The organism is Caballeronia sp. LZ029 (genome assembly GCF_031451275.1).
Lineage (GTDB): Bacteria > Pseudomonadota > Gammaproteobacteria > Burkholderiales > Burkholderiaceae > Caballeronia > Caballeronia jiangsuensis.
The window spans coordinates 560,013-617,079 of sequence record NZ_JARUXO010000003.1; the positions used below are offsets into that span (position 1 = coordinate 560,013).

The following is a 57,067-nucleotide window of genomic DNA, read 5'->3' on the forward strand; positions in this document are numbered from 1 at the left end:
CGACACGAGGAACACGTCGCCGCCGCTCGATCCGATCTTGCCGAGATTGATGACCATGCCGTCGCCGCCGCCCGAGAGCGTGAGCGGGCCGCCCTGCATGAACGCGTCGTTGCCGATGTCCAGTGCGGACGCGACGAAGCGCCCGCCCGTCGCGACGACTCCGCCGGGACCGACGAGCACGCCCTGCGGATTGACGAGATACACGCTGCCCGTCGCGTTGAGCTGCCCGAGAATCACCGATGCATCGCCGCCCGTCACGCGATTGAGCGTCGCGCCGGTGCCGTTGTTGAACGTGACCTGCCGTCCGCCGCCGATCGAGAAGCTGTTCCAGGTGATGACGCCGCGCGTCGATGTCTGGTTGATCGTGAGCGACTGGTCGTTGCCGCCGATCGCGCCGCTGCCCGCGACGAACTGGCCGCCCGCCGGCAAGGGCGGCGCGGCATCGGCGGGAATTGCGCACGTCAGGCCCGCGACGAGCGGCACGAGCATCGCGAGCGGCCGCAACCGCACGCGACGAATCGGGAATTGAGGAAGGAGCGGACGAATGCTGCGCTGCATGGCGACCTCCGGTCAGTGTCGATTGTTCACATCGTTCTTGGCCGCTGACGGTGTAGCCGCTTTTCAGCCCGGCGTTTCGGTGACGGCCGGGGGCGCGAACATCGACGTGCGAGCAGGCGCGCCGATGTTAGCGCCGCGCCATGAGCGTCAATGTGGGGTTCCGCACATTCGTGCCGGTCGAAAAAATGTGCGTGCCCGAACGCGAGAAGCTTCGGGGCACGTGCCTCATGCGGCATGAAAATTGATTGCTAGTGCGAAGGTCTGCGGCGGCTCGTCAACTCGATCCAGCACTCGTGATAGATGCGCTGCACGAGCGCGCTTTCGTAGTCGAGATCCTCGCCTTCGAGAATGCGCTCGATGTCCCCGCGCGAGGCGTCGGCGTCGAGCGTCGTCGAGAAGCGCGCGGCGAGCGCCTGCGCCGCCGCCGAAAGCCGCGCGGTCTCGATCCATTCCGCCGCGCGATGATGCCGGTCGAGCCAGCGGTGCGCGGTGCGCACCTGAAACGACGTATCGGGCCAGTCGCCTTCGATGTAGTACGCGCCGAGCAGTCCGCACGTGAGCCAGCACATCAGATGCACCCGGTCATCGGGTCCGAGGGGATAGCGCACTTGGCTCATGATGGCGGCATCGAAATGACCCATCGGAATCACGCATCGACGATAGCATGCCGCACGCGTGCCCGGCATGCGGCTCGCGTATGTCCTTACGCGGCCTGCATGCGGCTTGAGATCGAACGGCCGAACGGCCGAACGCAAGCGCTCAGACCGTGACGGTCACGACGAGCCCGCGCGGCGCGGCATCGGCGAGCTCGACCTTCGCGCCCATGCGCGCCGCGATCGTGCCGACGATCGAAAGCCCGAGGCCCGAGCCGTCCACGTCGCTGCCGAGCACGCGATAGAACGGATCGAAGACGCGCGCACGTTCCTCGGGCGCGATGCCGGGGCCGCTGTCCTCGATGCGAATCCACGGACGCTTGTTCGCGACGCCCGTCGCGAGATCCACGCGGCCGCCCGGCGGCGTGTAGCGAATCGCGTTGTCGACGAGATTCTTCACCAGGATCGTGAGATCGGCTTGCGGCGCGTGGATGAACACGTCGTCGGCGCTCGATACGCCGATGTCGATGTCCTTCGCCTCCGCGAGCGGCATCAGATCCTCCAGCACGTTGCGGAAGACTTCCTGCACGCGAAGCTGCGCCGTGTCGGCGTCGGTGCGTTGCTGCAGGCGGGCGAGCGTCAGCAGTTGATGCAGCAGCGAACGCGTGCGCGCGAGACCGCGCCTGAGCGCATCGAGCTTCGCGCGCGCGGAGTCCGGCAGGTCGGACGCGCTCAGCCGCTCGGCCTGCAACGACAGCGCGGTCAGCGGCGAGCGCAGTTCATGCGCGGCATCGGCGACGAAGCGGCGTTGCAGCGCCACCGACGCCTCCACGCGCGCGAGCAGCCGGTTGATCGCGACGACGAAGGGCGCGATTTCGCTCGGCAGCGCGTCGCCGGAGAGCGCGGAGAGATCGTGCTCGGGGCGCGTGTCGAGACCGGCGGACAGCGCCGCGAGCGGCCGGAACATGCGTCGCACGATCAGATGCAGCGCCGCGAGCAGCACGAGCGCGAGCGCGGCGAAGGGCATCACGGTGGCGAGCGCGCCGTTGCGGGCGAGTTCGTCCCGGCCCGCCGTCTTCTGGCCGATCACGACGCGCGTGCCGTCGTCGAGCGTGTTGATGGCAAGACGCCACGGCGTGCCATCGACGATCGCGTTTTGCAGACCGTCGGGCAAACCGGGCGCGAGCGACAGCGGCGTACGCTCGGCGATCGTCTGAATGATGAGCTTCGATTCCGGGTCCGCGCCACCGACGTCGGCGAGCGCCTCGCGCTCCATCACGGCGAGCGTGCGCGGCGTCACGAGCGCGGCGATCTGCTTCAACTGGCCGTCCTGCAACTCGTTGGCCTCGTGGAACGCCGTCTTGAAGGCGATGACACCGCCCGCCGCCGCGATCACCACGATCAGCGCCGACAGCCAGGCCGACAGCCTGAACTGAAGCGAACGCGTCATGGCTGCTTCGAAACCATCCAGCCCACGCCGCGTACGTTCTTGATCGCGGCGGCGCCGAGCTTCTTGCGCAGCGAATGGATCAGAAATTCGACCGCGTTGCTTTCCACTTCTTCGTTCCAGCCGTAGATGCGGTCTTCGAGTTCCGCGCGCGAGAGGATCGCGCCGGGGCGGATCATCAGCGATTGCAGCAGCGCGAATTCGCGGCTCGAGAGGCGCGTCGCGATCTCGCCGGACTTGGCTTCGCGCGTCGCCGGATCGAGCGTGAGCACGCCGTTCGTCATGAGCGGCGCGGCCTGTCCGCCACGGCGGCGGATCACCGCGCGCATGCGCGCTTTCAGCTCGGAGATGTCGAAGGGCTTGATGAGGTAGTCGTCGGCGCCTTCGTCGAGACCGCGAATGCGCTCTTCGACGGAATCCCGCGCGGTGATGATGATGAGCGGCACGTGATGCGCCCCGCGGCGCACGGCGCGCAGCACGTCGATGCCGTCGGCGCCGGGCAGGCCGAGGTCGAGCAGGATCGCATCGTAGACGTGCGTGGTGAGGCTCGTCAGCGCGAGCTTGCCGTCGCGCACCCAGTCGACGGCGTAGCTGCTTTCGCGCAGTTCGTCCCGCACGGATTCACCGATCATGCGGTCGTCTTCGACGAGCAATACCCTCATGGCGTGTCTCCGGGCGGTCATGGCTTTCGACAACGCGTGACGGTGGCGGATGGCGCTGGCTTCATCTTGCGGGTCTTCGCGTTCAGGGAAGCCGCAAGCGTAGTGGAGGGAAGCTTAGGAAATGCTTAGGGAGTTCGATGCGGTGCTCGGTGTCGCCGGTTAAGCATCCCATAAGGTACGAGCGCCGAAAATATCTGTTTCTCCCTGAATGCGGATCGTTCCGGCGCGTCGCGCGCGCCGCCCGTTTCCGCCGGCGCCCATGCCTTCCACCCTTCGCATCCCCGAGCTTCATGCCGCGGAGGTTCCGTGGCGCTACTACGATCTCGCCAAGTCGCGCGTGCAGATCCACGAACCACCCGCGCCCGGCGAGGTCTGTCTTTGGCTCGTGCCGAGCGAATTCCGCTTTGCGTCGGCATCGAATATCGGGAGCTGGCTCAGCCTCGCCGAGCGCAAGCGCGCGCGGCTGCATCCGAATTCGGCGCTCGGGCGGCGATTCGGCGTCGCGCGCGCGACGCTGCGTCTCGTGCTCTCGCACATGCTCGGTTGCGAACCGCACGAAGTGGGCGTGGACGACGGGCCGGGCGAACGCGTCGTCGTCACGCATCCGTCCGCCGGTGGCGCGATTTATGTCGATGTCGCGTACTCGGGCATCTGGATCGTGATCGCGGTGGCATCGACGAGAATAGGGCTCGGACTGACCGTCGAGACGACCGGCGCCCGCGATGCAGCCGCCAGAAAGCTCATGTGGGACGAAGCGGCGCGGATCGGCAGAACGCGCGCGGCACACGGCGAAGCGGGCGACGCCGCGCCGGCCGGCTGGCACGCCCTCACGCTGCCGATGCCGGGCGAAATATGCGGCGTGCTCGTCGTGGAGAAGTCCGTCGCGCGTGTGCAGGCGTTCGGGTGGGACAGACCGTTCGAAGCGGAGGCCAGCGCGGCAGCGTCCTGAGCCCGCGCGAGCGACGGGCAATTCGGGAGAAACAGGACATCATGGAATACACGACGCTCGCGCAACGGCATGCGGTCGAGATCATCGCGATTGTGCTCTTCGTCGTTCCTGCCGTTGCGGCTTGCGGGTGGGCGTGGGCCGCGCGCGAAACACGGGCGTCGGGGCGGGCCGTCGCAATGTGGGCGCTCGTGACGGTCGCGTTCGGCGCGGCGGTGTTCGTCGCCATTGCGACGCGCATTGCACACGGCACGGCGTTTTCATCGGCGGATCAGCGTTTGCTCGACGCGGTGCGCGACGGCACGCCCGCACTCGCCGCGCGATGGTTCGCGAATCTCACGCATCTCGGCGATCCCTGGTTTCTCACGCTCGTGTGCGCGCTCATGTGCGCGGCGCTGATTCTCACGCGCCGCTTCGGCCTCGCCGTGTATTTCGCCGCGGTGACGAGCGCGGGCGGCCTGCTCAATCAGGCGCTCAAGGCGATGATGCGCCGCGACCGTCCCACCGGCTCGACGATGCCCTTGCCCGAAAGCTTCGCGTTTCCGAGCGGGCACACGTTCGGATCGATCGTCTGCTACGGCATGTGCGCGTACGTGCTGCTGCGCCTTGCGCCGACGCGCCGCGATCCGCTCATCGTCGCGCTGGCGTGCTTCATCGTGCTGACGATCGGAACGAGCCGCGTCGTGATCGGCGTGCATTTTCCCGGCGATGTGATCGGCGGCTTCGCGTCGGGCGGCGCGTGGCTCGCGGCGTGCATCGGCGTGGCGGAACTGGCGCGTCGGCGATCGCGCGAATTTTAGGATTAGTTCGATTGTCCGGCTCTCGCGATGCCGATAGCTTCAGACCTTTTTGCGAGGACTGAAGCGATGCTCAAAGCGAAAGCGGGTGGTGTGATGGGACTGGTTCTGATCCTGATCGGCCTGAGCGGATGTTCGGCCCTCAGCAAGGATCCGGATCCGAAGGAATACATGAGCCGCGTGAAAGTCGGCATGACGCGGGCGGACGTCGAAGACAATCTCGGGCCGCCCGACGGCAACTGGGGGCCGTGGCACTCGCAGTGCACCGAGTATGCCTTCAAGGATCATGGCGCCGATCGATGGTCGGTCTATTACAGCAATCAGAATCGCGTCGTTTATACGGAACACGCGGCGTGCAATGTGAAGCGGGCCAGGGAAGTCGGGCTTCGCTGAAAGCCAGCAACAAAAAACCCCACGTGAGAACGTGGGGTTTTTTGTTTGAGCAGGTGTCGAATGCTGTCGCGCCGAAAATCGACGATTTTCGCGAATACTATGAAATGAGCATTCGAGTTTGACCGCGCATTAGAAAATATACTTCTCCTGCGATAACGGAGAAGAAGATGAGACGATTCAACGCGTGGCTATTTGCATTATTGTTAGGAATGCTGTTGAGTGGATGCGGCGCAGGCGATAGTTCCGACGCCGCGAATTCCGCAACCAGAAGCTCGACCGAGCAATCGAACGCTCAGGACAAAGCCACGGCCAAGGGATTCGCGTTATCCACCGTAATCTGGAAGCAGCTTCCGATAGGCGTCTGCTGGGACCTGAACAACGCCGACTTCGCGCTGTACGCCACTCAGCGCGACTGGAGCCGTCTCGCGGTCGAGGCGAGCTGGGAGGCGCATTCCGGCGTCACCTTCACGGGCTGGCAGCAATGCACGAATGCCCCAAACTACTACGGCATACGGATATCGGTCGAAGACAGTGCTGTGACCGGACCGCATACGCAAGGGCTCGGCACGATGCTGAACAACGTCGTCGGTGGAATGGTGCTCAACTTCACTTTCAGGAACTGGAGTCCGAGTTGCATCGGACGTGAAGAGTATTGCATTCGCAATATCGCCGCGCACGAGTTCGGTCACGCGATCGGTTTCGCGCACGAGCAGAATCGACCGGACACGCCGTCGACCTGTAATGAGCCCGCGCAGGGCAATTATGGCGACACGCTGATCGGCGCGTGGGATCTGGCATCGATCATGAACTACTGCAATCCCGATTGGAACGGCAACGGTCAGTTGAGCACGACGGATATCGTGATGGCGCAGATGTTTTACGGGCCGAAGTGAGTCGATGAAGCGATCTCATCCGCGACCGCGGTCGGGCGATATCCATAACCGGCTGATAATCGCAATGACGCGTGCCAATCAATTGATTGTCGAAAAGCAGTGATACGCGCATTGACGAAAGAATACGAGCAATGTGGAAACATTCTGTAATGAACATTCCAATCTGATTACGTGTTGAAAATATACTTCTCCGACCGTGCGTGAGGACGCATGGGTCATAACGGAGAATAAGATGAAAAGGTTGAGGGGCCTGGCCCTTGCGTTACTATCAGGAATACTCATCAGTGGTTGCGGCGGAGCCGATTCGGGCACTGACGCTCTGAGTTCTGCGAGCAAGACTTCGGCCGAACAATCGGCGGCGCAGGATAAGGCCACGGCGAAGGGATATGCATTGTCGACTGTTATCTGGGATCGCGTTCCCATCGGCGTGTGCTGGGATTTGAACAACGCCGATTTCGCGCGGTATTCCTCGGAGCGCAACTGGACTCGCGGCGCGGTAGAGGAAACGTGGGAGCAGCATTCCGGAGTCGAATTCTCTGGTTGGCAGCAATGCACGAACGATCCGACCTTCTACGGCATACGGATTTCAGTCGAGGACATTGCCGGGAGCGCGCCGCACACCTGGGGTTTGGGCGCGACGCTGAACAATGCTCCGGGCGGGATGGCGCTCAATTTCACGTTCAATAACTGGAGCCCGAGTTGCCAGGGGCGCGAGGAATATTGCATTCGCCGGGTCGCCGCGCATGAATTCGGCCACGCACTGGGTTTTGCGCATGAGCAAAATCGGGCGGATACGCCGTCTTCGTGCATCGAGCCCGCGCAAGGCACAAGCGGCGACACTACGATCGGTGAGTGGGATCTCGCGTCGGTCATGAACTACTGCAACCCGAAATGGAATGGCGACGGCAAGCTTAGCGCCACCGATATCGAGATGGCGCAGAAGTTTTATGGGCCACCAGTACCCAAGGAAACCATCTACACGTTGACGCGCGCCCAAGCTCCAGCTCAGGTGATCGCATACGACTTCTCGACGCACGCAGTGAAGGCTTCGATCGATCTGACCTTGACGGGAGACTACAAGCAAGTCGACCAGATGTTCGCTAGCGCCGATGGCAAACGCCTCCACGTACTCCTGGAGAGAAGCACGACGTCGATTGATCTGGCAACCATCGATACCGCGACCAATGCGATCATTCGCGTCACCCCCATCGCTCCTCTGCTGACTACTTTCACCGGCTATTACCTGCAACCCGCTTACGATGGCAAGCAGGTCTACGTGTCGAACAAGAACAGAATTGCCGTCGTCGACACGGACTCGGGGCAACTGGTCAAGAACATCGTGGTCCCGGAAGGTTATAACGTGAGGCAGGTAAGGACGGCCAAGGACGATTCAGGAACCATCTACGCTCTGACATACGTCGTGTCCGGCGCGAAGATGCAGGTCCTCCGCATCGACACGACCAGCGGTTCAATCGTGCGTGCCTATCCGGTCGGGTCTGGGTCAAGCACAGTGAATAATGAGTTCGCAGTTACGCCAGACGCGAAGAAAGCCTATTTCGTCGGTTTCACTTCATTTACCGGCGAGGGCAGTTTGACGGAACTGGATCTGACGAACGGCAACACGCGTGTACTGGCGGACTTGCCAGAAAAGAAACCCAGATTCCTAACGACCATCAGCAACAACGAAATTCTTTTCGGCGACGATAACTACACGAGTCCGAGCCCGATCATTATCTATAACGCGATGAGCGGGAATAAGACGAACCTGATGGCGACGTCCAACTTGTTGGGCTATCTGCAATACGAACCGAGAACCAAGTCCATTCTTTTGGAAAGAAACGGCAACTGGTCCGTCAACCAGTTGCAGCCGCAGGCCGACGGAAGCTACAAGAACGTCAATCTTGGACTGAAGTCGTTCAGTAGCGGCCCGGCTTACGGCGGCGTCGCTCCGTTCGTGTTTATTTCGCGTTAAGCCTACGCGCGATTCATCGGGCGGTAGACGGAGCGGGCCTCGGACGTTTCGAGGCCTGTCCCTGCTCGATATTTCACAGGCAGCCGCTCAACCCCAATTTTGGATCCAAAATCCTTGATTCAATCTTAATATCGGCGCACAATCCCCCGGAACCGCACTCCATGCGACCGAGGGAGCCCCCATGACCGACCGCGCCAACGCTGTTGCGAACCCCTACGTTTCCAGCGAGTCACCGAAGACATCATCGAAATCCAGCCGCGCGGTCACCGCCGCCGTCGTCGGCAACATTCTCGAGTGGTTCGATTTCGGCACCTACGCGTTCCTCGCCACCGTCATCGCCAAAGTAATGTTCCCGACAGGCGACGACTTCGCCGCGATGCTCGGCACCTTCGGAGCGTTCGGCCTCGGCTTCGCCGCGCGTCCGCTCGGCGCGATCATCTTCGGCTGGCTCGGCGACAAGAAAGGCCGCAAGTGGACGCTCACCTTCGTCATGCCGCTGATGGCCGCCGCCACGCTCTTCATGGCGCTGCTGCCGACGTATGCATCCATCGGCATCATGGCGCCGATCCTGCTCGTCGCCGCGCGCATGTTGCAGGGCATATCCGTCGGCGGCGAACTGGGGAACGCGGTCGCGTTTCTCGTCGAATGGGCGCCGCCGAACAAGCGCGGTTTCTACGGCAGCTTCCAGCAATGCAGCACGCTCGGCGGCATGCTGCTCGGCTCCGGCGCGGCCGCGCTCATGACGACGCTGCTCAGCCAGGAAGCGCTGCTCGACTGGGGCTGGCGCGTGCCGTTCATCGTCGGTGCGATCGTGATCGGGCCGATCGGCTGGATCATCCGCAAGCGCAGCGAAGAGACGCCGGTGTACCAGAGCGCCAGCGACGAAGCGCCCAAGGCGAAGGGCCGCGCCCCCGCGCTGCTCGGCCTGCAGGCGTGCGGACTCGTGATCGTGTGGACGGTCTCGCTCTATGTCCTGCTCAACTACCTGCCGTCGTTCACGACGAAGTACGTCGGCATCCATTCGTCGACGGCGCTCTGGCTCAACACGGCGGGCCTCATCGTGATGACCGCATCGATTCCGTTCTGGGGCGCGGCTTCCGACCGCTTCGGCCGCAAGCCCATCTACACGATCGGTTGCATCGCGTTTCTCGTGCTGCCGTACCCGATCTTCCACCTGATGCTCGAATACAAATCGGCGGCGATCGTCGGCGCGGTGCAGGTGCTGGGCGGCGTGATCATCGGCATCTTCTCGGGCGTCGGGCCGGCCGTGCTGTCCGAACTCTTTCCGACGAAAATCCGCACGACGTGGATGTCGATCGGCTACGGCATCGCCAACGCGGTGTTCGGCGGTTTCGCGCCGATGATCTCCATCGCGCTCATCAAGGCGACGGGCTCGCCGCTCTCGCCCGCGTACTTCGTGATGCTCGCCGCGCTGCTTTCGACGATCACGGTCTTCACCATCAAGGAGACGGCGCACGCGCCGCTGCAATAAACATGCGCTGGAATCGAACGCTCACAGTAGTGAACTGCCACGCCGAAGGCGAAGTCGGCAACGTGGTGACGGGCGGCGTTTTCGACGTGCCCGGCGCGACCATGTTCGACAAGATGATGCATCTGGAAGAAGTGCGCGACGACCTGCGCCGCATCTGCATCTTCGAGCCGCGCGGCTCGGCCAATCAGACCGTGAACTTCCTGCTGCCCGCGACCGATCCGCGCGCGCAAATGGGCTACGTGATCGCGGAATCGACCGAGTATCCGGCGATGTCCGGCTCGAACACGATGTGCGTCGCCACCGTGCTGCTCGAAACCGGCATCCTGCCGATGGTCGAGCCCGTCACCGAACTCGTGCTCGAAGCGCCGGCGGGGCTGATCCATCTGCGCTGCGCGTGCGCGAACGGCAAGGTCACGAAGGTCGAGTTCACGAATCAGCCCGCATTCGCCAATCATCTCGACAGAACGATCGAGGTCGAAGGCGTCGGCAGCCTGAGCGTGGATGTCGGATATGGCGGCATGACGTACGTGATCGTCGATGCGCAAAAGCTCGGCTTTCAGATCACGCCCGACGAAGCGCGCGAGTTGTGCGAACTCGGGCAGGTCATCAAGGCCGCGGCGGCGGCGCAGTTGCCTTCGCCACATCCGTTGAATCCGCTCATCAAGGGCATCACGATGACCGAGTTCGTCGGGCCGCTGTCGCGCGAAAACGGCGTGCTGAAGTCGCGCAACACGGTGATCGTGTCGCCGGGGCGCTGCGACCGTTCGCCGTGCGGCACGGGCACCTCGGCGCGGCTCGCGGTGATGCATGCGAAAGGGCTGATCGACGTGGGCGAGACCTTCCTGCACGAGTCGATCATCGGGTCGGTGTTCGAAAGCCGTATCGATTCGGTCACGCGCCTGGGCGACGTTCCGGCGGTCGTGCCGGTCGTTGCGGGTCAGGCGTGGATCACCGCGATTTCGCAGGTCGGCGTCGATCCGACCGATCGCTTTCAGACCGGCTTCACGCTCGCGGATACCTGGTGCGAAGCCGTCGACGACAAGCTCATCAAGTCGCGTGCCGGCTCATGAGCGTGGCGGATGAAGACATGGCGGACGTCGTCGTGATCGGCGCGGGCATCGTGGGACTGGCGGTTGCATGGGCCGCGCTGCGCGACGGCGCGCGCGTGATCGTGGTCGATCGCGATTTCGAAGGCGATCGCGCATCGCATGGCAACGCGGGCGGCATCGCGGTGACGGAGAGCACGCCGATTGCCGTGCACGGCATGTTCACGAAGGTCGCCAAATGGCTGATGGACCCGCTCGGGCCGCTCGCGCTCGACTGGAAGCATCTGCCGAAGGCGCTGCCGTGGTTGATGGCGTTTCGCCGCGCGAGCGAGCCGGACCGCTATCAGGCGATCTCCCATGCGCTCGCGTTGCTGAACAACCGCGTCTACGACGACATCCTGCCGATGTTCGACGATATCGGCGCAAGCGCGATGCATTATCGCCGTGGCGCGCTGACGGTCTATGAAACCGACGAAGCCTTCGCCGCCGATCAGCCCGAATGGGCGTTCAAGCGCGAACTGGGCGCGCGCTGGCATGCGCTGAACGCGCAGCAGGTGCGCGAATGCGAGCCGTCGCTCGCGCCGGTGTTCAGACATGGCGTGTTTCTCGACGACTGGTCGCATATCGGCGATCCGCGCCGCATCGTCACGCTTTTGCGCGAGCGCGTGCGTGCGCTCGGCGCGCGCTTCGTGACGGGCAGCGCGCGGGCGATCGAGTCATCGGATGCGGTCTTGCTGGCGGACGGCAACCGCGTGAAAGGACGACGCATCGTGATCGCGGCGGGCGCGTGGTCGGCGGCGCTGGCGAAATCCATCGGCGATAGCGTCTTGCTCGAAAGCGAGCGCGGCTATAACGCGACGCTGCCGAAGCACGGCGTCGCACTGACGCGTGAAGTGATCTTCGCGGAGCGCAAGTTCGTCGCGACGCCGCTCGATGTGGGCTTGCGCATCGGCGGCGCGGCCGAGTTCGCGGGACTCGATGCGCCGCCGAACTATCGCCGCAGCGATGCGTTGCTCACGCTCGGCAAGCGTTTCATTCCCGGCATCGACGATACGGGCGCGGCGAAATGGATGGGCCATCGTCCCGCGACGCCCGATTCGCTGCCGGTGATCGGCGCATCGCCGCGCATGCCGTCGGTTGTCTATGCATTCGGTCACGGGCATCTCGGCCTCACGCAATCGGCGACGACCGCCGCGCTCGTCGCCGATGTGCTCGCGGGCCGCGCACCGCGCATACCGCTCGGTCCGTATTCGATCGCGCGTTTCTAAACTGAAGGAGCAACCATGCAAGTGAACTGGAAAGGCGTATTTCCCGCCGTCACGACGAAGCTCAAACAAGACGGCTCGCTCGACCGCGATGCCATCGTGAGCGGCCTGAACCGTCTGATCGATAGCGGCGTCGGCGGCGTTGTGATGATGGGCATGGTCGGCGAGAACGCGCAGCTCACGCCCGAGGAAAAGCGCACCGTGCTGAAAATCGCGGTCGAAACGGTGAACGGGCGCGTGCCTGTCATCTCCGGTCTTGCGGAACTGAACACGGCCAACGCGATGCAATTTGCCAAGGACGCTGAAGCGATCGGCGTGCAGGGCCTGATGGTGTTTCCGGGTCTCACGTATCGCTCGGACGATCGCGAGACCGTCGAATACTATCGGTCGATCGCGCGCTCGACGAAGCTCGGCCTGATGATCTACAACAATCCGCGCGGCTATGGCGTCGACATGCGTCCCGACCTGCTCGCGCAACTCGCCGATGAACCGAACGTCGTCGCGATCAAGGAAGAGACCTATGACACGACGCGCGTCACCGATCTCTACGCGCGCTTCGGCGAGCGCTTCGTCGTGTTCTGCGGCGTCGACGATCTGATCGTCGAATCCGTCGCGCTCGGCGTGAAGGGCTGGGTCTCGGGCATGGCGAACGCGATGCCCAAGGAATCCGTCGACCTGCTTAACTATGCGGTCGATGGCGATTACGACAAGGCGCGCGCTTTGTACCGCGCATTGATCGACCTGTTCCATCTCGACACGCATGTGAAGCTCGTGCAATACATCAAGCTCGCGGAAAACATCACGGCGGGCTATCCGGAATATGTGAAGGCGCCGCGCCTGATGCTCGAAGGCGATGAGCGGCGGCGGACCATCGAGATCGTCGAGAAGGCGATCGCGAACGTGCAGGCGCTCGCGCGATGAAATCCACGTTCTTCTGCATCGACGGCCACACGTGCGGCAATCCGGTGCGCGTCGTCGCGGGCGGCGCGCCGGTGCTCGAAGGCGCGAACATGATCGAGCTCCGCGCGCACTTCCTGCGCGAGTTCGACTGGATTCGCACCGCGCTCATGTTCGAGCCGCGCGGTCACGAAGTGATGTCCGGCAGCATCCTCTATCCGCCGACGCGCCCCGATTGCGATCTCGCGATTCTTTTCATCGAAGTGAGCGGCTGCCTGCCGATGTGCGGGCACGGCACCATCGGCACGGTGACGACCGCCATCGAACACGGACTCGTGCGGCCGCGCGAGCCGGGCGTGTTGCGGCTCGATACGCCCGCGGGTGTCGTCGTCGCGCGTTATCGGATGAACGGCGAGCATGTGGATTCGGTGCAACTCGTCAACGTGCCGTCGTTTCTGCATTCGCGGGACTTGTCCGTCGATGTCGAAGGACTCGGCGAGATTCATTTCGATGTCGCGTACGGCGGCAACTTCTATGCAATCGTGGAACCGCAGCGCAACTATGAAGGACTGCACGCGCTGAAGCCTTCCGACATTCAGCGCCTGAGTCCCGCGCTGCGCCAGAAGGCGAACGAGAAGTACACGTTCGTACATCCGGAAAGCGACGCGATACGCGGCCTCAGCCACGTCATGTGGACGGGCGAGCCGACGGTCGAAGGCGCGAGCGCGCGCAACGCGGTGTTTTACGGCGACAAGGCCATCGATCGTTCGCCGTGCGGCACGGGCACGTCGGCGCGCATGGCGCAGCGCGTCGCGAAGGGGCAGTTGAAGATCGGCGAGCGCTTCGTGCATGAGAGCATCATCGGCACCTTGTTCGAGGGCGTGCCGATGGAAGCGGCGCGCGTCGGCGAGTTCGACGCCATCGTGCCGGGCATAGAAGGCTGGGCGCGCGTGACCGGCCACAACACGATTTTCGTCGATGACCGCGATCCGCTCGCGCACGGATTCCTGCTGAAATAACCGGGAGAGATCAAGCCATGCTGATTCTGAAAAACGCCCGCGTGCTCGACGCCGATCACGAGCGCGACGACGGCCGCTATTCCATCGTCATCGATGGCGACACGATTCGCGAGGTCACGCGCGAGCCGGTGGAGGCGAGCGGCGCGCAGGTGATCGATGTCGGCGGCAAGACGGTGATGCCCGGCATGATCGATTGCCACGTGCATGTGATCGCATCGGTCGCGCACCTCGGCAACAACAGCCGATTGCCGAATACGTTCGCCGTGCTGCGCGCCGTGCCGATTCTCGCGGGCATGTTGCATCGCGGCTTCACGACCGTGCGCGATGCGGGCGGCGCGGATTACGCGCTCTCGCGTGCGATCGAAGACGGCGTGATCGCGGGGCCGCGTTTGTTCGTCGCGGGCAAGGCGCTTTCGCAGACCGGCGGCCACGGCGATTTTCGCGAGCGCTTCGACAATTCCGACCCGGACCCGTGCGGCTGCAATCGCAACATGGGCGCGATCGGGCGCGTGGTCGATGGTGTCGATGAAATGCGCAAAGCCGTGCGCGAGGAAATGCGCGCGGGCGCGAATCACATCAAGATCATGGCGTCGGGCGGCGTGGCTTCGCCGACCGATCCTATCGGCAACCTGCAATTCTCAGTCGATGAAGTGAAGGCCGCCGTCGAGGAAGCGGAATCGCATCAGACCTATGTGATGGCGCACGCCTACACGGCGAAGGCGATTGCGCGCGTCGTGAAACTCGGCGTGCGCACGATCGAGCACGGCAATCTGATCGACGACGACACCGCGCGCGTGATGGCCGAACACGGCGCATACGCGGTGCCGACGCTCGTCACGTATGACGCGATGTCGAAAGTCGGCGCGCAGATGGGCCTCGCGAAAGACACGCTCGACAAGAACGAGTCGGTGCGCAAGCGCGGACTCGAAGCACTCGCGATGCTGCACGCGCGCGGCGTGAAGATTGGCCTCGGCACGGATCTGCTCGGCGACATGCATCAGTATCAGAGCGATGAGCTTTCGATACGCGCGGATATCGTCGGCGCATTCGAGGCGATTCGTCAGGCGACGGCGCTCGGCGCGGAGATCGTGAACATGAAGGGCAAACTCGGCGTCGTCGCGGCGGGTGCTTACGCGGATTTGCTCGTCGTCGATGGCGATCCGCTGAAGGATATTCGCGTGCTCACAGGGCAGGGCGAGCGCATCGCGGGCGTGATGAAGAAGGGCGCGTGGGTGCGGGAGACGTTGCGCTGAACCTGCATCCCCCAAGGGGATTTCCTACGGTTCGCCCCTTGCAGGGGCTCCCTTCGGGGCATGCTACGATGCCGCAACACTACCGATAAGCGCTATAGAAGCACATGCCTCCCGTCGCCACAAAACAAGGCCCAACCGATTCGACGCACAGGATCGTGCGCACGACGACGGTCGAACTCGTCACCACGGCGATCCGGCAACGCATCCTTTCCGGCGATCTCGCGCCCGGCGAAGTGCTGCGTCAGGAAGCGCTCGCCGACGAACTCGGCGTGAGCCGCGTGCCGATCCGCGAGGCGATCACGCGGCTCACCGGCGAAGGCTTGCTGACGAAGGTGCCGCACAAGGGCGCGTATGTCGCGGAGTTGTCGATAGAAGAAGTGCAGGAGACATTCGAGATTCGCTTGCGGCTGGAGCCCTGGCTCTTTTCGCAGGCGATTCCGCATATCACCGATGCCGAAATCGCGAAGGCCGAGAAGCTCGTCGGCGAAATGGATGACGCGGATTCGGGCGTGTGGGGTCAACTGAACTGGCGTCTGCACGAAACGCTTTATCTGCCCGCGCGGCGCGACATCACGTTGCAGATGCTGCGCGGACTGCACGATCGCAGCGACCGCTATTTCCGCTTTCAGGTCGTGCAGGTGCCGATCCGCGAACAGTCGCACGAAGAGCACATGAGCCTGATCGACGCATGCAGAAAGCGCGACGCGAAGCTCGGCGCGAAGCTGCTCGAACAGCACGTGAAGACGGCGGGGCAGCAGATCATCTCGGTGGTCGGGACGATCATGGCGCGATGAGGCGCACGTTCGCGGGCAGCGTCGCATCGCGGGCATCGATCTCGATGTGAGCATCGGCGGTGGCGATCTGCACGAACGTGGCTTCATCGACCATCACGACCGGCACGTCGGACGCATACAGTTCGTTCGCAACGATCGCGCCTATCGACAGGATCAGATCGCGCTCCGTGAGCACGATGCCCGCCGGGCCCGTGCCGTTGCGCAACGCTTCGGCGAGCACGCTGCTGCTCGAACTCGATCCGCGCGCACGCGGCATCACGAGTATGCGCGACGCGAGGCTCTTGCCATGACCGGCGTGCGTGGCATCGACGATCACGCCGCGTTCGGCATCGTAACCGCCCCAAAAACTGAGCGGCGGCAACGCGATGCCCGCGGCGCGCGCGCGGCCTGGGACGAGTGTGACGGCCTCAAACGTTTTCATCGATGCACACCTTTCCTTCGAAAGCCGATCGCACGCATTCGCTCATGCTGCCGAACGCGACCGTCACGCCGATGTTCGCCGGTGCGTAATGCGCCCATTTGCCCGAGTTGGTCATCACGAGGCCGCTGACCTGCTTCATCACCGGCGTGATGTACGTGCAGGTATCCACGACGATCTGCACGCCGCGTTCAGCCAGCGTCTTCGCGATGCCTTCCTCTTCGAGTTGCCAGAGCACGAAGCGGCTCGTGTTCACATAGACATCGCAACGCGGCGCGCCTTCGTGACGATCGAAGAGCGACGCGAGCGTGCGGAATTCATCGACGGAAAAGTGCGGCGTGCCGAGCGCGACGGCGGCGAGCGCATCGCCGGGCTTCGCATGGCTCCAGCGCTTGCGCACGGCATGCAGGTCCGAGGCGCTGACCGCGATGGTGCGCTCGGGCGCTTGCCCTTGAAGCGCGGCATCGAGCGTCGCGGCTTCCGGCGTGATGCCGACCGCATGAAAGAGCGCCACCGATCCGCTCGATGCCGCCGCCGCGCCGAGCGCCTTCAGTTCGTCTTCGGTGGTGTCGCCGGGCAGACCCGTGATGGCGGCGACCGTCGCGCCGACCTCGCTGCCGAGCAGGAAGCCGAGCGCGGCAAAATCGGCATCGCGATGCGGCGACGCGCGCAATTCGGGCGCTGCGATCACGATGCGCGCCGCGCGATTCGCCGCGACATGCAGGCCCGCGTTCGGCACGCGCCCGGTGATCGCGGCGGCGAGATCGAGGAAATCGCCGTAGCGGCTCGTGCGCGCGCCGAGCACGGAGTTGGCGAAGACGATCGCGTTCGATTCGGCCCACGCGATCTGATCGCCCAGCTTCGGACGATGCTTCAACTGATAAGGCGCGCACGTGAAGCTTGCTTCGCAGCCGAGTTCGATATGCGCCTCCATCAGCCGCTTGCCCGCGCTCGCGATGTGCGCATCGCCATGAAACAGCTCGGGATGGATGAGATCGAGCGAGCCGACATTGAGCGTGGTCGGCACGGCGACCTTCGCGCCGCTCGCGACGAAGCGCTCGACGAAGTCGAGGCTCGCCGCGCCGTGATACAGGCAACCGTCGATATGCGCGGACGAGATGTCGATGAGCGTATCGGCATCCATGACGCGCGCCGTCGCCGCGACGATGCGCATCGCGAGCGCGAGGCCATCGCCGAGATCGCCTTCGAGCATCGCGGTGTCGCGTGGGGAAAGAGTGAGCATCGGTCCGATCATGCAGCGCTGAGAAATGACAGCGCAGGATAACGGATCGGCTCGATGCTGTGCGGACTACCTTCGTCCGAACCGGCGCACGAAGCAATAGAAAATCCACGGATGGATTTTCAGCATCGCCATTACGATGGACAGCTTCGGCCGATGATCCGAACACATGCCGAGCAGATGGGCGAGGCGAAGTTTGTCCGAAACGCTGAGCAGGATCGGTTTCGCCAGCCGATATGTCGGCGCCTTGATTGCCGCCTGAAACGCGATTGTCCGGTAGGCGTAGATATATTTCAGCCTGAAGAGCAAACGCCTGTAATTGGGTATCGGCATCGACGCCGTGATTTTCTCCACCCGATCGATAATGGCAAAAAGATCCACGATCTTCGGATTGAAACGTGTCGAAATTCCCGATTCCCGATACATGTACGCATACAAAGTGTCAGGAATGAGGCGCACCGTCTTCGATTTACCGAGCGTCTGAACCGATACGCAAATATCTTCGTAAATCAGTCCGGTCGGATGCTCGACCGAAAGGAAGATGGACCGGCGCACGAGCTTGTTGCAGCAATAGGCCTGAAGGGAAAGATCGAGGATTTTCTCGACGGCCTGCACGCCGGTGATGATTTCGTCTCCGGTTTCGACGCGGTAATTGATCTTGCCATCGGGCGTGAGGTTTTCCGCGGCGAACACCACGACGTCGGCATTGTGTTTGTCGGCTTCGTCGATCACGCGGCGGATGAGATCGTGATGAACGTGATCATCGCTGTCCACGCACAGAACGTATTCGCCGCGCGCCGCCAGTGCGGCGATCTTGCGGGTTTCGGCGAGTCCCTTGTTCTCGAGATTCTTAATAAGCTTCCACGGAATTCTGTTTTGCTTCTCCAGAATGCGGGAAGTCATTTCACCAGATCGATCAGGACTGCTGTCGTCAACGGCGATTATTTCGAAGTCAGTGGATGTTTGTGACAAGAGTGAGTCGAGGCATTCTTCGATGTACGGCTCAACTTTGTACACAGGCAGCAGGACACTGATTTTGGGCGGTGCGTGCATGTATGTGTATCCCAGCTTCGGGATTTTTTTGAGGAGAACGATAAGTGCCCCAGGGATTCTACAAGCTGAGTCTCATGTCGGTATTAGGGTCATTGACTATTGCCATTGGAATCTAAGGGTTATTCAGGAGTATTTTCCTTATCGAAATGGTCTTCGCCCTGTACTTAATACTTAAGGCATCCTCTTTTTCGCCGATATTGACCTGCTTCGAGCACGAGGCGGTCAAATGAACACAGTGTGTCAGGAATTGTGAGCAGGTTGTCGCCGCAAGCGTCGTCTCGGTTATGTTTGCGGTGATGGCATCGTCCTTGCGTGCGCGTGTCCCCTCGGTCTGGGAACCATCGTTCAGCCTTTAAAGGAGAGTGCTCATGAGTCTCGATCTGACGTTTCGCGCAGGCGAAGCAACCGTGCTGGCCGCAGCGGGGCAGGCGACCGATGCGATGCCGGAAATCCTGATCGGCCGTGTCGATGGGCCTGTCGGCCACGCGTTCGCCAACATGATGGCGCAGTCGAAAGGACATACGGCGATGTTCGCGATTCGCGCGTGCAACCAGATGGTCCGCCCCGCCACGATGATCGTCCCGAAGGTCACGCTGAAGGACATGGCGAACATCGATCTCTTCGGCGGCGTGGTGCAGTCCGCGACCGCCGACGCCGTCGTCGATTGTTTGATCGAAGGCATCCTGCCGAAGGATCAGGCCAACGAGTTGTGCATCATCAGCCTCGTGTGGATCGATCCGCGTTGCGCAACCGATGCCAACCTCGACAAGAAGGACATGTATCGAACGAACTACGAGGCGACGAAACTCGCCATTCAACGCGCGATGAGCAACGAGCCGAGCGTGGCGGAACTCATCGCGAATCGTCACAGCATCAAGCACGACATGGACGACTGGAGCTGAGGCCGGCTTCCCGATCGAGATGCTCAGGTGTACGGGAGAATCGGCGCGTCAGATCGACGACCTCGCGCGCTCGTCGCCTGCCGAGCGCGCGAGACGCTGCTAGACTGAACATCCGTGCCGAATAGCGCGAACTGCGCGCATACCCGATCATGCACTGCAACATGCGTTGGCGCATCGCAGCAGCACTGTCTCTCTATAGCCGTCCCCTATCGGCGGCATTGCAAAAATCGCATTCTATTGAGCGTCGCTCTCACGTATTTTCTAAGTTGAGGAGGGCGGCCGGACGCGTCGCGCACGCCCGATGCAGGCCACGAAATCCCGTATCGGATCAGGTTTGTGCAGCACGGAAAAACCATGAACCTGAAGCCTTGGTGGTGAGTAGTAAAAGAACTAGTGGGTACGTCCTCGCAAGGAGATAACGCATGTCGAACGAATCGAAGTGCCCGTTTACGCATGCTGCCGGCACCGGAACGACGAACCGTGACTGGTGGCCGCGGCAACTACGGGTGGATCTGTTGAATCAGCATTCCGGCAAGTCGAATCCGCTCGAATCGGGCTTCGACTACGCCGCAGCTTTCAAAAGCCTCGATCTCGCCGCGGTCAAGAAGGACCTCGCGGAAGTCATGACCGATTCGAAGGACTGGTGGCCCGCCGACTTCGGCCATTACGGTCCGCTATTCATCCGCATGGCGTGGCATAGCGCGGGCACCTACCGCATCGGCGATGGCAGGGGAGGCGGTGGCCGCGGCCAGCAACGCTTTGCGCCGCTCAACAGCTGGCCGGACAACGTGAGCCTCGACAAGGCGCGCCGGCTGCTTTGGCCGGTGAAGCAGAAGTACGGCCAGAAGCTCTCCTGGGCCGATCTGATCATTCTGTCCGGCAATGTCGCGCTGGAGACGATGGGCTTCAAGACCTTCGGCTTCGCGGGCGGACGCGAGGACACATGGGAGCCGGATCAGGACGTCTACTGGGGCAATGAGAAGACCTGGCTCGGCGGCGATGTCCGCTACGGCAAGGGCGCGGCGGGCAACGACCAGGATCAGGGCGTGATCACCGCCGACGTGGAGAAGCACGGCGAGGAAGTCAGCCGCACCGATGGCGGCCGCAATCTGGAGAACCCGCTCGGCGCGGTGCAGATGGGTCTGATCTATGTCAATCCGGAAGGCCCGGACGGCAATCCCGATCCGCTCGCGGCGGCGCACGACATCCGCGAGACGTTCGCGCGCATGGCGATGAACGACGAGGAAACCGTCGCGCTGATCGCGGGCGGGCACACCTTCGGCAAGACGCACGGCGCGGGTCCGGCGGATAACGTCGGTCCCGAACCGGAATCGGCGGATCTGGAAAACATGGGCCTCGGCTGGAAAAACAGCTTCGGCTCCGGCAAGGGCGCGGACACGATCACGAGCGGCCTCGAAGTCACCTGGACCACGACTCCGACGAAGTGGGGCCAGGGGTTCTGGGAGAACCTGTTCGGTTACGAATGGGAGCTGACCAAGAGCCCGGCGGGCGCGAATCAATGGGTCGCGAAGGATTCGACCGAAACCGTTCCGCACGCGCACGATGCGTCGAAGAAGATCAAGCCGACCATGCTGACGACGGACCTGTCGCTACGGTTCGATCCGGAATACGCGAAGATTTCGAAGCGTTTCTGGGAGAACCCCGACCAGTTCGCCGACGCCTTCGCCCGTGCGTGGTTCAAGCTGACGCACCGCGACATGGGACCGAAGGCGCGCTATCTCGGACCGGAAGTGCCGCAGGAAGAACTGCTGTGGCAGGACCCGATTCCCGCGGTCGATCATCCGCTCGTCGGCGATGACGATGTCGCGGCGCTCAAGCAGAAAGTGCTGGCGTCGGGGCTGTCTGTTTCCGAGCTGGCATCGGCGGCGTGGGCATCGGCATCGACGTTCCGTGGCTCCGACAAGCGCGGCGGCGCGAACGGCGCGCGCGTGCGCCTGGCGCCGCAGAAAGACTGGGAAGCGAACGATCCCGAGCAACTCGGCAAGGTGCTGACGGCGCTCGAAGGCATCCAGAAGGAGTTCAACGGCGCGCAATCCGGCGGCAAGAAGATTTCGCTCGCCGATCTGATCGTGCTGGCGGGTGGCGCGGCGATCGAAAAGGCAGCGGAGAAGGCGGGCAAGAAGGTCACGGTGCCGTTCACGCCGGGCCGCATGGACGCCACGCAGGACAAGACGGACGTGCAGTCGGTCTCGGCGCTCGAACCGGTCGCCGATGGCTTCCGCAACTACGTCAAGTCCAACGTGCGCGTGCCCGTCGAATCGTTGCTGATCGACAAGGCGCAATTGCTGACGCTGACGGCGCCGGAGATGACGGCGCTCATCGGCGGTTTGCGCGCGCTGAACGTGTCGAGCGCAAAGAGCGCGCACGGCGTCTTCACCGACAAGCCCGAAACGCTCACCAACGACTTCTTCGTCAACCTGCTCGACATGGACACGGAGTGGCAGCCGATGTCGTCGGCCCGCGATGTGTTCGAAGGGCGCGATCGCAAGACGGGGCAGCGCAAGTGGACGGGCAGCCGCGTCGATCTGATCTTCGGCTCGCATTCGGTGTTGCGCGCGCTCGCCGAGGTCTATGCGAGCAGCGACGGGCAGGAGAAGTTCGTCGATGACTTCGTCGCGGCCTGGACGAAGGTGATGAATCTCGATCGCTTCGATCTGAAGAAGTAAGCAGCAGCACCGGCGCAAGCGGCGGTCCTTCGGGACCGCCGTTTTTTTTGCCGACGTTTTCAGTGCGCCACGCGTGCGGGCCGCTGCTTGAACAGAAAACCGCACACGACGATGAACATCACGAGCGCGATCGACGCGCCGTAGCGGCTCATCGCGAGTCCGCCATGCGCGACCGGCTTGTCGAGAAAATCGCCGACCACCGCGCCGAGCGGCCGCGTCAGAATGAACGCGCCCCAGAACAGCACCGTGCGCGACACCTCCGTGAAGTAATACAGAAGCACGATCGCCAGCAGCAGGCCGCCGAAGATCATCGCCGCGCCCGTATAGCCGAAACCCGCGCTGTCGGCGGTCCAGTCGCCGAGCGCGGTGCCGAGCGTCTGCGAGAACATGATCGTCAGCCAGTAGAACGCTTCGGCTTTCGGCGATGCGATCGTCGATACCGAGACCGAGCCCATCGTGCGATACCACACCGCGAGCGATGTCAGCAGCAGCGCAAGGAGGATCGCGCTTCCGCCCGCATAGCCGATGCCGAGCGAGCGGTCGGCGAAGTCGGCGAGCGTGGTGCCGACCGTCGTCGTCGCGATGATCGTGATCCAGTAGAGCGCGGGCTGGAATCTGTCCGCTTTGATCTGAGCAATCACCGCGACGGCGAACACGGCCGCGAAAATGAACGTGCTCATCAGATAGCCGAGATTCATCGACATCGAGAGGGCGTCGCCGCCGGTTTCGCCGAGCGTGGTCGCCGCGATCTTGATGATCCAGAATGCCAGGGTCAGTTCCGGAACCTTGGCGAGCGCATGTTTTGCGTGGTCCATGTCGTCTCTCATGGTTTGGAAAGGCTCAAGCGTAGTGGGTGCTTGCTTAAGAGAGACTTAGTGACGAGCACGCTTTCGGTCGATCGCGTATCGTCTACGTTCCGACGCGATTTTCCACAGGAGACACGCCATGCCCCGCACCGTCGCCGAGAAACGCGCAGCCTTTCGCGCACTGCACGAATCCGGTTGCTTCATGCTGCCGAATCCCTGGGACATCGGTTCCGCGCGCTATCTCGAAACGCTCGGCTTCAAGGCGCTCGCAACGACGAGTTCGGGCTTCGCATGGTCGAACGGCCGTGCGGACAATCACGTGACGCGCGACGCGGTGCTCGCTCATTTGCGCGAGATCGTCGAAGCGACCGATCTGCCCGTGAACGCGGACTTCGAAAGCGGCTTCGGCGCAACGCCGGACGATGTCGCGCACAGCGTGAAGCTCGCGGTGGAAACGGGCGTCGCGGGCTTGTCCATCGAAGATTCGACGGGCGATGCATCGTCGCCGCTGTTTCCGGTCGATGTCGCCGTGGCGCGCATGAAAGCGGCGCGGCGCGCGATCGACGAAACCGGCGGCGACACGCTGCTCGTCGGCCGCGCGGAAAATTTCTTCGCGGGCAAGCCCGATATCGACGATGCGATCGCGCGTCTCAAAGCGTATTCCGATGCCGGCGCGGATTGCCTCTACGCGCCCGGCATCAAGACGCGCGAGCAGATCGAGGCGGTCGTGAAGGCGGTCGGATCGAAGCCCGTGAATCTGCTGATCGGCGGCGTGTCGGAATTCACGTTGAGCGATGTCGCGGCGCTCGGCGTGCGGCGCGTGAGTGTCGGCGGTGGGCTTGCGCGCGCCGCGTGGGGCGGATTCATGCGCGCGGCGCAAGGGCTCGTCGACGGCCGTTTCGATGGCTTCAAGGATGCGGCGGCGGGCAACGATCTGAATGGAATTTTCGAGGGTCGCGGGTAGTTCTTCACCGCAAAGGAGACGATGACATGGCTCGCGAAATCATCCGCGTCGAACCGCTTTCGACCTGGCTCGAACGATTCAAGGCGCCGACGTCCGCCGTCACGCGCCACGGCGACACGGTCTACGTGTCGGGCTTTCCGCCGTTCGATCCGCAGACCGGCGAGGTCGTGGCCGATGCGACCATCGAACGTCAGACCGAACTCGTGTTGCAGCAGTTGAAGCTGTGCGTCGAAGCAGCGGGTTCGTCGCTCGATCAGGTGCTGAAGTGCAATGTCTACTGCACGTCCGTCGATGCGTTTCCCGTCGTCAACGCGGTCTATGCGCGTTTCTTCGGACCGAACCCGCCGGCACGCATCTTCGTCAACGTGCCGGCGTGGCCGGGCGGATTCGACATCGAGATCGACTGCGTGGCGGCGGTGGCCTGAGCGGCGGTATCGCCGGTATCGTTAGTCCGCGTGCGCCCGATCGAACGCCCAGACTTCCGGAAAACCCATCAGCTCGCACATCTCGGAGAACGGATACATCGCGCCGACAGCGCCTTGCGTGCCTTTGCGCGCGAGGATTTCGCCGTAGACATCCTTGAGCGCCTTCGCCACGGCCAGAAACCCGGACGCCGGATAAATCGCGAGCGAGAATCCGAGCTTCTGCAATTCCTCGGGCGCGAGTTGCGGCGTGCGTCCGCCTTCGACGACATTCACGAGCAGCGGCATATCGAACGTGCGTCCGATCTTCTCCAGTTCTTCCGCCGTCTCCGGCGATTCGATGAACAACACGTCCGCGCCCGCCTTCGCATACGCTTCGCCGCGACGCAGCGCTTCATCGAGTCCGAGCGACGTGCGCGCATCGGTGCGTGCGACGATCTGAAAGTTGCTATCGCTACGACTTTCCGCCGCGACCTTGATCTTGCGGACCATGTCTTCCATCGCGATGACACGCCGTCCCGGCGTATGCCCGCACTTTTTCGGGAATTCCTGATCTTCGAGCTGGATGCCCGCCGCGCCCGCCTGCTCGTAACCCCGCACCGTGTGCGCGACATTGAGCAGGCCGCCATAACCCGTGTCGCCGTCGCAGATCATCGGCGTATTCGTGCCGCCGCAAAACGCCGCGACGCGATTCACCATGTCGGTGTAAGTCGCGAGGCCCGCGTCGGGCAGGCCGAGGTAGGACGCGACCGTGCCGAAGCCCGTCATGTAGAGGCATTCGAAGCCCATCGAATCGGCCATTTTCGCGGAGATCATGTCGAAGATGCCGGGCGCGGTGACGATTTCCTTGCGCGCAAAACGCGCTTTCAATGCCTGACGCTTGCTTTCATGCGTGACGCTCATGACGGTTTCCTCAGAAAGTTTCAACGATGCGATTCGCGCGACAGCGCCGACGCCGCGAGCGTGCCGTCGGTATCGGGCGAAGGCGCGATTTCTTCCAGCGAGCGGCGATTCGTCTCGATGCCGAACACCGCCAGCACGACGGCCATCACGACGAGCGCGCCGATGATCATCGACAGCACGTCCTTCACGCCGCCCGCCGCGTACATCACGACGACGAGTTGCGGCGCGAGGATGCCCGTGACGCGTCCCGCGCAACCCGCGACGCCGTTCGCGCGCATGCGGTTTTCGGTCGCGAAGAGTTCGGGAATGTACGTCGCGATGCCGAGCGCGACCATCAGATAAGTCAGCGTGAAGAGCAGGAAGCCGAGCAGCGTGGCCATCGCGACGCCGGTGGAGTGTCCGTAGAGCCAGCCGATGATGGCCGCGAGCGCCGCTACCGCGATCAGTCCGTTCTTGCGCCCGACACGGTCGGCGATCAGCACGCCGACGAGTGCGCCCGCAGGGCCGCCGAGCGACATCAGCGTCGTATAGCCGAGCGACGACGCCATGCCGATGCCCTGTTTCATCAGGAACGTCGGCACCCACACGATGAAGCCGTAGATCACCATGTTGACCGCGATCTGCACGACGATCGACACGAACGTGCGGCGAATCTGCGAAGGCGAGAACAGCTCGATCAGCGTGGTCTTCTTCGTCACGGTGCGCGGCGCGTCGTCGATGGGCGGCAGCGGCGCGCGGCGCGACGATTCTTCCTCGGCGGCGCGCAGGATCGCTTCGGCTTCGTCGTAGCGGCCTTTCGATTCGAGCCAGCGCGGCGATTCGGGCATCTTCTTGCGGATGACCCACACAATCATCGCGCCGATGCCGACGATCGCGAACATCGCGCGCCAGCCGATCGTCGGAATGATCAGATAGCCGAGAAACGTCGAGAAAAAGAGCGCCGAGTTCGTGATGAGCGACAGATACGCCGACCACTTGCCACGCACGGCAGGCGGCATGAACTCGCCGACCGAGCCGTAACCGACGACGATCTCCGCGCCCAGTCCCAGTCCCATGAAGAAGCGGCACACGATGAGCCACGTCATGTTGGGCGCGAACGCGCCGGCGATCGACGCGAGGCCGAACACCGCGAGATTGAACTGGTAGGTGAACTTGCGGCCTTTCGCGTCGCCGAGCACGCCCGCCGTGAACGCGCCGATCAGCATGCCGACGAACGTCGACGAGAGGAACGCGGCGTTGAGCTGCATCGTGGACCAGCCGGTCTTGGCCAGTGCGCCGAGCACGCCGCCCGCGAGATAGATGTCGAACGAATCGAGGAACATGCCCGCGCCGATGAGCCACAGCACGCGTTTGTGAAAACCGGAGATCGGTAATCGGTCCAGACGCGGACCGGCGCTCACGGTGCTTATGGTCGTGCCATCGATGCTCGGCATGTCGTGTCTCCCATGTCGCTTGCGCGACTATCCAACGACGGTTCGTAATGCTGTTTCGACCCGGAGCGCTTCAGGCTCAGGACGCGGGATGTTCCCGGTCGTGACGGTCGAGCACCGCCTTTTCGGCGGCGAGAATATGGCAGCGCGTGATGGCTTCCGCCCACGCGGCGTTGCGCTGTTCCAGCGCGAGAACGATTTCGAGGTGCTGGCGTGCGCTGCGCTCGCGGTCCGCGTCGCTATAGGTGTCGAAGGTCCACTTGATGAGCGGCGTTTCCTTCATCGATTTGAGCGAGCGATCGAGGCGCGCGTTGTTCGCGGCGGCCGTGATGATCGCGTGAAATTCGCCGTTCGCGGTGAACCACGCTTCGCAGGATTCGGATGTCGATGGACGTCGCGTGATGTCGAGCATCGCCTCGGCGAGCGCTTTCAGGCGCGCGATGTCCGATGCGCCGATCGCGAGCGCGGCGCGCCCGGCGAGATACGGCTCGATCAGAAGACGCGCCTCGAAAATCTCGCGTGCGTCCTGCACCGTCCACGCTTTCACGCGCACGCCGAAGTTCGCGCGCGTTTCGACCCAGCCTTCGGCATCGAGCCGGCGCAACGCTTCGCGCACCGGCGTGCGGCTCACGCCGAGGCTTTTGGCGAGCTGTTCTTCGCGCAGATATTGACCCGCGCCGTACTGGCCGTCCGCGAGCGCCTCTTTGATGGCCATGTAGACGTCATCGGCCGAACGCGCAGGTTCGGGCAGGATTGTATGCAAAGCAGGTTGAGTCTGCGCCACTTCGGCCTCGTTTCCAGCGATCGACGAGACTATTGTATGCAATGTTGGCGCGATGAAACTTGGGAATTTCCCTCAGTGCCCGCTTACTTCCTGCGCTTGGCCATATAGCCGAGATAGGCGATGACCGCATCGAGATCGCTGTCGCTGATCGCGTTCTTGTCGAAGGCGGGCATCTTCATGTCGGACCAGGCGCGGATCGACTTCGGATCGCGGATGAACGATTTGAGCGCCCACGGCTGGAAATATTCGGTCGGATTGCGCGGAAGATTCAGGTCCGGACCCATCGATGCGTCGCCCGCGCCGTTCAGCTTGTGGCACACCATGCATTGCGTCGCGAAGACGGTCTGACCGCGGCGAATCGGTGAATTGGGCGGCACGCTCTTCTCAACGGCGATTTGCGGGAAGCGCGCGGCGAGCGTCGGCGCGATGCGGATCGCGTCGACCTTGAAGGGCCACTGCTCGCTCGACACGCCCGACGCGGCCGGATCGATCCACACGACATAGAACGGACCAATATCGCCGCCGTCCGGCATCCGCGGCCAGGGTTCGTCGGGCGACTCGATCGCGAGCCACGGCTCGGCGCGCTTCTTCGCATCGCCGAAGAGCAGCTTCGCGGAAAAGTGCGTGACGAAGCCATCGCTCGCGGTGACCTGAAGCTCCTTGCCGGCGGGCAATTCCGTGATGCCGAGCAGCGCGCGCAACGGGACCGCGCGATACGTCATCGTGCGGTGAAAAGTGACATCGTTCGGCACGCGGATGGTCGCGACATCGGGACGTGCGAGCAACTGCTCGGTCGTGAGCGAGCGCTCGCCGCCGACGTTGATCGCGAGCGTCGCGGCCATCGACGAAATGCAGGCGAGTAGCAGACTCACGAGCGCGAATGCATGTCTGAAGCTCATTCGATCCCTCTTCGAGTGCTCGCGTTGATCGAGCAACTCGCCCTCATACTACCCGCGACGAACCCGGACCGCTTCAGCCGAAGGCCGCGCGATTCGCCGTCACGAATGCTTCGACGGTCTGCGGCGCGCTTCCCGTCACGCGCTCGATGATGCCGTCCGTGCCCTCGAAGACGCCGTTCTGATAATCGACGGCCACCTCGACGAAATGCTGGATGGTGAAATCCGGAAGGTCGTAGTGACGCAGATGCTCGCGATAACCGTCGAGCGTCGCCGGTCGGTAGACGATTTTCCTGCCCAGCACGTCGCTCATCACGGCGGCGATCTCCGCCTGATTCATTTGAACCGGGCCGCACAGTTCGTATGTCTTGCCGACGTGGTCAGCGGGATTGGCAAGCACGGTGGCGATAAAGCGCGCCTGATCGTCCGCCGCGATAGGCGCATGCCGGCCATCCCCGAACGGCAGCGCGATCTCGCCGTCGCGAACGATCGTGTCCCGAACCCACGGAAAGACCAGCCACTCGGAAAAGAATGTCGGCCTGATGTGCACGGTCGGCACGCCCGCCCAGTCGAGCACGCGCTCGGCAATCCAGTGATCCCGCGCCGCGTGGCTTTTCGCGTTCTCGCGCGCCGAGATTTGCGACATGTTCACCACCGCTTTCAGTCCCGCGCGGCGGGCCGCATCGGCGAAATAGGCGGTCGCCTGAATGAAACCGGGACGAACGGGATAACAGAGATACGCCGCGTCCATTCCGTCGGTCGCGCGGATTGCGTCGTCGTGCGAGAGAAGGTCGCCGGTCATGATTTCAGCGCCGGCTTGCCTAAGCGCCTCGCTGCGATCGTCCTCCTTGCGAACGAGCGCGCGCACCGCGTGACCGCTGTCGAGAAGGTTCCGCACCGTGTGAACGCCTGTCTTGCCGGCAGCGGCCGTGACCAGAATCTTGTGTTGTTCCATGATGAATCTCCGTTGGAAGTGCATATGCACAATTTTGGGCGCAGTGATTTGGTGCCACTACCCTTTCGATCGATACTGCACTGATCTGGATGTTAGTCATAATCCAGAAGCGGAGCAACTTTTTCATGACTCAACTCAGAATTGCCAGACGCGCACCAATGGGAAACAGGTAGCGGGATTACACTTGCCCGCCAATGCAGTGTGGAGATGCAAATGGGTCATTCGCAGGCACAGAAGGTCGAGACACGTCAACGCATCGTTGAAGTGGCGGCAAGGCGATTGCGTGAGCGCGGCATCGATGGCGCGAGCATCGCCGATCTCATGAAGGAGGCCGGACTCACCGTAGGCGGTTTTTACAAGCACTTCGCTTCTCGCGATGAACTCGTGCGGGAAGCGTTCGAGTACGCGCTGCGAGATATCGAGTCGTGGCAGGCATCCATCCCGACCGATCCGCAACGGGCGATGCGCGCATATCTGTCGGGGTCGCACAGGGACAACATCGAACGCGCCTGTCCGGTTTCGGCGCTGGTCAATGACATGAGCCGCTGCGCGGGCGCGACGCGCGAGGTGTACTCGCTTCGGATCGAGAAAATCGTCGGGCTGATTGCTCAGGCATCGCCCGCGCTGCTCGACGCAACGAAGCGCGCGGAGGCGTTCCACATATTGAGCGCGTGCGTGGGTGCGGTGACGCTGTCGCGGGCCGTATCGGACCCGGAGTTGTCCAATCAGATTCTCGATGGCGCGCTGAGCGGCGTGCTCGCGATGCTGTCTTCCGAGCGTGCGTGATTGCCTGATCCGCGTTCACCGATTTGGTGCCACGCGCCCAGCTCAAACACTTGCAACCCCACTTACTTGCGGGCAATCGTCCAATGATGACGGTAAGCGTGTACTGTTCTACTCGGACGATGATGCGAACTCGAAAGTTCGAGCCGTCGCATCGATAGACTGTCCGTCACCGTTGTCTCGCCTGCAAGAACGTCGAAGCCGGCGTCGGGTTACCAACCCGGCCCGGCATCCTGCTCCACACCTTCTCACGAGTGAGGATTGATCATGCCGTTCGTCACGACCAAAGATAACGTCGAAATTTTCTATAAAGACTGGGGGCCGAAAGACGCGCAGCCCATCGTCTTTCATCATGGCTGGCCGCTTTCCTCCGACGACTGGGACGCGCAGTTGCTCTTCTTCGTGCAGAAGGGCTATCGCGTGGTCGCGCACGACCGGCGCGGGCACGGCCGCTCGTCGCAGGTCTCCGAAGGTCACGACATGGACCACTACGCCGCCGACGCCTTCGCGGTCGTCGAAGCGCTGGACCTGAAGAATGCGGTGCACATCGGACACTCGACGGGCGGCGGCGAAGTCGCCCGCTATGTCGCGAAGCACGGCGAACCGGCGGGACGTGTCGCGAAGGCCGTGCTCGTCAGCGCGGTGCCGCCGCTGATGCTCAAGACCGAAGCCAATCCGGAAGGCCTGCCAATCGAGGTATTCGATGGCTTTCGCAAGGCGCTCGCCGATAACCGCGCGCAGTTCTTCGTCGATGTTCCCGCCGGTCCGTTCTACGGCTTCAATCGACCGGGCGCGACGGTTCATCAGGGCGTCATCCAGAACTGGTGGCGTCAGGGCATGATGGGCAGCGCGAAGGCGCATTACGAGGGCATCAAGGCGTTCTCGGAGACGGACCAGACCGAAGACCTGAAGTCGATTTCCGTGCCGACGCTCGTCCTGCACGGTGACGACGACCAGATCGTGCCGATCGGCGACGCTGCGCTGAAGTCCATCAAGCTGCTGAAGAACGGTACGCTGAAGACGTATCCCGGCTATCCGCACGGCATGCTCACGGTCAACGCGGACGTTCTCAACGCCGACCTGCTCGCATTCGTGCAGGGCTGATCGGGAGATAGCGAGCCGGTATCGACGCCGGCTCGCACCTCAAAGCGTCAGCCTGAAGCTGCGCGCGAGCAGTCCCGGCAGCCGCAAGCCGCCGGTCGAGCGCTCGCTCCACGTCGAGTCGTTCAGAAGCAGTTCCGGCGTCGCGCCGAGCCGTTCCAGTTCGCTGCCGAGCAAGCGATAAAGGCTGTCGTCGAAGCGCATCGCATCAATGGGCGCGACGATCTCGCCGTCTTCCACCCAGAACGTGGCGAAGCGCGTCATGCCGGTCAGCCGGCAATCCATCCGGTCGGAAAAATTCACATACCACAGGTTGCCGATATACAGGCCCGTGCCGATCGCGGCGAGCACGTCGGTATCGGCGAGATCGCCTGTCTGCATCGAGAGCGAAACCGGCATCTCGTTCGCGAGCGCTCCGTTGGGACGCAATCCATATTCGCGGGCCGTCCGCGCGCTCGTGAGTTGCTGCGCGCCGCGTCCCGCCTCGATGAGCGGCACCGTCTCGCGCCGATAGCCGTCTGCGTTGAAGCGCGGCGCGATGCCGAGATCGAGATCCTCGATCAGCGTGACGCGCTCGTCCAGCGAGACGTCCCCGCGATTGAGCCGATAGAGTTCGCTGCGCGCCGTCGCTTGCTGCCGGGCCGAGAACGCCGTAAAAGATGCCGTGCCGATCAGTTCGGCGAGCGCATTCGGCGCGAGCCACGCGCGATACGAGCCCGGCGCCAGCGTGCGCGGCGCACGCGCGAGCGCCGGCATGCGTGCCGCTGCCTCTTCGATCTTTCCCGCGAACGTCTCGTCGCTCCATTGCTCGCTCGCGTACGTCGTCTTGATCGCGCGCCCGCTCGCATCGTAGAGAGACCAACTGAAATTGAAGTTCTCGACTTCGTGCCAGCCGCGACTGCCGCCCGACGACGCGAAGCCGCGGACCAGCGCGCCGCCCGCATAGAAGCCGACGAAGTCGAGCCCGGCCGCGCATCGTTCGACCACGCTCAGGAGCGATCCGATCTCCGGCAGCGTGCCGCGCCGCTGCGTGGTCTGCGTCCACGTCGAAGTATCGACGAGCAGATGAGGATCGGGGCTCGCATCCCGCAGCGCCTCGCGCAATCCGTCGAGCGCGCCGGCGACCGCATCGCGATCCACGTTCGAATCGCCGCATATCGTGAGCGTCGAATAGGCCTGACGCTCGTCCTCGATCAGCCGCACAGTCAGCGTGCCCTGCGACACATGGCCGATCTGACGCACCTTGCCCGCATTGAAGCGCACGAAGTCCGATTCCTCGGCGGCGAGCGTCGTCAATGACATTTCGCCCGGCGCGAGCCGCTCCTCGATGACGTCCGCGAGCATCAGGAAATGGCGTTGCCAGTCCATCGTCGTGGCGCTCATCGCGTGCCTCCGAATACATCGACGTTGCGGAACACGCACGCGGGCGACGCGTGGCCCACGCGCGCGATCTGCATCGGCTCGCCCTTGCCGCACAGCGCCGTGCCGTAGACGCCGCGCGTCGCCTCGTTGCCAACGGCGGCAAGACTCCGCCAGAAACTCGCCGATATGCCCCGATAGCCCGGTTGCCGCACGACTTGCGTGAGTTCGCCGTCCTCGATCAGTTGCCCGAACTCGCAGCCGAACTGGAACTTGTTGCGATGATCGTCGATGGACCACGACGTGTTCGTGCGCATGAGAATGCCGCGTCCGATGCCGGCGATCATCTCGTCGAGCGAACTCGTTCCTGGCTCGATGTTGAGATTCGCCATGCGGTCGATGGGCGGACGGTTCCAGCTCGATGCCCGCGAATTGGCGACGCCCGCGATGCCCGCGCGTTGTTGCGAGAGCGTGCCGCCGAGCGCGCGTTCGAGTACGCCGTTGCGGATCAGATGATGCTTGTCGGCGGCGGCGCCGTCGTCGTCGAACGCGTAGGCGGCGGCCTCGCCGGGCAGAGCCGGATCGAACGTGACATTCAGCAGCGGCGAGCCGTATCGATAATTGCCGAAGAACGCCGGTTTCACGAAGCTCGATCCGGCGAAGTTGCGTTCGTCGCCGAGAATGCGGTCGAGTTCGAGCGGATGCCCGATCGATTCGTGAATCTGCAGCGCCATCTGGTCGGGCATGAGAAGCAGATCGCGCACGCCGCTCGGGCAGTTCGGCGCGGCGAGCAGCGCAAGCGCCTCGCGTGCGAGCCGCTCGCCCGCGCCATCGAACCCGAAGTGATCCAGTATCTCGACGCCGCCTTGCGCGATGGTTCCGTAGTCGCCGCCGAGCGTGCGGACCTGCGTATCGCCGTCGTCATGCGCGGCGACCGAGAACTGTGGCATCACGAATCTGAAGTGCTGCTCGATGCGCACGCCGTCGCTCGTGATGAAAATCTGCTCGCTCTCGACGACCTGCACCGACGCGATCCGCTCGACGATGCGTGCGTCGATGCGCGCCGCGCCGCACTCGTGCGCGAGCCTTGCGAGCCATTCGCGCGGCGTCGGAAGCGCAGTCGCCATATGCGGCGATTCATACGCGCCGCTTCGCGACGGACGCGCGACACGCCGATGATCGACGAGCGAAAGCCGCGCGCTCGCCTCGGCGCGGCGTGTGGCGATGTCGAGGGCCGCCTGCAAACCGGTCGCGGACAAGTCTGGCGTCGCCGCATATCCCGCGCCCGCGCCGCGCCATGCGGTGAGCATCGCGCCACGATCGCGCGCGCGGCGCAATGGCTGGGCCACGTCGTTGCGCACTTGATGATCGTCCGTGCGCTCATCGACGACGCGCACGGAGTAGAAGTCCGCTTCGCTTGCGAGCGCGCGGACGCGGTCGTCGAGCCGTTCATCGGTCATGTCGGTTTCCGTGTGTGGCAGCCGTCGAGTGCGGCGCTCATATGCGATTCGCAAAGCGCGCGGCGAGCGCGGCCCTGAAACGGGCGGCGATTTTGCCGAAGCCCGCGCCGGTGGGATGCAGTTCGTTGGCCCAGTCATCGGGCGCGAGCGTGCCTTGCGTCTCGACCAGCACCATGTCGTTGGCGGGATCGCTGGCGAGCCGCTGCAGCATCGCGCGGAACTGGATGAGGATCGTCCTCACGATCAGCGTGCCGGGCGCGAGGTCCGGCCAGCCGCGATCCACGAGCGAAGGACGAAGCCACGGTCCGGCGAGATGACAGGCCGAGATGCCGTTGGGAATCGCGAAGTCGTAAGCGTGCACGAAGATGGGCGCGTGCGGCGCGAACCGGTCGCGGATGCGGATCAGATCGAGATAGGCGCTCTCGACGACGCCGAAGATATCCGCGAGCCGCCGGTCATCGACGCCTCGCGCGGGATCGTTGCCGACCGTGCTCGCATCGTGGAGCCAGAAGCGGAACTGGTCGCCGACGACATCGTTGCCGCCGCCGGAGAAAAGCAGGGCATCGATATGTCCGTTGCCCTTGTCCTGCAACTGGGCGATGAGACGGTTGCGCTTGTTCACGCCGAGGAGTGTGGTGGTCGCATCGCTGTAGTGCGCGAGCTTGAGGATCATCGGCGCGGGATCGCCCATGTCCTTGAGCGCTTCCAGCACATCGGTCGCGTGAAGCGGGTCAGGCAGCGGATAGTCGAACCAGGAATCGCCGTCGCCGATGAGATTGAGCGGCGCGGGCGCGCCCGCCTGATGCGCTTGCAGCGCATTCGTCTGCCGCACTTCATGCTGATGTGCCCTGACGCGCGCATCCAGATCCTGCTGGATCTGCTTCTGCCAGTTCTCGTAGAGGTTGCTCGCCGGACCTGTCATGACGTGTCTCCGATGCGCGCGTTCACGCAGCCATTCTATCGTCGCGGCGTGCTTTCGATGAAGACGTTGAGGAATGTTGAGCAGACAAGCGGTCCGATGCGCCGTCGAAAGACGAGTTGTACACTCGAAAAGAACGAACGAGGACCGCGATGGCGAAGCGCACACCGGAGCCGTGGTATCACCCGCCGCAGGAGGAAACCTGCGCGCTATGCGGGCGCGCGGTGCCGCCATCGGAACGCGATCTGCATCATCTCGTGCCGAAGTCGCAAGGCGGCAAGCAGACGGCGGTGCTGCATCGCATCTGTCATCGGCAATTGCATGCGCTCTTCACCGAGAAGGAACTGGCGCAACGCTATTCGACCGTCGATGCACTGCTCGCGCACGAAGCGGTGCACAGCTTCGTCGAATGGGTCAAGACCAAGCCGGACAGTTTCTATCAGCGCACGCGGCGCGCGCGTGCGCGCTGACAGCGCACATCACTGCACGCAGGAAAGCTCGCTCCGGTACGCCGTCATGCCGAAGCGCTGAAGAATGAAATTCTCGACGACGAGCCGGATATCGGCTTCGCGCGGCCGCGTGCCCCAGCGGCTGTTTCCCGCCACCGACGCCACCGTGAACCATGACTGCGGCGGAAACAATTCGACGCGCAACATGCCGCGTTCGAAGATCCTGAGACGCCCCGTATCGATATGAAACTCGGCGCTGACCGCGCCGCCCGGCATGCCGATGCTTGCCGTGATTGCCTTCACCTTCATGGTCTCGCTCTCTCAAAGTTCCGGCGCCGCGCGCACGTTTTTGTCGTCTCGATGCGCGGGATAACCTTATGACGCTCTTATCCGATCGGCTAGCCCCATTAAGCAGGGAGTCGAAAGAAGGGCGCACGATTGTCAAATTCTCCAGCAACGCAATTGCGCAGTCCTTTCGAAAGGCATAATCGCGCGGCCATTTCGGCAGAGATCTTCTTATAGGCATACAGTATCGGCGTTGCGTTTCGCCGCCGAAATATCGGCGCAATCGGCAAGTCGCCCGCAACGCGTGCGGTGCATGACGGCGACTGTTCGCTGCCGCACAAAAACGATCTCCTGACACGTCTCATCAGCCGGCCTTTTTGCATCGCGCCGGGGCCGGCTCGTTCACGAAAGATTCAAACCAAAGAGGGAAGCACAATCATGCTGAAAGCGTATTCCTATGCAGCCGCCGCAGCCGACAAACCGCTCGGCCCGCTCGAAATTCAACGCCGCGATGTCGGTCCGAACGACGTGCGCATCGACATTCTGTTCTGCGGCGTGTGTCACTCCGATCTGCATATGGCGAGAAACGAATGGGGCGGCTCGAACTATCCGGTCGTGCCGGGACATGAAATCGTCGGACGCGTCGCGCAAGTCGGTTCGGATGTGTCGAAGTTCAAGGTCGGCGACCTCGCGGGCGTCGGCTGCATGGTGGATTCATGCCGCGTGTGCGCGTCCTGCCAGGAAGGACTGGAGCAGTTCTGCGACGGCCCCGATAGCTTCACGCAAACCTATAACTCGCCGGACAAGAAGTCGGGCGGCTTCACGGCGGGCGGCTATTCGACGAGCATCGTCGTCGATGAGGCGTTCACGCTGAGCATCCCCGAAAACCTCGAACTCGCGGCGGTCGCACCGTTGCTGTGCGCGGGCATCACGACCTACTCGCCGCTGCGCCACTGGAACGTTCAGAAGGGGCAGAAGGTCGGTATCGTCGGTCTCGGCGGCCTCGGTCACATGGGCGTGAAGATCGCCGCCGCAATGGGCGCGCATGTCGTGCTCTTCACGACATCGCCGGGCAAGATCGAGGACGCGAAGCGTCTGGGCGCGCACGAAGTCGTGATCTCGAAAGACCCGGATCAGATGGCGGCGCACGCGAACAGCTTCGACTTCATCCTGAACACGGTGGCCGCGTCGCACGATCTCGATCAGTTCATGGCGCTGCTCAAGCGCGACGGCACGATGACGCTCGTCGGCGCGCCGGAGCATCCGCATCCGTCGCCTTCGGTGATGAACATGATCTTCAAGCGCCGCTCGCTCGCGGGATCGCTCATCGGCGGCATCGCGGAAACGCAGGAGATGCTCGATTTCTGCGGCAAGCACGGCATCACGTCGGACATCGAGATGATTCGCATGGACGAGATCAACACGGCCTACGAGCGCATGTTGAAGAGCGATGTGAAGTACCGCTTCGTGATCGACATGGCGACGATGGAAAAGTAAGCGCGCGGTTCAGCGGGGCGCGTTCATCGTCGCGCGCATGCGTTCGACGAAGCGCTCCGTCACGGCGGGCAAGGTCCTGCCGCGCTTCTTCACGATGGCGATCGGCCGCACGAACGCCGGATGGTCGATCGCCTTCACCACGAGCCCCGGCTCGGCGCGCACCTCGCGCGCGGTTTCCGGCAGGATCGTCACACCCAGACCGCCGCGCACCATCGCGACGGCGGTCATCATGTAGGTCGGTTCGCACGCGATATCGAGCGCTTCGCGCGTTTCGCTGAGCGCCGCATCGACGACCGCGCGCACGCTCGTGCCCGGCGCGGTGAGCACGAGCGGCGAGCGCGCGAGATCGGCGAGGCTCACGCGGCGCTTCCTCGCCAGCGCATGTTCCTTCGGACACACCACGACGAGCCGATCCACGCCCGCGTGCAGCACTTCGAGCATCGGGTCGAGCACATCGCCGCCGGTCAGGCCGATATCCGCCTCCTCGTTGCGCACGAGCGCATTCACGGTGCTCGCCACCACATCGCGAATCTGAAACACGACGCGCGGCACTTCGCGCTTCATGCCGATGATCAGTTCCGGCAACACGCTCGCCGCAAAGGTAGGCAGGCACGCGATGCGGATCGTGCCGCTTTCTCCCTCGCCCATCGCGCGCGCATCGCGCAGCACGTTCTCCATATCGCGCAACGACTTGCGCAGGAGCGGCAGCAACTCGCGCCCGGTCGGCGTCAGCGCGACATTGCGGCTATTGCGATCGAAGAGCCGCGCGCCGACCGCATCTTCCAGCCGGCGTATCTGCACGGTGAGCGCGGGCTGCGACAGATGCAGCCGTTCCGCAGCCCGCGTGAAGCTGCCCGCCTCGGCCACCGCGACGAGCGCGCGGATATCGCGAAGATTCAAATCCATTATGGTTTGTGATAGCTGCGATCAAATCATTTCAATTGTGTTATCGCCGCTTCGAACTTACTCTCGACTCCATCAAAAGACAATATTCGGAGACAAGTTCATGTTGCCGTTGCTCGGCCTCGCCACCATCGTCGTCCTGCTCGGGGCGATTCTCTCGAAGCGCATGTCGCCGCTCGTCGCGCTCATCATCGTGCCGATCGCGGCGTCGCTGATCGGCGGCTTCGGCCTCTCGACGAGCAAGTTCGTCATCGACGGATTGAAGAGTCTCGCGCCCGTCGTCGGCATGTTCGTGTTCGCGATTCTCTACTTCGGCACGATCACGGACGCGGGCACGCTCGATCCGATCATCGACCGCATCCTGCGCGCGGTCGGCACCAAACCGACGCGCATCGTGATGGGCACGACGCTGCTCGCGCTCCTCATTCATCTCGACGGCTCCGGCGCCGTGTGCTTTCTCGTCACCATTCCCGCGATGCTGCCGCTCTATGAGCGCCTGAACATGGACAAGCGCGTGCTGGCGGCGGCCGTGTCGATGGCGGCGGGCATCAACTTCCTGCCGTGGACCGGGCCGATGATCCGCGCGTCCGCCTCGCTGCATCTGCCGATTTCCGCGCTGTTCAATCCGCTGATTCCGGTGCAGATCGTCGGCCTCGTGTTCGTGTTCGGCATGGCCTGGTGGCTCGGCCGCCGCGAGGAAAAGCGCCTCGGTTATTCGAGCGCCAGCGGTTCGATCCCGCTGCCGAAGCGCGAACTCACGCCCGAGGAACAGGCGCTGCGCCGCCCGAAGAATTTCTGGTTCAACATCGTGCTGACGATCGTCGTGCTCGGCACGATGGTCGTGATGGGCGAGAAGATTCCGCCCGCGATCATGTTCATGGTCGGCCTGTGCATCGCGCTGATGGTGAATTACCCGAACGTCGACATGCAAAGAAAGCGCGTCGATGCCCACGCGCGCGCCGCGCTGATGATGGCGGGCATTCTGCTCGCGGCAGGCGTGTTCACCGGCATCATGCAGGGCAGCGGCATGCTGAAGGCGATGGCGCAGGCGGCAGTCGGCTTCGTGCCGCCCGCGATGGCCGGACACATTCCGGTCGTGCTCGGCCTCTTGTCGATGCCGCTCTCGATGCTCTTCGATCCGGATTCGTTCTATTTCGGTGTGCTGCCGGTGATCGCCGAAGTGGCGTCGCAACTCGGCGTGCCCGCCGTGCATGTCGGTCAGGCCGCGCTGCTCGGGCAGATGACGACCGGCTTTCCCGTGAGTCCGCTCACGCCCGCGACGTTTCTGGTCGTCGGCTTGTGCGGCATCGATCTCGCGGATCATCAGAAGTTCACGTTCCCGCTGCTGTTCGGCGCCTCGATCGTCATGACGATCGCGTGCGTCGTGCTGGGCGTGTTTCCGCTTTAATCCATACCGGACGACGTCATGAAAGACACCATCAGAATAGGCGCGGGCGCGGGCTATTCGGGCGACCGCATCGAGCCTGCCGTCGAGCTCGCGGAGCACGGCGCGCTCGACTATCTCGTGTTCGAATGCCTCGCCGAGCGCACGATCGCGATCGCGCAACAGGCGCGCCGTAACGATCCCGAACTCGGCTACGACCCGCTGCTCGAAGCGCGTATGCGCGCGGTGCTGCCGGTTGCGGTAAAGAACGGCGTGCGCATCATCTCGAACATGGGCGCGGCCAATCCGCGCGCGGCGGCGAGAAAGACCGCGCAGATCGCGCGCGAACTCGGATTGCATGGACTGAAGATCGCCGCGGTCACCGGCGACGACGTGCTCGATGCCGTTCTCAAATCGCGGCTGCGTTTCGAGGAATCCGGCGACGATGTGAGCGCGTATGCCGACCGCATCGTCTCGGCGAACGCGTATCTCGGCGCAGCGCCGATCGTCGATGCCCTCGCAGCGGGCGCGGATATCGTGCTGACGGGACGTGTCGCCGATCCATCGCTGTTCACGGCGCCCCTCATCCACGCGTTCGGCTGGCCGATGGACGACTGGAACACGCTCGGGCAGGCGACCGTCGTCGGTCATTTGCTCGAATGCGCGGGGCAGGTGACGGGCGGCTACTTCGCCGATCCCGGTTACAAGGATGTCGGCAATCTGGCGCGTCTCGGCTTTCCGATCGGCGAAGTGAGCGCGGACGGCGCGGTCGTCGTGACGAAGGTGCCGCACGCGGGCGGCTGTGTGACCGAAGCGACCTGCAAGGAACAACTGCTCTATGAGATTCACGATCCGGGCCGTTACTTTCAGCCGGATGTGGTCGCAGACTTCACGCAGGTTCGCGTGATGCAGGAATCGCACGACCGTGTGCGCGTGACAGGCGGATGCGGCAAGCCGCGCACCGATACGCTCAAAGTCTCCGTCGCCTATGCCGACGGCTACATCGGCGAAGGCCAGATTTCCTACGGCGGTCCGGGCGCGGTGACACGCGCGCGGCTCGCGCTCGATATCGTGCGCGAGCGGCTCGCAATCACGGGCGTCGATACGAGCGAGCTTCGCTTCGACCTGATCGGCGTGAACGCGCTATACGGCGACACGCTCGCTTCTCAGCACGACGAACCGTACGAAGTGCGTGCGCGCGTCGCGGGCCGCGTGTCGAACGCGAAGGAAGCGGCGCGCATCGGCAACGAGGTCGAAACGCTCTACACCAACGGCCCGGCGGGCGGCGGCGGCGTGACGAAGGCGACGCGCGAAGTCATCGCCGTGCAGTCCGTGCTGCTCGCGCGCGAGCATGTGAAACCCGTTTTCGAATTCGTGGAGGCAAGCGATGAAACTGCGTGAACTGGCGCACGGCCGCACCGGCGATAAAGGCAACACGCTGAACGTGTCGGTGATCTGCTTCGACGCGAAGCACTACGCGCATCTGCGCGCAGCATTGACGCCCGAGCGCGTGAAAGCGCATCTCGCCGATGTCGTGAAGGGCGACGTCGTGCGATACGAATTGCCGCATCTCGGCGCGTTCAACTTCGTGCTCGGTCATGCGCTCGGCGGCGGCGTCACGCGATCGCTCGCGCTCGACGCGCACGGCAAGTCGATGAGTTCGGCGCTGCTCGATATCGAAATCGATACGAAAGCAGGCGATCTTTCGTAGGAAGAAATACCCGACCTCCGGCGTACTTCAGATGTTGGGAAAGCTAACTGTTTAGGTAAAAAACGCCGCTCAACTATGGACAAAAACTCGCCAACTGCTAGCATGACGTTCTCGTTAGACTTTTTTACATTTTAGTTGTCTTTAGGTTCTAAGCGCCTGAATACAATCAAAATTGTTAAAGATTGTGCAATCGCCGGGACCTAATGAACACGAAGCGAAAAACGATACTTTCCATTTTTGGAACGCGGCCCGAAGCCATCAAGATGGCGCCCCTCGTCAAGGCGCTGGAAGCGGAACCCGGTATTCGTTCCGTCGTGTGCGTGACCGGCCAGCATCGCTCGATGCTGAAGCAAGTGCTGGATCTGTTCGACATCACGCCGCATCACGATCTCGCGGTCATGTCGGAGAACCAGACCCTGAACGGGCTGGCTTCGCGCCTCATCGCATCGATCGATGACGTCATCACGAAGGAGAAGCCGGATCGCGTGCTCGTGCATGGCGACACGACCACCGCGACGGCGGGCGCGCTCGCCGCGTTTCACCGGCGGGTGCCCGTCGCGCACGTCGAAGCGGGCTTGCGCACCGGCGACATGAGCAGCCCGTGGCCGGAGGAAATGAACCGGCGCTTCGTCGATGTCGTGAGCGACATGATGTTCGTCCCGACCTCGCGTTCGCATGCGAATCTCGTGAAGGAAACGCTGCACGGACGCGCGTTCGTCACCGGCAACACGGTGATCGACGCGCTGCACTCCGTCACGAAGCGCATCGATTCGCAGGACGCATTGCGCCGCACGCTCGATGCGCGCTTTCCGTTTCTCGATCCATCGAAGCATCTGATTCTCGTCACCGGCCATCGGCGCGAGAGTTTCGGCCGCGGCTTGCGCGATATCTGCGCGGCGCTGGTGCGCCTCGCGAAGCGTCGCGACGTGCAGATCGTCTATCCGGTCCATCTGAATCCGAACGTACGTGCGACGGTGATCAGCGCGCTCGGCGGCGCGCCCAACGTGTTTCTCATCGAGCCTGCGGACTATCTCGGCTTCGTGCGGCTCCTGCAGCGCGCGACGCTCGTGCTGACCGATTCCGGCGGCGTGCAGGAAGAAGCGCCCGCGCTCGGCAAGCCCGTGCTCGTGATGCGCGAAGTCACCGAGCGTCCCGAGGCCATCGACGCGGGCACCGCTATGCTCGTCGGCACGGACAGCGACGCCATCGCCGCAACGGTGCATCTGCTTCTCGACGACACGGACGCACGTGCTGCGTTCTCCCGCAACGTCAATCCGTACGGCGATGGGCGAGCCTCGGCGCGCATCGTCGCGGCACTCGCGGGCCGTCCCTTCGAGGAATTCCGACCCGTCACGCCGCGCGGAGCGAACGATGCGGCGCGTGTCGCGCGCGAGGCGTTCGCCTAGTCCTTCGGCTGCACACGCATAGCCTGTCGCGCGACGTGCATGTGCCTTCGCGGCCATCCCGGCACGTTGCGTCAACTTCGAGTCATTCAACTTGGTCAACGACATCTTCAAGCGGCGCGGCCTGCGTGCCGTTCTGGCTTCAATCGCGCTGTTCGCTGGTCTCCAGCATGCAGCCTTCGGCGCGGCCACGACGGACACCGGCCTCGCCGGCGCGCTCGGACGGCTCGGCGCCGACATGCCGGAAACGCGCACCGTGACCTTGCGACAGCTCGGCCTCATCGAAAGCGTGACGCTCAACGCGCCCGACACGCGCCGCGAGTTCTTCCTGCCGGTGCCTGCCGGCGTGCCGATCACCGACGCCGCACTGCAATTCGACGGCGGCTATGTGCGCGGCGACGGCGGCCGCGTGACGATGCTCGTTTCGCTCGATGGTTCGCCGGTGCTCGCGCGCGCGTTCACGCAGGACGCGGGCGGCGTGTCGGTCAATCTCGGCGTCGATGGCGCGGCGCGGTCCACCGGTTTCGTGCGCATGGGCCTCGGCTTCGCGTCGGTGGTCAGCCAGGGCGAGTGCGCGGATCAGACGGCCATCGGCAACGTGCTGCGCGTCGATCCGACGACGCGTCTCACGTTCCGCTTCAATCCCGCCGACGTGCAGGACCTGCGCACCGCATGGAGCGCGCTGCCCTACGCGCCGGTGCTCGCGGTGTCGGGCCGCAAGCTGTCGACGAACGCATTCGACACCGCCTGGCGCACCGACGCGCTGCTGCAACGCGATGGAAAACGCCCCGTGATGCAGGCGCTTCCCTCCGTGGGCGATACGGTCGATCTCGCGGGCCTCGACGTGCCCGCGCCGCTGCGTAGTGTTCGCGCGTTCGCCGCGCTGGCGGCGGGCGGCAAACATGCGATCGCCGACGACGCGGAACTCGGCGCGCTCGTCGCGCTCGGCGCACGCGCGGCGTTCGGCCCGGACGTGGTCGTCGCCGACGAAACGATGCGCAAAGCCATCAACCGCGCGCTCGACGCGTTGCGCGGGCAAGTCGCGAGCACATCGGGCGATGCGCTCGCCGCCTTCGACGCATGGCGCAGGCAGACCGCGTCGCAATTGACCTCGCCGCTCGCGCCGGGCGAAGTGCGTGTCGCGCACGTAGGCGGCCGCGCGATGATCGTCGTCGGCGACACGCGCGGCATCGGCGCGCTCGCGCACGGCTGGCGTCCCATCGACGTATCGAACCGCGTGGTCGTGCATCGCATCGACGTGGCGCAGCAAACGCGCGGCGACACCATCGCGCTGTCCGATCTCGGCGGCGATCCGCGCAGCGTCGATGTGCAGACGGCGGCGTCGTGGGATGCGCGCTTCGATCTCGCCGCGGCTTCCGGCAACGGCCGCTTGCCGGAGCAGGTGGTGCTCGATCTCGCGGCATCGCCGACGCTTTCCAACGGCGGCGCGACGGCTACCGTGTACTTCAACGACGTGATGATCGGCGCGAAGCTCATCAACGTCGATGGCGCGCGTCAGCGCCTTGTCGCGCCGATTCCGCGTTACGCGCTCGCGCGCACCAACGATCTGCGTGTGACCTTCCGCCGCCAGCCCGACGGCGGCTGCCAGGCGCGCCAGACGTATCCCGTCGCCGTGCTGCCGTCGAGCCATCTGCGTCTCGCGAAAGGGACGCCCGACAACACCTTCGCGGGCATGGCGGCGCGCTATGCGTCGTCGGCGACGGTGTACGTGCCGCGCGCCTATCTCGACGATGCCCTGAACAGCGTGCCGCGCCTCGCCGTGCTGACCGGCGCGGCGGGCATCGCGCCGGTCTCGGCGAAATTTGCGGTGAGCGCGGGAGACGCCGCCGCGCAGCCCGACGGCCCGTTCCTCGCCGCCGACGTCAAACTCGCCGACGAGAAGAATCCCGCCGTCTATTCGGCCGAGCGTCTTTCGCTCACATCGCCCGCGGGCGACACGCTGCTCGACATGTCGGGGCTCTCGCGCGTCGCGGTGGTGAGCGTCGCGAGCGCGGGCGGCGAGAGCGGCCTCGTGTATCGATCGGCGGGCGCGGCGCCGGTGCTGACCGACAAGCTGCAGCTTTCGCGCGGCAATATCGCCGTGGTCGACGGCAGCGGCGTGCTCAAACAGTTCGACACGGTCAATCCGGAAGAGATGACCGACGAGCCCGCGTCGAGCGCCGACTGGGTCACGCGGCATTGGGCGCGCTGGGGCATTCCGGCCGTGCTCGTAGTGCTGCTGCTCGCGCTGATCGCGCTCGCGGGCCACGCGCGCCGCAGACATCGCAACGCCCGCGCCAGCGACGACGAGGATCGCGCGTGATGCTGGAGGCGCTCAGGTGGTACGGCGAGCTTCTGCTCGCCGAGTACTACCAGGGACTCGAATACGTGGCCGCGACGGTCGCGGCGATCATCCTGCTTTCGAGCCTGGACGATCTCTTCATCGACATCTGGTACTGGACGCGCAAGCTATGGCGGCGCGTGACGGTCGAGCGCCGCTATGCGCCGCTCACCGTCGAGCAGCTCTATGCGCGCGAGGAACAGCCCATCGCGATCATGGTGCCGGCGTGGCAAGAGGACGACGTGATCGCCGCGATGATCGAGGATCTCGTGCGCGTGCTCGACTATCGCGCGTACACGGTGTTCGTCGGCACGTATCAGAACGATGCCGCGACGATCGCCGAAGTGGAGCGCATGCGGCATCGCTATAAACATCTGCATCGCGTGGAAGTGCCGCACGACGGCCCGACGTGCAAGGCCGACTGCCTCAACTGGCTCGTGCAGGCGATCCTGCATCACGAGTTCGAAGCCGGGATGGAGTTCGCGGGCATCGTGATGCACGACAGCGAAGACGTGCTGCATCCCGTCGAACTGAAGTTCTTCAACTATCTCCTGCCGCGCAAGGACATGATCCAGTTGCCGGTGGCGTCGCTCGAACGCCATTGGTTCGAGCTGGTCGCGGGCACGTACATGGACGAGTTCGCGGAATGGCACGCGAAGGATCTGGTCGTGCGCGAGAGCCTTGCGGGCGCGGTGCCGTCGGCGGGCGTGGGCACGTGCTTCTCGCGCCGCGCGATTCTCACGCTCGTCGAAGAGACGGAGCAGCAGCCGTTCAACACCGAAAGCCTCACCGAGGATTACGAAATCGGCACGCGCATCACGCGGCTCGGCATGCAGTCGATCTTTCCGCTCTTTCCCGTCGAATTCACGACGCGGCGCAAGGGCTGGTTCGGCCTCGGCCCCGAGCGCGAAATCAAACTGACGATGCCGCTGTGCGTGCGCGAATTCTTCCCCGACACGTTTCGCACCGCCTACCGGCAGCGCGCGCGCTGGACGCTCGGCATCGGCTTGCAGGGCTGGGCGCTGACGGGCTGGAGCGGATCGCTCGCGAACCGCTATCTCCTGATGCGCGACCGCAAGGGCGTGGTGACGGCGTTCGTCGGCATGTTCGCGTATCTGCTCGCCGTGCAGTTCATGCTGTTCGCCACGGCTTCGTATTTCGGTCTCGCGCGCGATTTTTTCCCGTCGCCGTTCATCGATTCGGTCTGGCTGCAGGCGCTGCTCGCCGCGAACTCGGTCGCGCTCGTGTTGCGCGTCACGCAGCGCATCATCTTCACGACGCGGCTCTACGGCTGGGAGCACGGCGTACTGTCGGTGCCGCGCATGGTCATCAGCAACATCATCAACTTCATGGCGGTGGCGCGCGCGTGGCGGCTTTTCATCGTGCATATGGTGACGGGGCGGCGGCTCGCGTGGGACAAGACGATGCACGATTTCCCCAGCAACGAGGGCCTGCGCGACACGCGTCAGGATCTGGGCGAACTGCTCGTCTCGTGGCAGGCGATCGCGCCCGAGCGGCTCGAAGAAGCGCGGCAGACCGATCACGCGCGCGAAGCGCCGATCGGCCGCGTGCTCATCACGCGCGGCTGGCTCGACGAGGAAACGCTCGCGGAAGCCATCGCGTTCCAGGCTGACCTGCCGCGCGGTCGTTTCGACGCGGCGCGCATGGACCTGACGCGCATCGCGACGCCCGAGACGCTGGTGCGGCTGCGTGCGCTGCCGCAGGACATCGATGCGAACGGGCACGCCGTGTTCGTCTGTGCGAGCCTGCTCGACGATGCGTCGCTCGCCGAATTGCGCGCGTCGGCGGGCGGCCCGGTCGCGCTGCATATCGTGCGCGAGAGCGAGATCGCGGCGGGGCTGCGGATGCTGCGCGCGGTCGGGATGCCGGTCCATATGGGCGATGCCGAAGACGATGCATCGCCGGCGCTTTCGGATGCGGCCGCCGCGAGTGGCGTGCCCTTGCTCGGCGACATCATGATCGAGATGGGGCTCGTGACGCGCAGCGCCTTCGAGGCGGCGTTGCGGGACTATCGGCCGGAGCGGCATGGGCGCATCGGCGATTACATGGTGGCGGAGCGCATCATCACCTCCGATGCGCTCACCGCCGCGGTCGCGGAGCAGCGCCGCCGCTATCTCGCGCGGGCCGGCATTCGATGAGCTCGCGTGTTCGCGCTGCGGTGTGCGCCGCGCTCGCGTTGTGCGCCGCGGCTGCGTCGCGTGCGGACGAGACCTTGCCGCTGCCGCTGAGCGGCGCGGCGTATCGCGTGGCGCGCGAGGCGTTCGCGGCCTACGGCGAGCATCGTTATGCCGATGCCATCGCCGGGGCGCGCGAGGCGATTCGCCAGCGGCCCGACGTCGCGGAACTGCGTCTGCTGCTCGCGAATTCGCTGGCGGCGCGCGGGCGTCTGAAAGAGGCGAGCCGTGTGCTTGGCGAAGCCATCGCGCAGCTCGGTCCGTCGCCTTCGCTGAGCGCGCGGCGCAGACAGATCGATATTCTGATCGCGTCGGGCGGTGCGGGCGGCGCGCCAAGTGATCTGCCGGAGCCGGCGCTGAAGGCGGCGGGCGCGGCGTATCGCGATTATGCGAAGAAGGATTACGCGTCGGCGGCGGCCGAAAGCCGCGAAGCCGTGCGCCTCGCGCCGCAGGCCGAGCGTCTGCGCTATCTGCTGATCGATTCGCTCGCCGCATCCGGCGACGATGCCGCCGCCTACGACGCCGCCGTCGATGCATCGGCGCGCTTCGGCGACAACGACGCGTTGCGCGAGCGGCGGCGCTTCATTGGCGACCGGCTCGCGACGGATGCATCGAAGTCCGCGTATGCGGCGCGCGGGCGCGGCGATCTCGACGCGGCGCAAGGATTCGCGCGCAAGGCGGTCATGTACGCGCCCGCGCGGATGGATTTCCGCATGCAGCTCATCGAGATATTGTTCGCGCGCGGCGATCTCGCGGGCGTGGAAGCCGCGACGAGCGATGCAATCGCGATCGATCGTGACGATGCGCTTGCCTGGGCGCTGCGCGGTTATGCCCGCGCGGCGCGTGGCGGCGATGCGGACGCCGACTTCGCGCACGCGCTTTCGATCGAGGCGAACGACGGGCGAAAGAACCGCGATGTCCGCGTCGCGCGCACGATCGTCGCGGACGTGCGGCTCGCGCAAGGCAACGCGCAGGCGGCGCTCGATGCGCTGCCGCCGGTCGCGACCCAAACGCCCGACGACGCCGACGCCGCGATCACGTTACGCCGCCATCGCGCGCAAGCCATGTTGCGACAGGCCGCGACGCAGACGGCGCAAATCGATCCGCGCGCGCGTCCGACATTCGAGTGCCGCGAAGACCAGTTCGGCGCATCGTGCGATGTCTACGCGCACGATCCCGCGCTCGCCGCGACACGCGAAGCGCGTCTTGCCGAACGTCGCGGCGATCGCGGCGCGGCCATCGGCTTCTGGCGCACGGCGATTGCCGAGGTGCCCGACGATCCGCAGCCGCGCATCGCGCTGATCGACGCGCTCGCGGCAACGGGCCGCACGCGCGAGGCTTCGAACGAAGCGCGCGCCCTGATCGATGCGAACCTGCTCGATTCCATGACCGACACGCAGGCCGCGTTCATCGCGCAGCGCGCGGGCGACAGCGCGCTCGCGCTCGATTACTTCGCGCGTGCCGATCGCGAGGGCAAGCTGCCCGCATCGGCGGAAGCGGACGCCGGCTACGCGGCGTTGAACCTGCATCGCAACGAGGAAGGCGCGAAGTACCTCGAACGCGCGATCGATCACAACGACACGACGCTCACGCCCGAAGCACTGAACGACGCGCGCGCCGCGCACGCCGAAGCGACGCGCAACTGGGGCTTCAGCGCGTCGGTGAACTATCGCGGCAACGGCGCGCAGCAAGGTTTCGCGTTCGCACCGCCGCCGGGCGTGTCGAACAACTGGCAGGCGGGCGCGGAGGCGTACTGGCGTCCGTTCGGCAGTCTCGGCGACCGCATGTTCGAGGTGTACGCGCGCGGCTACGAGAACTTCGGCGTGGAGGGCGGCGGTCCGTCGGGGGCATCGACGTTGCAGGCAGCGATCGGCGCGCGCGTGAAGCCGTTCGCATCGGCGAATGCGATCTTCGCGATCGAGAAGATTCTGCCGATCGGTTCGGACGTGCGCTCGGACTGGCTCGCGCGCGCCGCGTATTCGAATGGTTTCGGCGACACGCGCAGGCTCGACGTGCCGAGCTGGTGGACGGGCACGGTCTACGGCGAGGCGGGCCATTACATCCAGAACGATTCGACCTACGCGACCGCGAACGCGCGTCTGGGCCGCACGTATCGCGTCGATTCGGTGAGCCCGCGCCTGACGGTGTTTCCGCATGCGGTCGTCGGCATGGACTACGATTCGGCGGTCGATCACAGCGTGCCGGTGGGCATCGGCGCGGGCGTGGCGGCGCGCTACTGGTTCCGTGGCGGTCCGTATGACGCGCCGCGTTCGTTCGTGGATGTGGCGGTGCAGTATCGCTTCCGCGTCGCGGGCGACGATCGCGCGAAAGGCGTGTTTTTCGGCGCGGTATTCTCGTACTGATGCCCTCCCTATTCTCCGTCCTCGTCATTGCGTGCTGCCTTGCGCTCGGTCCGGCTTCCGCTCATGCCGATGCCGCGCGCATGCGTCTCGTCGACGGCATCGTCTGGCAGCCCGACAATGCGCACGCCGATCCGCGCGGCGACTGGGACCGGCTCGGCGCGCATGAACTCATCGTGCAATGGACGGCGGTGGATGGCATCGCGTTCGTGCCCGGCGCCGGGTTGAGCGCGGCGCCGAAGATGCCGGACTGGGATCGCATCGGGCAGGAGCCGTGGGCGCGCAATGTGATCGTCGGACTCGCGGGCCGTTTCGACGAAGCGGCGGCGCGCGCGAACGTGGCGCAACTGGTTGTCGAATCGATGCGGCTCGCGGAGGCGCATCCGCCCGTGCATGTGACGGGCTACTACTTTCCCGTCGAGATCGATCCGACCTGGCAGAACGCGGGCGCGCTGCGCACGATGCTCGATGCGTTGCCGCGGCCCTTGTGGATCAGCGTTTACGATCGCGCGAACGTGGGTGGCGCGGCGCTCGCGGAATGGCTCGATCAGTGGCTGCCGCGCGATGTCGGCGTGTTGCTGCAGGACGGCTGCGGCGTGTATGCGCGCGAGCCGCGTGTCGCGCGGGAGTACGCGGACCAGATTGCGGCGAAGCTCGGGCGGCGTCGCGTGCGGATCATCGCGGAAGCGTTCCGGCCGCAAGTGGGCGGCGGATTCCGTTCGGCGACCGTGGACGAACTAAAGCCGCAGATCGACGCGTACCGGGGTTACAAGACCTATCTCTTCGATGGGCCGCATTATGTTTCGGCGGACATCGTGCAAGGGCTGCTCGATGCCTATCGAAGGCATTAGCGGCGCATCGAAGCGTGACGCTTACTTGACCGATGCGGTATCGATCGCACGCGCCGAGTCGCCAGGCAACACCGACGTCAGCACGCTGGCCGGCACATGCTGCGCCTCTTCCTTCGACACCGCGCCGACGAACTTCCATCCCGACGGCATCTTCACGAACGTGAAGCCGGTAGGCTGATCGACGAACACCGAATACGGCGCAGGCGATGCCGCCGTCGCCGTGGTTTGCGCGAACGACATCAGCGGGCTCATCAACAGCAAAGCAGCGGCAAGCGCGGACAAAGTCGATTTCATGACGACACTCCTAAGAAGGTTCCGATATTTATGTGACGATCGATACAGATATTTAAACATCACCGGATGACGGCGTCCAGTTATTTTGTTACGATCGACACATAATTCAGAATTTCACTGCGCATGACAATCGCTGTCATGCGCGAGGAGCGAGACATGTCGCCGGAAGTGCGGGATACGCAGCACAAGGCGCGCGGTCGGCCGCGCGCATTCGATCGCGAGGCGGCCTTGCGATGCGCGATGGAAGTGTTCTGGGCCAAGGGCTTCGAGACCTGCTCCATGGCCGATCTCGTCGAGGCAATGGGCATCAATTCGCCGAGCCTCTACGCCGCGTTCGGCAGCAAGGAAGACTTGTACCGCGAGGCGGTCGCGCTCTACACGGATGCGGAAGGCGGCGCGGCGCTCAGGCAGTTGCAGGCGCACGAATCCGTGCGCGACGGCCTGCGCGCGATGTTCCGCGCGAGCATCGAGCTTTTTACCGGCACGCAGAATCCGCGCGGCTGCATGATCTTTCTGGGCGCGATGTCCGTCGGCGCCGAGCACGCGCAGTTGCGCAGCGAGATGCAGAAGCGCAGGCGCAAGGTGGCGTCGATCGTCGCGCAACGGCTCGCGCAAGGCGTCGAACATGGCGAGCTCGACGCGCGCACCGATGTTCAGGCGCTCGCCGCGTTGTGCATGACGCTGTTCGCGGGCTTGTCGATTCAGGCGCAGGACGGCGTGCGCCGAGCCGCTCTCTTCGCGGCGATCGATCAGTTCATCGCCACGCTGCCGCTGCGATCGAAGCGCACGCCGTAAAACGATCTCGGCCAGCGCTGCGCGGACTGAAACAAACTGTCGTCGAGCTTGCTGGAGCGCCGACCCCGGGACCAAAATCCCGGGACAGGTACGCTTCACGGAGCATCGTCATGACAACCCGCGTCATCAGTTTTTTCGCCGACGATAACGCTCGCGCGTCGTTCGAGACTCATCGTCGCTATTGCGCGCGTCGTGGATACGCGCACGAATACGTCGATGCGAGCGCGATCGGCTGGTCGCATCTCCACATGCTGCTGAAATATCAGGTGCTGCTGCGCACGCTGCGCGCCAGCGCCGAAGGCGATTTCGTGCTGCTGCTGACGCAGGACTGCCTGCTGTTGCGCGACATTCCCTGCGAGACGTTGATGCGCGACGAGAGCCGCGAATGGCTCGTCTCGTACCGCGACGGCGAATCCGTCGATGTCATGGCGGCGTTCCAGCTCTGGCGCAATACAGCGGCCTCGCGCGAGCGCGTCGAACGCCTTTGCGGAGGCGCGAAGTTCGGCTGGGCGCTTGCGAGCGAGTCCGAGTTGCTGCGCGCGCTCGATCCGCTGCCGTTCAACGTGGCGATCGACGGTCACGTGCCCGTCGTGCTCGCGGCGCTGGATGTGTCGCCGGTCTGGTCCGAATGGTCCGCATTCGCGCTCGCGCTCGCGGACATCCGCGACGCGCCGAAGAATCAGCCGGTATTCGCCGATCTGCGCGATCTGTTCGCGGAGCACATCAACGATTGTCAGGCGCGCGGGCTGCCATATCTCGCCTTGCCGCCGCCGGAAGCCGGCGAAGCGCGCTACGAGGCGGTGAACGCCGACGCGCCCATCGCGCTCGCGATGCTCTACACGTCGAATATCCGCGAGTACGGCGCAATCGCCGAGCGCAATCTGCGCCGCTATTGCGAGCGCCACGGCTATGCGCTCCACCTGTATCGCGAAGTGCCGCCGGAAGCCGGCCTGGGCGCGAGCGGCAACTGGATCAAGCCGTGGGTGTTGCTGCGCCATCTCCCGGAACACGAATGGCTCTTCTGGATCGATGCCGATGTGCTCGTCGTCGATCAGGGCAAGCCGCTCGAATCGCTGTTGACGAACCGCGAGCGCGTGATCGCGACGGACATGAGCTGGAATTTCAACTCGGGCATCATGGGCTTTCGCAATACGCGACACAACCTCGACGTGCTGACGGAGATCGAGCAGACCATCGGCGCAATCGCCGATAAATCGTCCACCTACGCGAGCGGCGGCGATCAGGACGTGTTCATCAAGGTGCTGCAACGGCACGGCCTGGCCGAAGACCGCGATCTGCTCGATTGCACGACGATCAACACGCCGTACCAGCTTCAGGGCCGCGACAGCTTCATGGTGCATTACATGCATATGTGGCCGTCTCTGCGCGCGCTCGCGATGCATCACGGCGACCTGACGAGCCAGATGCGCGGCGCGCGCCGTCCTTGACTTTCTAATCCATTACGCGCGAGCATGAGCCATCGCGCGGGGCTGCCGCGCGGGCGTCGCCTTTGTACGTAGTCCCTACATACACCTCACGCCGATGATGCCGCGCCCGTCCATGCCACGGCAACAGATCCGCCTTTGCCCGGCGAGCGACGGCGTGCGCATCGCGTACGCGACTTGCGGCTCCGGGCCGCCGCTCATCAAGGCGGCGAACTGGCTCAGTCATCTGGAACTGGACTTCACGAGCCCGGTCTGGAGCCATCTGATGCTCGAACTGTGCAGCCGCCACACGCTGATTCGCTACGATCAGCGCGGCTGCGGCCTCTCCGACCACGATGTCGCCGACATTTCCTTCGATGCCTGGCTGCGCGATCTCGAAACCGTCGTCGATGCGAGCGGCCTCGAACGCTTTCCGCTGCTCGGGATATCGCAGGGCGCGTCGATCGCCATCGCGTATGCGGTCGCGCATCCGGAGCGCGTCACGCATCTCGTGCTGCACGGCGGCTACGCGCGCGGCCGGCTCAAGCGCACCTGCGATCCGGCGATGCGCGAGGAAGCCGAAATGCTCGTGAAGCTCGCCGAACTCGGCTGGGGCAAGCAGAATCCGGCGTTCCGGCAGTTCTTCACGACGCAATTCATCCCCGGCGGCACGCCCGAGCAGCATCACTGGTTCAACGAGCTCGAACGCCTCACGACCACGCCGGGCAATGCCGCGCGCATCATGCGCGTCTTCAACGAAATCGACGTGGTCGATCTGCTGCCGCGCGTGCAATGCCCGACGCTCGTTTTGCACGCGAGCGGCGACGCGCGCGTGCCCTTCGACGAAAGCCGCCTGCTCGCCGGGCAGATTCCCGGCGCGCGCTTCGTGCCGCTCGAAAGCGAGAACCATCTGACGCTCGAATTCGACGCCGCCTGGCAACGCTGGCGCGAGGAAGTGCGGGCGTTCCTGTCGTCGGCGCACGTGGCCGATCCCGCGTTCTCCGCGCTGACGCCGCGCGAGCGCGATATCGTCGAACTGATCGCGGGCGGGCGCGACAACGCGCAGATCGCCGCGCGCCTCGCGCTGAGCGAGAAGACCGTGCGCAATCACATCACCAGCATCTTCGCGAAGCTCGAAGTCGAAAATCGCGCGCAGGCGATCGTGCTTGCGCGTCGCGCGGGCTTCGACGCGCCCGCCTGATCGCTTCGGGACACACGTCCCCCTTCTTTGCCGCCAAAACACGATGTCCCGGTTCGCGACCGGGACATGCGCCTCATGTGCGAAAGTGCGGCTCTCCCGAGAATGGCTCGCAGAACGGTGACGCGACGAATCAACCTGCGCCGACCTGTTCGACGCAGCGCCGCTCGTGCGGCGCACATTTCATCGCAGTCACCGACGCAGAGTCATCCCGGAGTTTCTACATGAGAGCCGTTCAGCAACAGTCCAGCAAGATCAGCACGCAACAACGCTATGCGAAGTGCATCGAAGTATCCCGCCGCATCCGCTGGGATATCGACCGCGACGTATTGCGCGGCCGTCATTTCGATCCCGCGCACAAGTTCATGCCCGACGGGCTCACCCAAGTGAACCGCCTGCCGTTTCTGGACACGCGCGAACGCCGGCTCATGTCGCAGATTCAGGGCCGCACGTACGCCAACATGTTCGGCATGATCGAGCGCTTCGTCGGCGCGAAGATGCTGGAAGTCGGCCGCGATCACGCGCTCGGCGATCAGACCGCGCTCGAAGCGATCGTTCGTTTCACCGATGAGGAGCTTAAGCATCAGGCGCTGTTCCGCCGCGTCGAGGCGCTCGCGGCCGAAGCGCTTCCGTCCGGCTACCGCTTCGTTCCGCAAGCCGACGAAGTCGCTGCGTTCGTGCTCGGCAAGTCCACGTGGTCGATTCTCGCGCTGACGTGTTGCGTCGAAATCGTCACGCAGGTGCATTACCGGCAGAGCATGGAAAGCGACGCGACCCTCTCGCCGCTCTTCAAGGACATCTTCCTGTTTCACTGGAAGGAGGAGTCGCAGCACGCGATCATCGACGAACTGGAATGGATGCGCGAGGACGCGCGTATCGACGACGACGCGCGCGATGCCGCGATCATCGATCTGATCGATCTGGTCGCGGCGATCGACGGCATGATGCAGGCGCAAGCCGCCGCCGATGCCCATTACTTCGTTACGCTGCTGGACCGCGCGCTCTCTGACGAGGAAGAGGCGCGCGTGCATGCGGGGCTGATCGATGCGTATCGCTGGCAGTACATCATCTCGGGCGTCGATGAAGCGCGCTTCGGCGAGATCCTGACGAGTCTGATCAGCGAGGCGCAGGGCGAGTGCCTCGGGGCCGCGCTCGCGCCGATGCGACGCCGCGCGCTCCAAAGCGAATTCGACGCGCTCGCTTGATGCACGCGAGGCCGGGACTACGCCCGGCCTCTGCCGTTTTTGAAGGCGATCTGTAAGACAAAAGCGTTTGCTGCTTTGCAAAACGCTGAATTAGCGTGGAAACCTAGTCGTTACTGACGTACTGAAGTGCTTGCTTTTCGGGCAACATATGAGAAATCAGGTAGTCGTCGTTCGCTGTCCCAAACTGATAACTAGATTGGACCATCATGCTCGCCGAACCGTTGCCGCACACATCCGACATCGAAAAATTCGCGGAAGACCACGAGCGCTTCGCGCGACACACGCCATCCGAAATATCCATCGTTCTGCGCAATCTCGTGCAGCGCCGCGACATGCTGACGGTCACGAGCGGCAAAGGGCAGATCGTCACGCAATTGCTGGAAGTCGACGTGCGCGGCGCGCGCATCGTGTTCGACTGGGGCGGCGTGGAATCGGATAACCGCGCGCTGCTCGAAGCGCGTCAGTTGTATTTCAAGGGCGCGCCGGACGGCGTGCGCGTCGAATTCACGACGCTGGCGGCACATGCCGTGACCCACGAGGGACGCCAGGCATTCGAGGTTTCCTTCCCCGAGAAGCTGTATCAATTCCAGCGCCGCGAATATTTCCGCGTGCCGACGCCGATCCTCGATCCGTTCTACGCGAAGGGCGCTTTCGCCGACGGCGATTCGTTCCGCTACGAAGTGCATGACCTGTCGCTCGGCGGCATCGCGCTGCGCATGGACACGCCGCGTCTCGCGGAAACCGAGCTCGGCACCGTGTTCAACGATGTCGTGCTGCATCTCGGTCCGGGCGCGGCCTTTCCCGTCGATCTCGAACTCGTGTCGCCGCGCGCCGTGACCACGCCGCGCGGCGATGTGCGCTATGTCGTCGGATTCCGTTTCGTGCAGCTTTCGGGCGCGGCGGAAAACGTGCTGCAGCGGCTCATCACGCGCATGGAGGCGAAGCGCCGCAGCCTGTCGGCGTGAGCCGCGCGCCGATGCGGGACACGCGTGGAGTAGAATGCGTGCCTCCTTCCACTGCACGACGACGCATGTTTCGCAAGGCCTGGCGCGGAGAAGAACGCTTCTGGAAAGTCTGGTGGCTGTTGGGCGTGCCGATCCACCTTACATGGTGGTTCGTCTATCTCGACCTCTGGACGAGCGGCGTCGCTCCCGAAACCTTCCTGCTGCTCACCGTCTGGTTCTGGCCCGGCATGCTGGGCGTATTCGCCATCTGCTCGGTGCTGTATCTGCTGTGGTGCACGCTTGCGTGGCGCTGCGCGGGCAATGTCGATCGCCGCGTGTGGACGGTCATCGCGCGCGTGTTGATCGGCGTCGGGCTCGGGTCGTTCATCACCGAATGCGCGCTGATTCTCGCTGCGCCATTCGCCTGAACCGTCGATTGCCGCGCACGTGCTGCGACTTCGCGTGCACAATGTCCGGGCTTGCAGCACGCCCAAGACGAACGGACAACGACGCGCATGCTCAACGAATTCGCCAAGACGGTTCTCGTGATCGTCGCCGGGTTGTTTCCCATCATCAATCCGCCGGCCACCGCGCTCGTCGTGCTGAGCATGCTGCCGCATATCGGCGACGACGATCGCGCCGAACTCGCGCGGCGCATCTGCATTAACAGTTTCGCGATCCTGCTGGCGTCGCTTTCGATCGGCGCTTACGTGCTGACG

General features: G+C 64.1%; 54 protein-coding genes (2 of these 54 only partly in view). 35 read left to right on the forward strand and 19 right to left on the reverse strand.

The window, feature by feature from the left end; translation table 11 throughout:
• The 4 genes from QCE73_RS21945 to QCE73_RS21960 form a co-directional block, all read right to left on the reverse strand.
• Nucleotides 1–558: the beginning of a filamentous hemagglutinin N-terminal domain-containing protein gene (locus QCE73_RS21945; protein WP_309883553.1), read on the reverse strand. It extends 1,800 nt beyond the left edge of the window; the window shows 558 of its 2,358 coding nt (coding positions 1–558); it begins with the start codon at nt 556–558; the stop codon falls past the left edge of the window.
• 248 nt (nt 559–806) lie between these two features.
• Nucleotides 807–1,244, reverse strand: coding sequence for a hypothetical protein (locus tag QCE73_RS21950; protein WP_404989795.1), 438 nt, complete (start codon nt 1,242–1,244; stop codon nt 807–809).
• Between the two features lie 73 nt (nt 1,245–1,317).
• Nucleotides 1,318–2,601, reverse strand: a complete 1,284-nt coding sequence (locus QCE73_RS21955; protein ID WP_309883554.1) for an ATP-binding protein — start codon at nt 2,599–2,601, stop codon at nt 1,318–1,320.
• Complete coding sequence (locus QCE73_RS21960) at nt 2,598–3,260, reverse strand: response regulator transcription factor (protein WP_309883555.1); 663 nt, start codon at nt 3,258–3,260, stop codon at nt 2,598–2,600. The genes QCE73_RS21955 and QCE73_RS21960 overlap by 4 nt, the downstream gene beginning before the upstream one ends.
• Before the next feature lie 259 nt (nt 3,261–3,519).
• On the opposite strand from QCE73_RS21960, the gene QCE73_RS21965 reads away from it, so the two are divergent.
• From QCE73_RS21965 to QCE73_RS22020, 12 genes are all read left to right on the forward strand, one after another.
• Nucleotides 3,520–4,209: a hypothetical protein gene (locus tag QCE73_RS21965; RefSeq protein ID WP_309883556.1), complete on the forward strand. Its 690-nt coding sequence runs from the start codon at nt 3,520–3,522 to the stop codon at nt 4,207–4,209.
• A 41-nt stretch (nt 4,210–4,250) separates the two neighbouring features.
• Nucleotides 4,251–5,006, forward strand: a complete 756-nt coding sequence (locus tag QCE73_RS21970) for a phosphatase PAP2 family protein (RefSeq protein WP_309883557.1) — start codon at nt 4,251–4,253, stop codon at nt 5,004–5,006.
• A 66-nt stretch (nt 5,007–5,072) separates the two neighbouring features.
• Nucleotides 5,073–5,396 carry an outer membrane protein assembly factor BamE gene (locus QCE73_RS21975; RefSeq protein WP_309883558.1) on the forward strand — a complete coding sequence of 108 codons (324 nt, stop codon included), beginning with the start codon at nt 5,073–5,075 and terminating at the stop codon, nt 5,394–5,396.
• Nucleotides 5,397–5,563: 167 nt separating this feature from the next.
• Complete coding sequence (locus QCE73_RS21980; protein WP_309883559.1) at nt 5,564–6,289, forward strand: M12 family metallopeptidase; 726 nt, start codon at nt 5,564–5,566, stop codon at nt 6,287–6,289.
• A 232-nt stretch (nt 6,290–6,521) separates the two neighbouring features.
• Nucleotides 6,522–8,261, forward strand: coding sequence for an ATPase (locus tag QCE73_RS21985; RefSeq protein WP_309883561.1), 1,740 nt, complete (start codon nt 6,522–6,524; stop codon nt 8,259–8,261).
• A 181-nt stretch (nt 8,262–8,442) separates the two neighbouring features.
• Entirely contained in the window at nt 8,443–9,753 is a 1,311-nt protein-coding gene (locus QCE73_RS21990; protein WP_238210860.1) for an MFS transporter, read from the forward strand.
• A gap of 2 nt (nt 9,754–9,755) precedes the next feature.
• Nucleotides 9,756–10,823, forward strand: coding sequence for a proline racemase family protein (locus tag QCE73_RS21995; RefSeq protein ID WP_309883562.1), 1,068 nt, complete (start codon nt 9,756–9,758; stop codon nt 10,821–10,823).
• Nucleotides 10,820–12,067: an FAD-dependent oxidoreductase gene (locus tag QCE73_RS22000; protein WP_309883563.1), complete on the forward strand. Its 1,248-nt coding sequence runs from the start codon at nt 10,820–10,822 to the stop codon at nt 12,065–12,067. Before QCE73_RS21995 ends, QCE73_RS22000 begins: the two co-directional genes overlap by 4 nt.
• A 15-nt stretch (nt 12,068–12,082) precedes the next feature.
• Nucleotides 12,083–12,985 carry a dihydrodipicolinate synthase family protein gene (locus QCE73_RS22005; RefSeq protein WP_309883564.1) on the forward strand — a complete coding sequence of 301 codons (903 nt, stop codon included), beginning with the start codon at nt 12,083–12,085 and terminating at the stop codon, nt 12,983–12,985.
• On the forward strand, nt 12,982–13,980 hold the full coding sequence (locus tag QCE73_RS22010; RefSeq protein ID WP_309883565.1) for a 4-hydroxyproline epimerase: 999 nt from the start codon (nt 12,982–12,984) through the stop codon (nt 13,978–13,980). The genes QCE73_RS22005 and QCE73_RS22010 overlap by 4 nt, the downstream gene beginning before the upstream one ends.
• Before the next feature lie 17 nt (nt 13,981–13,997).
• Nucleotides 13,998–15,233, forward strand: coding sequence for an amidohydrolase family protein (locus QCE73_RS22015; protein ID WP_309883566.1), 1,236 nt, complete (start codon nt 13,998–14,000; stop codon nt 15,231–15,233).
• Nucleotides 15,234–15,337: 104 nt separating this feature from the next.
• Entirely contained in the window at nt 15,338–16,027 is a 690-nt protein-coding gene (locus QCE73_RS22020) for a GntR family transcriptional regulator (RefSeq protein WP_309883567.1), read from the forward strand.
• On the opposite strand, the gene QCE73_RS22025 is transcribed toward QCE73_RS22020, so the two are convergent.
• The 3 genes from QCE73_RS22025 to QCE73_RS22035 all read right to left on the reverse strand — a co-directional run bounded on the left by QCE73_RS22025 (nt 16,014) and on the right by QCE73_RS22035 (nt 18,738).
• On the reverse strand, nt 16,014–16,448 hold the full coding sequence (locus tag QCE73_RS22025) for an aconitase X swivel domain-containing protein (protein ID WP_309883568.1): 435 nt from the start codon (nt 16,446–16,448) through the stop codon (nt 16,014–16,016). The two genes, QCE73_RS22020 and QCE73_RS22025, sit on opposite strands and share 14 nt — an antisense overlap.
• On the reverse strand, nt 16,435–17,688 hold the full coding sequence (locus QCE73_RS22030) for an aconitase X catalytic domain-containing protein (protein ID WP_309883569.1): 1,254 nt from the start codon (nt 17,686–17,688) through the stop codon (nt 16,435–16,437). Before QCE73_RS22030 ends, QCE73_RS22025 begins: the two co-directional genes overlap by 14 nt.
• Before the next feature lie 66 nt (nt 17,689–17,754).
• Nucleotides 17,755–18,738, reverse strand: a complete 984-nt coding sequence (locus QCE73_RS22035) for a glycosyltransferase family 2 protein (RefSeq protein WP_035504402.1) — start codon at nt 18,736–18,738, stop codon at nt 17,755–17,757.
• A gap of 368 nt (nt 18,739–19,106) precedes the next feature.
• Here QCE73_RS22035 and fae point away from each other — a divergent pair, with 368 nt between their 5' ends.
• On the forward strand, nt 19,107–19,640 hold the full coding sequence (gene fae / locus QCE73_RS22040) for a formaldehyde-activating enzyme (RefSeq protein ID WP_309883570.1): 534 nt from the start codon (nt 19,107–19,109) through the stop codon (nt 19,638–19,640).
• Nucleotides 19,641–20,062: 422 nt separating this feature from the next.
• The gene (katG, locus tag QCE73_RS22045) at nt 20,063–22,327 is read left to right on the forward strand and encodes a catalase/peroxidase HPI (protein ID WP_035504407.1); all 2,265 of its coding nucleotides are present in this window, start codon (nt 20,063–20,065) and stop codon (nt 22,325–22,327) included.
• 59 nt (nt 22,328–22,386) lie between these two features.
• On the opposite strand, the gene QCE73_RS22050 is transcribed toward katG, so the two are convergent.
• Nucleotides 22,387–23,142, reverse strand: coding sequence for a hypothetical protein (locus QCE73_RS22050; RefSeq protein ID WP_309883571.1), 756 nt, complete (start codon nt 23,140–23,142; stop codon nt 22,387–22,389).
• 130 nt (nt 23,143–23,272) lie between these two features.
• Between QCE73_RS22050 and QCE73_RS22055 the strand changes: the two genes are divergently transcribed.
• Nucleotides 23,273–24,097 (forward strand): isocitrate lyase/phosphoenolpyruvate mutase family protein, encoded by an 825-nt coding sequence (locus tag QCE73_RS22055; protein WP_309883572.1) that lies wholly within the window; start codon nt 23,273–23,275, stop codon nt 24,095–24,097.
• Between the two features lie 26 nt (nt 24,098–24,123).
• The gene (locus QCE73_RS22060; protein WP_309883573.1) at nt 24,124–24,522 is read left to right on the forward strand and encodes a RidA family protein; all 399 of its coding nucleotides are present in this window, start codon (nt 24,124–24,126) and stop codon (nt 24,520–24,522) included.
• Nucleotides 24,523–24,543: 21 nt separating this feature from the next.
• On the opposite strand, the gene QCE73_RS22065 is transcribed toward QCE73_RS22060, so the two are convergent.
• The 5 genes from QCE73_RS22065 to QCE73_RS22085 all read right to left on the reverse strand — a co-directional run bounded on the left by QCE73_RS22065 (nt 24,544) and on the right by QCE73_RS22085 (nt 29,487).
• On the reverse strand, nt 24,544–25,422 hold the full coding sequence (locus tag QCE73_RS22065) for an isocitrate lyase/PEP mutase family protein (protein ID WP_309883574.1): 879 nt from the start codon (nt 25,420–25,422) through the stop codon (nt 24,544–24,546).
• Between the two features lie 20 nt (nt 25,423–25,442).
• Nucleotides 25,443–26,855, reverse strand: a complete 1,413-nt coding sequence (locus QCE73_RS22070) for an MFS transporter (RefSeq protein WP_309883575.1) — start codon at nt 26,853–26,855, stop codon at nt 25,443–25,445.
• Nucleotides 26,856–26,931: 76 nt separating this feature from the next.
• Nucleotides 26,932–27,636, reverse strand: a complete 705-nt coding sequence (locus QCE73_RS22075) for a GntR family transcriptional regulator (protein ID WP_309883576.1) — start codon at nt 27,634–27,636, stop codon at nt 26,932–26,934.
• A gap of 83 nt (nt 27,637–27,719) precedes the next feature.
• Entirely contained in the window at nt 27,720–28,535 is an 816-nt protein-coding gene (locus tag QCE73_RS22080; RefSeq protein ID WP_309883577.1) for a cytochrome c, read from the reverse strand.
• Nucleotides 28,536–28,608: 73 nt separating this feature from the next.
• Nucleotides 28,609–29,487, reverse strand: coding sequence for an NAD(P)H-binding protein (locus QCE73_RS22085; RefSeq protein WP_309883578.1), 879 nt, complete (start codon nt 29,485–29,487; stop codon nt 28,609–28,611).
• Between the two features lie 213 nt (nt 29,488–29,700).
• Between QCE73_RS22085 and QCE73_RS22090 the strand changes: the two genes are divergently transcribed.
• Together QCE73_RS22090 and QCE73_RS22095 are read left to right on the forward strand one after the other, a co-directional pair.
• Entirely contained in the window at nt 29,701–30,273 is a 573-nt protein-coding gene (locus QCE73_RS22090) for a TetR family transcriptional regulator (protein ID WP_309883579.1), read from the forward strand.
• Nucleotides 30,274–30,537: 264 nt separating this feature from the next.
• Nucleotides 30,538–31,374 carry an alpha/beta hydrolase gene (locus QCE73_RS22095; protein WP_309883581.1) on the forward strand — a complete coding sequence of 279 codons (837 nt, stop codon included), beginning with the start codon at nt 30,538–30,540 and terminating at the stop codon, nt 31,372–31,374.
• Between the two features lie 39 nt (nt 31,375–31,413).
• Here the strand turns inward: QCE73_RS22095 and QCE73_RS22100 are convergent, their stop codons facing one another.
• From QCE73_RS22100 to QCE73_RS22110, 3 genes are read right to left on the reverse strand one after another with little or no spacing between them, the layout of a single operon-like run.
• Nucleotides 31,414–32,754 carry a metallopeptidase TldD-related protein gene (locus QCE73_RS22100; protein WP_309883582.1) on the reverse strand — a complete coding sequence of 447 codons (1,341 nt, stop codon included), beginning with the start codon at nt 32,752–32,754 and terminating at the stop codon, nt 31,414–31,416.
• Nucleotides 32,751–34,190 carry a TldD/PmbA family protein gene (locus QCE73_RS22105; protein ID WP_309883584.1) on the reverse strand — a complete coding sequence of 480 codons (1,440 nt, stop codon included), beginning with the start codon at nt 34,188–34,190 and terminating at the stop codon, nt 32,751–32,753. Before QCE73_RS22105 ends, QCE73_RS22100 begins: the two co-directional genes overlap by 4 nt.
• A 37-nt stretch (nt 34,191–34,227) precedes the next feature.
• Nucleotides 34,228–35,112, reverse strand: a complete 885-nt coding sequence (locus QCE73_RS22110) for an SGNH/GDSL hydrolase family protein (protein ID WP_309883585.1) — start codon at nt 35,110–35,112, stop codon at nt 34,228–34,230.
• 149 nt (nt 35,113–35,261) lie between these two features.
• Between QCE73_RS22110 and QCE73_RS22115 the strand changes: the two genes are divergently transcribed.
• Nucleotides 35,262–35,579: an HNH endonuclease gene (locus tag QCE73_RS22115; protein ID WP_187603852.1), complete on the forward strand. Its 318-nt coding sequence runs from the start codon at nt 35,262–35,264 to the stop codon at nt 35,577–35,579.
• Between the two features lie 9 nt (nt 35,580–35,588).
• On the opposite strand, the gene QCE73_RS22120 is transcribed toward QCE73_RS22115, so the two are convergent.
• Entirely contained in the window at nt 35,589–35,867 is a 279-nt protein-coding gene (locus tag QCE73_RS22120) for a hypothetical protein (protein WP_035504439.1), read from the reverse strand.
• Nucleotides 35,868–36,281: 414 nt separating this feature from the next.
• On the opposite strand from QCE73_RS22120, the gene QCE73_RS22125 reads away from it, so the two are divergent.
• On the forward strand, nt 36,282–37,340 hold the full coding sequence (locus QCE73_RS22125; protein ID WP_309883586.1) for an NAD(P)-dependent alcohol dehydrogenase: 1,059 nt from the start codon (nt 36,282–36,284) through the stop codon (nt 37,338–37,340).
• Nucleotides 37,341–37,349: 9 nt separating this feature from the next.
• Here the strand turns inward: QCE73_RS22125 and QCE73_RS22130 are convergent, their stop codons facing one another.
• Nucleotides 37,350–38,246: a LysR family transcriptional regulator gene (locus tag QCE73_RS22130; protein WP_309883587.1), complete on the reverse strand. Its 897-nt coding sequence runs from the start codon at nt 38,244–38,246 to the stop codon at nt 37,350–37,352.
• 100 nt (nt 38,247–38,346) lie between these two features.
• On the opposite strand from QCE73_RS22130, the gene QCE73_RS22135 reads away from it, so the two are divergent.
• From QCE73_RS22135 to QCE73_RS22170, 8 genes are all read left to right on the forward strand, one after another.
• On the forward strand, nt 38,347–39,651 hold the full coding sequence (locus tag QCE73_RS22135; RefSeq protein WP_035504446.1) for a CitMHS family transporter: 1,305 nt from the start codon (nt 38,347–38,349) through the stop codon (nt 39,649–39,651).
• 18 nt (nt 39,652–39,669) lie between these two features.
• Nucleotides 39,670–41,028, forward strand: coding sequence for an acyclic terpene utilization AtuA family protein (locus tag QCE73_RS22140; protein WP_309883588.1), 1,359 nt, complete (start codon nt 39,670–39,672; stop codon nt 41,026–41,028).
• On the forward strand, nt 41,015–41,338 hold the full coding sequence (locus tag QCE73_RS22145) for a hypothetical protein (protein ID WP_035504450.1): 324 nt from the start codon (nt 41,015–41,017) through the stop codon (nt 41,336–41,338). Before QCE73_RS22140 ends, QCE73_RS22145 begins: the two co-directional genes overlap by 14 nt.
• A gap of 203 nt (nt 41,339–41,541) precedes the next feature.
• A complete protein-coding gene (gene wecB, locus QCE73_RS22150; RefSeq protein WP_309883589.1) occupies nt 41,542–42,744 on the forward strand; it encodes a non-hydrolyzing UDP-N-acetylglucosamine 2-epimerase in 1,203 nt (400 codons plus the stop codon).
• A 91-nt stretch (nt 42,745–42,835) separates the two neighbouring features.
• A complete protein-coding gene (locus tag QCE73_RS22155; protein WP_309883590.1) occupies nt 42,836–45,064 on the forward strand; it encodes a cellulose biosynthesis cyclic di-GMP-binding regulatory protein BcsB in 2,229 nt (742 codons plus the stop codon).
• Entirely contained in the window at nt 45,061–47,241 is a 2,181-nt protein-coding gene (locus QCE73_RS22160) for a glycosyl transferase family protein (protein ID WP_309883591.1), read from the forward strand. Before QCE73_RS22155 ends, QCE73_RS22160 begins: the two co-directional genes overlap by 4 nt.
• Nucleotides 47,238–49,640, forward strand: a complete 2,403-nt coding sequence (locus QCE73_RS22165; RefSeq protein WP_309883592.1) for an NfrA family protein — start codon at nt 47,238–47,240, stop codon at nt 49,638–49,640. Before QCE73_RS22160 ends, QCE73_RS22165 begins: the two co-directional genes overlap by 4 nt.
• Entirely contained in the window at nt 49,640–50,488 is an 849-nt protein-coding gene (locus QCE73_RS22170) for a hypothetical protein (RefSeq protein ID WP_371883280.1), read from the forward strand. Before QCE73_RS22165 ends, QCE73_RS22170 begins: the two co-directional genes overlap by 1 nt.
• Before the next feature lie 21 nt (nt 50,489–50,509).
• Here QCE73_RS22170 and QCE73_RS22175 read toward each other — a convergent pair whose 3' ends face one another.
• The gene (locus tag QCE73_RS22175) at nt 50,510–50,782 is read right to left on the reverse strand and encodes a hypothetical protein (RefSeq protein ID WP_238294538.1); all 273 of its coding nucleotides are present in this window, start codon (nt 50,780–50,782) and stop codon (nt 50,510–50,512) included.
• Between the two features lie 123 nt (nt 50,783–50,905).
• On the opposite strand from QCE73_RS22175, the gene QCE73_RS22180 reads away from it, so the two are divergent.
• The 7 genes from QCE73_RS22180 to QCE73_RS22210 all read left to right on the forward strand — a co-directional run.
• On the forward strand, nt 50,906–51,577 hold the full coding sequence (locus QCE73_RS22180; protein WP_309883593.1) for a TetR/AcrR family transcriptional regulator: 672 nt from the start codon (nt 50,906–50,908) through the stop codon (nt 51,575–51,577).
• 110 nt (nt 51,578–51,687) lie between these two features.
• Nucleotides 51,688–53,025 (forward strand): hypothetical protein, encoded by a 1,338-nt coding sequence (locus QCE73_RS22185; protein ID WP_309883594.1) that lies wholly within the window; start codon nt 51,688–51,690, stop codon nt 53,023–53,025.
• A gap of 94 nt (nt 53,026–53,119) precedes the next feature.
• Complete coding sequence (locus tag QCE73_RS22190) at nt 53,120–54,202, forward strand: alpha/beta fold hydrolase (protein ID WP_309883595.1); 1,083 nt, start codon at nt 53,120–53,122, stop codon at nt 54,200–54,202.
• Nucleotides 54,203–54,423: 221 nt separating this feature from the next.
• Complete coding sequence (locus tag QCE73_RS22195) at nt 54,424–55,404, forward strand: hypothetical protein (protein WP_309883596.1); 981 nt, start codon at nt 54,424–54,426, stop codon at nt 55,402–55,404.
• A gap of 206 nt (nt 55,405–55,610) precedes the next feature.
• Nucleotides 55,611–56,369, forward strand: a complete 759-nt coding sequence (locus QCE73_RS22200; RefSeq protein WP_309883597.1) for a flagellar brake protein — start codon at nt 55,611–55,613, stop codon at nt 56,367–56,369.
• Between the two features lie 65 nt (nt 56,370–56,434).
• The gene (locus QCE73_RS22205) at nt 56,435–56,776 is read left to right on the forward strand and encodes a hypothetical protein (protein ID WP_309883598.1); all 342 of its coding nucleotides are present in this window, start codon (nt 56,435–56,437) and stop codon (nt 56,774–56,776) included.
• Nucleotides 56,777–56,863: 87 nt separating this feature from the next.
• Nucleotides 56,864–57,067, forward strand: partial view of a MarC family protein gene (locus QCE73_RS22210; protein ID WP_035504517.1) — the beginning only. The gene runs 462 nt beyond the window's last position; 204 of the gene's 666 nt are visible here — the first part of the coding sequence; its start codon is at nt 56,864–56,866; its stop codon lies off the right edge, out of view.

Coding starts and splice junctions, on each gene's coding strand:
- QCE73_RS22095 (WP_309883581.1), top strand. CDS start 30,538: ATGCCGTTCGTCACGACCAAAGATAACGTCGAAATTTTCTATAAAGAC.
- QCE73_RS22050 (WP_309883571.1), bottom strand. CDS start 23,142: ATGGACCACGCAAAACATGCGCTCGCCAAGGTTCCGGAACTGACCCTG.
- QCE73_RS22170 (WP_371883280.1), top strand. CDS start 49,640: ATGCCCTCCCTATTCTCCGTCCTCGTCATTGCGTGCTGCCTTGCGCTC.
- QCE73_RS22110 (WP_309883585.1), bottom strand. CDS start 35,112: ATGACAGGTCCGGCGAGCAACCTCTACGAGAACTGGCAGAAGCAGATC.
- QCE73_RS21970 (WP_309883557.1), top strand. CDS start 4,251: ATGGAATACACGACGCTCGCGCAACGGCATGCGGTCGAGATCATCGCG.
- QCE73_RS21995 (WP_309883562.1), top strand. CDS start 9,756: ATGCGCTGGAATCGAACGCTCACAGTAGTGAACTGCCACGCCGAAGGC.
- QCE73_RS22180 (WP_309883593.1), top strand. CDS start 50,906: ATGACAATCGCTGTCATGCGCGAGGAGCGAGACATGTCGCCGGAAGTG.
- QCE73_RS22145 (WP_035504450.1), top strand. CDS start 41,015: ATGAAACTGCGTGAACTGGCGCACGGCCGCACCGGCGATAAAGGCAAC.
- QCE73_RS22080 (WP_309883577.1), bottom strand. CDS start 28,535: ATGAGCTTCAGACATGCATTCGCGCTCGTGAGTCTGCTACTCGCCTGC.
- QCE73_RS22130 (WP_309883587.1), bottom strand. CDS start 38,246: ATGGATTTGAATCTTCGCGATATCCGCGCGCTCGTCGCGGTGGCCGAG.
- QCE73_RS22165 (WP_309883592.1), top strand. CDS start 47,238: ATGAGCTCGCGTGTTCGCGCTGCGGTGTGCGCCGCGCTCGCGTTGTGC.
- QCE73_RS22140 (WP_309883588.1), top strand. CDS start 39,670: ATGAAAGACACCATCAGAATAGGCGCGGGCGCGGGCTATTCGGGCGAC.
- QCE73_RS21975 (WP_309883558.1), top strand. CDS start 5,073: ATGCTCAAAGCGAAAGCGGGTGGTGTGATGGGACTGGTTCTGATCCTG.
- QCE73_RS21980 (WP_309883559.1), top strand. CDS start 5,564: ATGAGACGATTCAACGCGTGGCTATTTGCATTATTGTTAGGAATGCTG.
- QCE73_RS22035 (WP_035504402.1), bottom strand. CDS start 18,738: ATGCACGCACCGCCCAAAATCAGTGTCCTGCTGCCTGTGTACAAAGTT.
- QCE73_RS22085 (WP_309883578.1), bottom strand. CDS start 29,487: ATGGAACAACACAAGATTCTGGTCACGGCCGCTGCCGGCAAGACAGGC.
- QCE73_RS22125 (WP_309883586.1), top strand. CDS start 36,282: ATGCTGAAAGCGTATTCCTATGCAGCCGCCGCAGCCGACAAACCGCTC.
- QCE73_RS22030 (WP_309883569.1), bottom strand. CDS start 17,688: ATGCTCACTCTTTCCCCACGCGACACCGCGATGCTCGAAGGCGATCTC.
- QCE73_RS22000 (WP_309883563.1), top strand. CDS start 10,820: ATGAGCGTGGCGGATGAAGACATGGCGGACGTCGTCGTGATCGGCGCG.
- QCE73_RS22100 (WP_309883582.1), bottom strand. CDS start 32,754: ATGAGCGCCACGACGATGGACTGGCAACGCCATTTCCTGATGCTCGCG.
- QCE73_RS22200 (WP_309883597.1), top strand. CDS start 55,611: ATGCTCGCCGAACCGTTGCCGCACACATCCGACATCGAAAAATTCGCG.
- QCE73_RS22090 (WP_309883579.1), top strand. CDS start 29,701: ATGGGTCATTCGCAGGCACAGAAGGTCGAGACACGTCAACGCATCGTT.
- QCE73_RS22060 (WP_309883573.1), top strand. CDS start 24,124: ATGGCTCGCGAAATCATCCGCGTCGAACCGCTTTCGACCTGGCTCGAA.
- QCE73_RS22105 (WP_309883584.1), bottom strand. CDS start 34,190: ATGACCGATGAACGGCTCGACGACCGCGTCCGCGCGCTCGCAAGCGAA.
- QCE73_RS22175 (WP_238294538.1), bottom strand. CDS start 50,782: ATGAAATCGACTTTGTCCGCGCTTGCCGCTGCTTTGCTGTTGATGAGC.
- QCE73_RS22205 (WP_309883598.1), top strand. CDS start 56,435: ATGTTTCGCAAGGCCTGGCGCGGAGAAGAACGCTTCTGGAAAGTCTGG.
- QCE73_RS22015 (WP_309883566.1), top strand. CDS start 13,998: ATGCTGATTCTGAAAAACGCCCGCGTGCTCGACGCCGATCACGAGCGC.
- QCE73_RS22070 (WP_309883575.1), bottom strand. CDS start 26,855: ATGCCGAGCATCGATGGCACGACCATAAGCACCGTGAGCGCCGGTCCG.
- QCE73_RS22055 (WP_309883572.1), top strand. CDS start 23,273: ATGCCCCGCACCGTCGCCGAGAAACGCGCAGCCTTTCGCGCACTGCAC.
- QCE73_RS22120 (WP_035504439.1), bottom strand. CDS start 35,867: ATGAAGGTGAAGGCAATCACGGCAAGCATCGGCATGCCGGGCGGCGCG.
- QCE73_RS21985 (WP_309883561.1), top strand. CDS start 6,522: ATGAAAAGGTTGAGGGGCCTGGCCCTTGCGTTACTATCAGGAATACTC.
- QCE73_RS22190 (WP_309883595.1), top strand. CDS start 53,120: ATGATGCCGCGCCCGTCCATGCCACGGCAACAGATCCGCCTTTGCCCG.
- QCE73_RS22115 (WP_187603852.1), top strand. CDS start 35,262: ATGGCGAAGCGCACACCGGAGCCGTGGTATCACCCGCCGCAGGAGGAA.
- QCE73_RS21950 (WP_404989795.1), bottom strand. CDS start 1,244: ATGCCGGGCACGCGTGCGGCATGCTATCGTCGATGCGTGATTCCGATG.
- QCE73_RS21960 (WP_309883555.1), bottom strand. CDS start 3,260: ATGAGGGTATTGCTCGTCGAAGACGACCGCATGATCGGTGAATCCGTG.
- QCE73_RS22010 (WP_309883565.1), top strand. CDS start 12,982: ATGAAATCCACGTTCTTCTGCATCGACGGCCACACGTGCGGCAATCCG.
- QCE73_RS21955 (WP_309883554.1), bottom strand. CDS start 2,601: ATGACGCGTTCGCTTCAGTTCAGGCTGTCGGCCTGGCTGTCGGCGCTG.
- QCE73_RS22025 (WP_309883568.1), bottom strand. CDS start 16,448: ATGAAAACGTTTGAGGCCGTCACACTCGTCCCAGGCCGCGCGCGCGCC.
- wecB (WP_309883589.1), top strand. CDS start 41,542: ATGAACACGAAGCGAAAAACGATACTTTCCATTTTTGGAACGCGGCCC.
- QCE73_RS21990 (WP_238210860.1), top strand. CDS start 8,443: ATGACCGACCGCGCCAACGCTGTTGCGAACCCCTACGTTTCCAGCGAG.
- fae (WP_309883570.1), top strand. CDS start 19,107: ATGAGTCTCGATCTGACGTTTCGCGCAGGCGAAGCAACCGTGCTGGCC.
- QCE73_RS21965 (WP_309883556.1), top strand. CDS start 3,520: ATGCCTTCCACCCTTCGCATCCCCGAGCTTCATGCCGCGGAGGTTCCG.
- katG (WP_035504407.1), top strand. CDS start 20,063: ATGTCGAACGAATCGAAGTGCCCGTTTACGCATGCTGCCGGCACCGGA.
- QCE73_RS22185 (WP_309883594.1), top strand. CDS start 51,688: ATGACAACCCGCGTCATCAGTTTTTTCGCCGACGATAACGCTCGCGCG.
- QCE73_RS22195 (WP_309883596.1), top strand. CDS start 54,424: ATGAGAGCCGTTCAGCAACAGTCCAGCAAGATCAGCACGCAACAACGC.
- QCE73_RS22065 (WP_309883574.1), bottom strand. CDS start 25,422: ATGAGCGTCACGCATGAAAGCAAGCGTCAGGCATTGAAAGCGCGTTTT.
- QCE73_RS22135 (WP_035504446.1), top strand. CDS start 38,347: ATGTTGCCGTTGCTCGGCCTCGCCACCATCGTCGTCCTGCTCGGGGCG.
- QCE73_RS22005 (WP_309883564.1), top strand. CDS start 12,083: ATGCAAGTGAACTGGAAAGGCGTATTTCCCGCCGTCACGACGAAGCTC.
- QCE73_RS22020 (WP_309883567.1), top strand. CDS start 15,338: ATGCCTCCCGTCGCCACAAAACAAGGCCCAACCGATTCGACGCACAGG.